Genomic DNA, 57,671 nt, shown 5'->3' on the forward strand with positions numbered 1-57,671 from the left:
GCCCCGAAAAGACCGCACCACACAAACGCAGAGTCCCCGTCAGCAAACCGACGAGGACTCATGAACGATCGAGGCTAGTGGCACGGCGCCGAAAAGTCGCCGAGAAAGATCAAGGCCCAGATCTCCGGGTACCCACCCGCTGATCTGGGCCTTTCTCATGTCCTAGGACTGGTGGGCGCGGACGGTTTCGAACCGCCGACATCCGCCTTGTAAGGGCGGCGCTCTACCACTGAGCTACGCGCCCAGGACGAGTCGACAGCCTACATTGCCCGGGGGGATGCCTCGCAAACCCGTATGCGGTGAGCGGAGGCGATACGGAGCGGGGGTTCTGCAGCGCCAAGCACCGGATCGTGATGCCGCGCGGTGTCGCCGTCTCGGTGCGACGGGAAGATCACAGTACGAACCGCGAACTAACCGGCCCGTGTGTTCGTCCTTAACCGGTGGGAGAATGACACCGGGCAGGGCGGATGACAGCACGGGAGAGGGATGTGACGGCGACACCTTCGCAGCCGTACACGCCGTTTGTGCCATGCGCACAGCAAGCAAGCCATCGTCCAGCACATCGTCGTCCTTCGACGATCCCCCATGTCGCCATCCCCCATGTCGCCCGTGACGTGATCACCCTCATCGCGTTGCCGCTCCTCGCCGTCCTCGTGCTGCCCGCCGCCTTCGCCGGTGGCGGCACCCGGCGGTGGTTCGGGGGGCGCTCGGAGAGCCAGCGGGCGGAGGCGCAGGCCGCGAAGGACGCCGCCGCGGCCGCCTTCTACGAACTGGACAGCGCCCAGCGCGATCTGCGGATCTCGATCGAGACGATCAAGGCGGTCGACGACACCCCCGCCGCCCGCCGCGCCGTCTCCGACTTCGACGCGCTGGGGCGGCGCATCGACGAGGCCAGTCAGAAGTACATCGAAGCCGTCGACGCCCACGACCTCGACCGGGACGAACTGGAGGCGTCGGCCGCCGCGCGCGCCCGCAGCGAGCTCACCGCCGCCAAGGACGAGCTGGGGCGGGTGAAGGGGGAGCTGGAGCGGTTCGAGCAGGGGCTCGGGCCGTTGCTCGGCAAGGCCGAGACGCAGCTGGCCCGGCTCGCCCCGGCCGTCGAGCGCGCCCGGCAGGACCTCCTCGCCGCCTCGAACGCCCTGGACTCGGTACGCCGGTCCGGGCTCCAGGCCGATGATCTCGCCGCCCGGCTCGCCGCCCTCGGGTCGGACCTGACCAAGCTGAACCAAGGGGCCGGGCAGCACGGCGTGCCGGAGACGCTGGAGCGCGCGGAGCGGGTTTCGCGGGAGGCCGGGGCGGTGCGCGCGGAGGCGGAGCGGTTGCCGGAGAAGGCCGCCGAGATCGACCATCGGCTCGTCTCGCTGCGCACCCGCGCCGAGGCGCTCACCACCCGCTCCGGGCAGGTGGAGCCGGTGCTGAGCGAGCTGCGGCGCCGGTTCGCGGCCACCTGCTGGCAGGACCTCCAGCAGGTACCGGAGCAGGCCGTGGAGAACGTACGGCAGGCCGAGCTGAAGCTGAAGGAGGCGCAGGCCGCTCGTGCCGCCCAGCGCTGGCCGGACGCGACCTCGCGGCTGTCCACCGTGCGGGCGCTGCTGAACAACACCGATGAGGCCGTGTCGGCGGCCGGCGAGCGGCTGCGGCGGCTGAACGCCGTGTCCAAGAACCCGCAAGCGGAGATCGACCGCACCCGGTTCGCCATCCGTGACGCCCAGCGACTGGCCATGGCGGGCCGCAACACCCCCGACCCTCGGCACGCCCGCCCGCTCGACGACTCCGTCGCCCGTCTCGACCGTGCCATCGCCGCGCTGGAGGGCCGCCACCCCGACTACTGGCACTTCCTGACCGAGACGGAGGCGGTGCGGGGAGCGGTGACCCGGGTGGTCACGCAGATCCGCGAGGAGCGGGGCGCGGGGGCGACCTGAGAGACCCCGCCCGGCAAAGAGCCCCGCCCGGCAAAGGGCGCCCGTCCCGTTGGCGCACCGGGCTCCTCGGGCGGATGCTGGACTGTACGTACGGCCTCCGCTAGCTGCAGAGGGAGGCGGATATGGCCACGCACGCAGTTCGTCCGGGATCCAAACGACACATCGATCTCGACGAGCATCTACCCGTCGATCACCGGCTCAGCAAGGTCTACCGGGTCGGCGCGGGCCTCATGGGCCTCGTCCTGCTCGCCTTCGGCATCCTGGGCCTGATCGGCAAGGTCGGCTTCTTCGACACTCAAGGGGACACGGTCGCGGGTCTGAACACCAACGGCACCCTCAGCGTGCTGTCGATCTGCGTCGGGCTGATCCTGTTCGCGGGGATGGTGATCGGCGGGAACACCGCCTCCACCATCAACATGGTGTTCGGCATCCTCTTCATCCTCAGCGGTTTCCTGAACCTGGCGCTGCTGGACACCGGCTACAACTTCCTCGCCTTCCGCATCCAGAACGTGCTGTTCAGCTTTGTGGTGGGCATCATGCTGATGTTCTTCGGGATGTACGGAAGAGTCGGCTCCGCGCTGCCGCACGACAACCCGTACTGGAGGGCCCGCAATCCCGAGCGGGCGGAGGAGGAGCAGCGGCTGCGGGTCGCGGCGACGGCGACAGCGGGAGCGATAACGGCAGCGGCGACAACCCCCAAGGCAGAGCCCGGGACAGTGGCCGGGACCGAGGCCGGGACAAAGCCCGCAGCAGAGGCCGGGACAAAGCCCGCGGCCGAGCCCACGGCAAAGCCCGCGGCAACGGCCCCGCAGGAGGAACGCAGGGCCGTGCCACCTAAGCCGCCGGAGTCATAGCGTGCATCAGGTGCGGTACGCGTAGTACGCCGAGGTCGGGTACGACGCGAGGATGCTCGACACCGACCGGCGGTAGGTGTCGGCGTCGTGGTAGGTCAGATACGGCATGCCGCTCGAGCTCCGGTACGACGTGATCATCGTGTGGTCCTTGGACCCGTCCTTGTCGAAGTCCACCTGCATGACGTCACCGACGTCCATCTGGTAGACGTTCGCCAGCGGCGTGGTGCGCTTGGCGGTCTGGGTGAACCAGGACCACTCGTTCACGCCCGCCCAGGAGTCGGACTGGCCGTTGGCGACGTAGTACCAGGTGTCGTACTCCTCCGGAGTCACGGTGCTGATCGGCTGCCAGCCGCCCGCCAGCAGGCTCTGGCTCACGAAGTTGGTGCAGTCCCCGCCGACCGAGTTGAACTTCCGGTAGGCCGGGTTGTAGTTCTTCCAGTACTTCTCGGCGTACGTCGCCATCGCCGCGTAGTTGTACGCGCCACCGGTGAGCTTCTTGGGGTTGGCGGGCGCGGGATACGTGGTCGCTGCCGGGGGGGCGTCGAAAACGGCCAGCGTGGTCATCCGCGCCGCCGTGGTGACGGGCTGGTTCACCTGCGGGGTGCCCGGGTCCGTCGAGCGCTCGGCCGACAGCTTCCAGGTACCGTCCGACTGGGCGGTGAAGGTCAGGACGTGGTGTGCGTCGAAGCCCGTCGTGTCGGGCTCGTCGCCACGGATCTTCTTGTACGTGAGGGTGGTGGTCTCGGTGACCCAGGCGGTGGCCCGCTTGCCGCTCACCCGGGTCCTGTCCACGGTGACCTTGGTGTCGGCGGCGGTGTAGGCCTCGCCCAGCGCCGCCAGGCGGGACCGGGTGCCGCGCAGGGAGGTCAGCGCGGTGTTCTCCGTACGCGCCAGCGCGGCGGACAGCTGTATGCCGCCCGTCGGCTTCAGTGCCGTACGGGAGGGCTGGCTCCCCACGAGCAGGGCGGCCGTACGATCGGTGAACACGGCGTCCGCCATGCGGCCGAAGGCGTCGGTCGTCGCCTTGTTCACCTTGAGAGCGGACGGGGACGGCGTGCCGGCCGCGTGGGCGGCGGACAGGGGAAGCAGGACGGCGGAGAGGGCGACCGCCGTCACGGTCGAGCATCTACGGCTCAACTTCTTCGATCTCACTGAGAATTCTCCTTATCCCCGGCCGGACACCGGGAGGGGCATCTTTACATGCCCTCCCCAACTGTGATGAGTCCGGGGGGATTCGACCCGGGCCGGAGGCAATCCCCCTGCCCGGCCGGTAAGTTGACGGGCGCCCGACACCTACTCCACCACTGTCGACCAGTCCGGCGACTGCGCCGGGTCCAGGCCGCGCAGTCGCTCCAGCGTCTCGGGCTTCTGCACGTCGAGCCAGTCGGCCAGTTCACGGAAGGACACACAGCGAACGCCCTTCTTGGTGCACACATTCTTGATGACCTGGTCGACGGACTTCATGTAGATGCCGCCGTTCCAGTTCTCGAAGTGGTTGCCGATGAACAGGGGCGCCCGACTGCCGTAGTACACCCGGTTGAAGCCGGCCATGTAGGTGTCGAGTGTCTCCTGCTCCCACTGGGGGTACATGGCCGGGTCGCCTTCGGTCTCGCCGTCGGACTGGTTGTAGAGGAAGTTGAAGTCCATGGACAGGGCTTGGTAGTCGCCGTCCTCGTAGGGGAGCATCTGCAGCGGGAAGTCCCAGACGCCCTCCTTCTTGCCGGGCCATATCTGGAAGTCGCCCGCGGAGCTGGCGTCGTAGCGCCAGCCGAAGTCCTTGATGGCGGGGAGCAGGTTCTTCTGGCCCTCCAGGCAGGGCGCGCGCCCGCCGGTGATCTCCTTCTCCGCGTCGAAGGGCAGCGGGGGCAGGTCGGTGTAGCCGGTGTTGGTCTTCCAGTTCTGCAGGAAGGAGTAGAACTCCTCGATCTCGGTCTTCCACTCCTCGGTGCTCCAGTCGCCGCCGCCCTTGGCGCCGCAGAAGTGGCCGTTGAAGTGCGAGCCGATCTCGTTGCCCTCCTTCCACGCCTTGCCGAGCTCCGTCAGCGTGGTGCGGATGTGCTCGTCGGTGGGGTAGCTGATCGCCGCGGATCCCAGCGGGTGCATGGGCGGGTCGTAGAGCGTCTTCTTGTCCTTGGGCAGCACGTAGATGCCGGTCAGGAAGAACGTCATGTGGGCGTTGTACTGCTTGGCCAGCTCCCGGTAGTGGGTGAAGAGTTCGTCGTCGCCCGCGAGAGCGCCGTCCCAGGAGAAGACGACGAACTGGGGCGGCTTCTCGCCCGGCTTGAGCGGTACGGGCTTCAACTCGCCCTTCTGCGGCCCGGTGTAGGACGTGGAGCCGTCCCCGATGATCTTGGTCTTGCCGTCCCAGGCGGGTTCCTTCGACGCCTTCGGGTTGGCGTCACTGCTGCTGGAGCGGCCTCCGCCGCTGGACGCGGTCGGTGCGGTGCTGTCCGAGCCGTTCAGGGCCAGGAAGGTGGCGGCCGTGGACGTGACGACGAGGAAGGCCGCCATGGCCGCGAAACTCTGGCGGGACGAACCGGGGCGGGAGGAACCAGGAGCGGGAGCGGGGTCGCGGCGGCGACGGCTGTGCTTCGAGTTCATGCGGGGCACATTCTGCGAGAAGGGCGGAAGGAGCGTGCGACGGCCTCTCGGCCGTCGGGGTCTGCCGAGCGGACTCGGCCATCGGAGGCTGCCGAGCGGACTCGGCCGTCGGGGTCAGCCGAGCGGGCTCATGGCGCCGGACCAGATGCCGTACGGGACGTCGTCGGCGGGCGTGCCGGAGATTCCCTTGAGCGGCAACGGTTCGAGGCTCTTGGTCAGGTCCATGCGGTAGACGACGACGGAGGTCGTCACGGAACGGTTCGTCCCCGTGTACCAGGCGGCGGTGTCCTTCTCCGTGGTGCCGCTCTTCCCGGACACCTGCGCCGTGGCGGGGGCCGCGTCGGGGTGCGCGGCACGGAAGGAGTCCGTGAGCGCTTCGGTGACCTGGCGGGCCACCTCGGCTCGCACCGCGCGGCTCGGGTCGGGCGTGTCCAGGGCGACCCCGTGGCCGTTGCGGGTGACACGTCGCACGGAGTACGGCTCGGTGTGCGTCCCGCCCGCGGCGAAGGTGGCATAGGAACTCGCCATCCGGATCGCGCTGGGCGTGGAGTTGCCCATGGTCAGCGCGGGCACCTGCGGTCCCAGGCTGGACGAGAGCAGGCCGACGTCCTCGGCGGTCTTCCGCACCGTGGCCAGGCCCGTGTCCATGCCGAGCTGCATGAACGGCGTGTTCACGGACTGGGCAAGCGCCTGGCGCAGGGTGATCTGCCCGTACGACGTGCCGCCGTCGTTGTGGGCGGCGACCTTCTTGCCGCTGCGGTCCCAGTAGGGCCCCTCGGGCGTGGTGACCGGCACGCCGTCGTTCCCGTCGTAGACGGAATCGGGGGTGACCGGTGTCGCCGCGCCCTCGCGTGTCAGGTGGACGCCGTTCTGCAGCCCGGCGGCGTAGACGAACGGCAGGAACGCCGAGCCGGCCGGGACGGTGGTGGCGTTGGACTCGTTGTAGCCCTGCGTACGGTGGTCGGGTCCGCCGTACACGGCGAGGATCCGGCCGTCGGTGGCCACCGAGGCGGCCCCGTAGTGCGCGGTCTTCGCCTTGGCGGGGTCGTCCTTCAGCGCCTTCTTACGGGCCTTGGCCACGGTGTCGGTGAGCGCCGTCTCCCGTTTCCGGTCGAAGGTCGTGTAGATCTGGTAGCCGCCCAGGTCGAACTCCTTGTCCGAGATGTTCGCGGCCTTCTTCGCGTACTGGGTCGCCAGCTCCACCAGGTAGTCGCTCTGCTTGCCGGTGTCGTAGGTCCGGGACTGCTTGAGCGGCTCGGGGAACTTCTTGTACTTGGCCCGCTCGGACGGCGACAGCTTGCCGATGTCGACCATGCGGTCGAGGGTCCAGGACCAGCGCTCCACCGCCCGCTGGTGGTTCGCCTTGCTCAGGATGGGGTCGTAGAGCCCGGCGCCCTTGAGCAGGGAGGCGAGGAACGCGCCCTCGCTGGCGTTGAGCCGGCTCACGTCCTTGCCGTAGTAGGCCTGGGCGGCCCGCTGGAGGCCGTAGGTTCCGCGGCCGAACCAGCTGGTGTTGAGGTAGCCCTCGAGGATCTTGTCCTTGCTCATCTTGTTGTCGAGCTTGAGGGCGATCATCGCCTCGGTGAACTTGCGGCTCACCGAACGGTCCTGGTTCAGATAGACGTTCTTGACGTACTGCTGGGTGATGGTGGAGCCACCCTGGGTGTCCCCCTCGCCCACGGTGCGCACCAGGGCGCGTGTGATGCCTTTGAGGGAGATGCCGGGGTCGGAGTAGAAGCTCTCGTTCTCCGCCGCGAGCACCGCCCAGCGGACGTCCTCGGGTATGTCCTTCAGCGGCATCGCCTGCCGCCGCACCCACCCGGTACGGGCCATGGGCGTCCCGTCCGACCAGAAGTAGACGTTGTCCTGCTGGGTGGCGTACGTGTTCAGGTCCTCGGGTATGTCCGTCGCGGCGTAGGCGATGGCGAGCAGCGAGCCGCTCAGCCCCAGCGCCAGGCCCCAGGCCGCCAGCCACTGCCGCCAGGAGGGCGCCCAGCGCCGCCAGCCGGTGCGGCCGGGTCGCGGGTACTGCGGGCGCAGACGGCGGGCGAGGGGCGCGAACTTTCCTGCCAGGGCGGACGGCTGTGCGGGTTTGCGACGGGAGCCACGATGGCTTGAACCGGCCCCCTGATTGGCGCGTTCTGCGGAGTCCTCCGCCTCCGGGTCCGCCCCGCCGGGAACCTCGGTGGGAACCTCGGCGGGAGACGGTATACGGAGCTGGGTGGTTCGCTCGGCGAGAAAGGGGATACGAAGCTGGGTGGTTCGCTCGGCGGGAACCTCATTCTCCGTACGACCGCTCTCGGGCCCTTCCGGCTCGCCTCGGCGACTGTTCGGACGGTCGTCGTCCGCCCCTCTAGCCACGGCGGGCTCCGGCGCGTGGACGGCCCAGGGGATACGGGGCATCGGTTCGATGCCATGCCTCGGTCACGACTGCGTCTCCCTCCGCACTTCGCACTTCGGATTTGCGCGCGCGGGTAGATGCAGCGGCCGCACAAATGCGGCTGCGAGCCCCCCTCCCCGACCTTGCGGCTCGTCGCGGCTCTCATAAATTATCAGCGACTATCGAAATCCCTTCGATCAGGAACGAGACAGAAAAGATCAGGAAGACGATCAGGGGGCAATCGGGAGGGACTCGGAGGCACTCGGAGGCACTCGGAGGACCCAGTCGGCCTGCCCGGGACCGCGGGATCGTCCGGCTCCGGATCTCGGCACCGCACCCGGCGGAGCGTCCGGTCCTCGGCCACGGCACCACACCGCGAGAAGGCCGCGGAGCCCTGTGGTCTCGGGAAGGTGCCAGCTAATCTGTGGGCATGCCTCGCTACGAGTACCGCTGCCGGACCTGCGGCAACACGTTCGAACTGTCCCGTCCCATGGCGGATTCCGCCGCCCCCGCGGCCTGCCCCGACGGGCACGACGACACGGTGAAACTCCTGTCGACCGTCGCGGTCGCCGTCGGCGGCTCGGCGTCGGCCTCGGCGCAGGCGCCGCGCGCGGGCGGTGGCGGAGGCGGGTGCTGCGGCGGAGGCTGCTGCGGCTGACCCACGGAGATTTCTCACAAACTCTTCAGCTCCACCCCACCGGAGGCCCGCCTCGGCCGAACCGGCCCCCGGCAGTGTCCACAAACGGCCCCCGGCGGGGCTCCCACCCCGTGCCCGGGGGCGGCTCAACCCCTACCCGGGCAGGGCTCCCACACCGCCCGGGCAGAGCTCCCAGACCCAACCCCAGCCGAGCCCTCAAACCCGGTCCGGGGGGCTGAGCTGACGACAGGCCCTAGGGCTGGGGCGGGCGGCCGCAGGTGTGGAGGAATTCGCGCAGGATGCGCTCCCCCGCCGCGACGCCCCGCTCGGGCAGCGCGGTGATCGCCGGTGCCGTCCAGTCGGTGTCCGCGAGTTCGCCGTGGCCGGGACGCCAGCCGCGGTCGGCGGCGAGCAGGAGGTCGGCGTCGAGGAGGGAGTCACCGGCGGCCAAGGTCAGGGTCGCCCCGGTGCGGCGGGCGACCTCACTCATGGCCGCGCTCTTGGTGAGCGGCTTCGGCACGGCGTAGATCTTGCGGCCCTGGAGGGATACGGTCCAGCCGCGGTTCTCGGCCCAGACCGCGAGTTCCTTCACCCACTCCTCGGAGAGCAGTTCGCGCTCGACGACGAGATAGACGAACAGGTCCTCGGCAACCCGGTGCTTACGCACCCAGGCCGGGTCGGCGGTGGCCTCCAGATGCTCCCGTACCTCCTCCAGTGGCGCGCACTCCGTGGCCAGCCGCGCCGTCACGCGCGCGTGCCACTCGGGGTCGGAGACCCCGTCGACGAGCAGGTGCCCGCCGTTGGCGCAGATCGCGTACTTCGGGGCGGGACCCGGCAGGTTGATGCGCTGGTACTGCTTACGGGTACGGGTCGTGGTGGGCACGAAGTCAGCCACGTCACCGAGCTCGGAGAGCAGCGCGGCGGCCGTCTCGGTCATGTACGACAGCGGCCGGCTCTCGTGCACCTCGACGCAGAGCAGCCGGGGCGCCCGCGCGTCCGGCATGGTCAGGGCGAGGGCGGCGGCGGAGTAAATCAGCGTACGGTCGAGGTCGCTGGCGACGAGCGTCCTGGGCGTGGACATCAGACCGTCACCGCCTTGCCGTCGGCACCGGTCGCGCCGCGCGTGTACTTCGGGTGGATCAACCCCACGCAGGTGTACGGGAGTTCGGCGACCTCCTCGACGGGCACCCCACGCTGCTCGGCGAGCAGGCGTACGTGGTCGAGGTCGGCGCCCGCTCCGGCGCGGGCCAGGATCTTCCAGGGCACGCGGCGCAGCAGCACCCGGGTGGTCTCGCCGACGCCCGGCTTGACGAGGTTCACGTCGTGGATCTCGTACTCCTCGCTGATCCGCTCGACCGCCGCCCAGCCCTCCCAGGTGGGGGTGCGGTCGGCGGCGAGGAGTTCCTTGGCCTGGGCGCAGGCCGCGTCGGCGACGTCGGCGAAGTGGGCGGCGACGGTGTCCAGGAAGTCGACGGAGACATCGGATCCGGCGAGTTCACGGTAGAACTTCGCGCCGTGGAAGTCGTGCTCGCCCACCAGGTCGGAACGCAGCACCGTACGCGAGATCAGCCCCGAGACCGTCGAGTTGAGGCAGGCGGAGGGGATGAGGAAGTCCTCACGGGTGCCGTACGTCCGCACGCACGAGCCCGGGTCGGCGAGGACCGCGATCTCCGGGTCGAAACCGGTGACGCCCTCGAGGGTCTCGAACTCCTCGACGGCCTGGACGAGTTCCCGGGTGATCGCGCCCTTGCCGGTCCAGCCGTCGACGAACACGACATCGGCCGGGTCGTGGTGGGCGGCGAGCCAGCGCAGCGCGTTGGCGTCGATGCCGCGGCCACGCACGATGGACACGGCGTAGTGCGGCAGGTCGAGACCGTGCCGGTGCTGGGCCCAGCGGCGCATCAGGACGCCTACAGGGGTGCCCGCGCGGGCGAGCGAGACGAGTACGGGCCGCGGGGAGCGCTCGGCGAGCACCAGCTCGGTGACGGCGCCGACGGCCTGGGCGATACGGGCCGCCGAGGTGCCCAGGGCCGCGTGGAACAGCTCCTGATACTGGGCGCTCGGCTGGTACTCCATCGGCAGCGATTCCGCGTAGTGCGCGCCGCCGCTCTGGATCGCCTCCTCGCGCTCCTCGGTCGGCGCCTCCAGGGTCACGTCCGAGAGGTCCTGGAGCAGCCAGCCGACCTCGTCCGGCGGGTACGAGGAGAAGGCTGGGCCTCGGAGGGGCTCAGGCAGCATGGAGGGCCTTTCGGTGGACGGCCGCGCGGGGACGTACGACGGGACGACGGCGAGCAGGACGCTCGGGCTGTGGGCCGCGAGCTGGGCCAGCAGGCCGTCGGGGGCGTGCAGTGCGGGGGTGTCGGCGGTGGAGTCGACGACGGCGACCACGGCGTCGAAGCCGGCGCCCGCGACGTTGTAGGCGTAGCGCTCGCCGGGGCCGTCGTCCGGGTTGTCGTGGGCCGGGAAGACGAGGCGGGTGCGGATCGCGTAGCCGGGGTCGTCGAGGGCGAGGACGGGCGAGCGGGTGGTCGTGGAGTAGCGCACCTCGGCGGCCACGACCTGCTCCAGCTCCCGTGCCAGCCGCAGCGGCGCGTACATCAGCTCCTCGAAGCCGAGCACCAGCACCCGCCGGGCGCTGTCCGGCAACGCGTCGGCGATCCGCGCGGCCATCGTCGGCAGGGCGCCGTCCAGGCGTATTCGATGCCCGGGCGTGAACCCGTGCCGGCCCCCGTCGGGGACACCACGCGGCCACCCGAGCTCGACACGAACCGCACCGGAACCCCGCGCCCCGGACCCAGTCACCTGCTCCTGCCCGTCGGTGGACGCGTACCGCGCGACCAGGGCCTGGCCCTTCTCCAGTACGCCCTCCGGGAGCCGCACCGTCCCCGAGGCCGCTGTGACGAGGTCGACCCGTGCGCCGATCTCCTGGGCGAAGTCCTCCAGCCGCCCCAGGTCGGCGGCCGAGCGCATGTCGACGAGTGCCACGACCACGTACCGCTCGCGCGGGTAGCGGGCGTGGAGATCGCGGATGGTGTTCAGGACCGTGTTGCCGGTGGAGAACTCGTCGTCGACGAGGACCAGCGGGCCGGGACCCGCGAGCAGGTCGGGGTCCTCCGGGAGGAGCAGATGCGACGTGGCGTGCGAGTGCGACTCCTCGAAGCCGCCCGCCGTGGCGACGCCCGCGACGGGGCGGCGGGTCGAGTGGAGGTAGGGGGCGAGGCCCACGCCGTCGGCGACGGAGTGGCCGAGGCCGGTGGCGGTCTCGGCGTACCCGAGGACGACGGCCGCGCGGGCGCCCTCCGTGCCGAGCAGCTCGCGCACCCGCCGGCCGAGTGCGAACCCGTATCCGTACACCACGGACGGTGACTGCGGGACATGCTTGCCCAGCACGTTCGACACCAGCAGATGCGCCCGCCGGGGGTTGCGCCGCAGCGCGAGCCCCAGCAGGTCGCTCAGCTGCTCGTCACCGAGCAGTTCGACCCCGAGCCGCTCGGCGACCCAGGTTCCCGTCCACACCACGTTGCTCATCGATTCCTTGTTGATCGGATTCCTTGTTGATCGCTGGTCGGGCCTGGTCGCTCGGTCGGGCCTGGTCGCTCGGTCGGGCCGGTTCAGGTCGGCAGCCCCGCGGCGAGGAGCTCCACGAAGCCGATGTCCTCGTTGGCGACACCGAAAACCTCGGCGCGCTGGAGGGTGCGCTCGGCCCAGGCGCGATGCGGCTTCACCTCGTTCATTTTGTTCGTGTACGCCGACCGCAGCACGCCGCCACCGCCGCGCTCGGGCCGCAGGATGTCCTGTGCGTCGCTGTACTCCTCATGGGTGACGACGGACAGCGCGTGCACGGCCGGTACGTGCGAGGGGTGGATGCAGGTCTTGCCGAGCAGGCCGTTGGCGCGGTCGAGGGCGATCTCGCGCAGCAGCCCGTCCAGGTCGTGTTCTATCAGCGCGTTGCGCAGGTCCTCCGCCTCCGGGGTGAAGGGGCTGCGGCGCAGCTGCGGCTTGAACATGCGCTCCTGGACCCGGAAGTACTCCCACACCGGCCCGGTCACCGTGAATCCCGTGCCGTCCGCCCGCCCCAGCATGTTCACCACGTCGGCGATCACGGAGGCGACGATCTGCACGTCGTACGCGGTCATGTCGGGCGCTCTGCGCAGCCCGTACGCCGAGCAGAAGTCGGTGACGCCGAGGCGCAGCGCGAGGACCCGGTCGCGGTACTTGTCGACCGTGCGGGAGATCCCCTCCAGGGTCTCCCGGCGGCTCTCCAGGTACAGCAGGCCGGGCGACTCGAGGACCGGCATGGCGAACAGGCGCCGCCCGCTCGCGGACTCGGCCGCGCCGAGCGCCTCCATGAACGGGACGCCCCGCTCCTCGGTGAACTTCGGCAGTACGAATCCGGACAGCAGCCGCACGGTGGGGCCGAGCCGCCGCACGAGGTCCGGGATCTGCGCGGGCTCGCGGACCCGCACGAACAGCAGCGGAAGCTCGGTCCCGGACCGTCCGGCGAGGTCGGCGAACTGCCTGACCAGGTTCTCCTCGGCGCCCACGACCTCGGCGTCGTCGATCGAATCCTCCAGGCACAGCACCATGGAGACCACACCGCGTCCGGCCTGCTTGACGACGTCGTCGGCCAGCCGCGGCCTGGTCGCCGGGCTGTACAGAGTGGCCCCGAGAGCCGCCGCGAGCACGCGGGCCGGGGAATCGGCGGTGAAGGCGCTCGGCTCTCGATAGAACAGACGCCGCCGCTCTTCAGGGGCGATATGCCCGAAGTGACGCATGTAACTCCCCCGTGACGGCTAGGCGGCCCTACGTGATGTGGCCGGTAATAGTACGTATGGATCCATGTCAGGGGTTCCCATCGGGCATGAAGTTCAGGTAACTCGGCCGTGTCGGTTGTCTTCCCTCTTGACCCGGATTCCTCACCCCCACGTTGTCGTGACCAGGACCGAGAGGGCAGGATGACCGCATGACGCACGCGATGCTGAAGGGGTCGAACGTCCCGCTGGACGCCGCAGCGGTACGCGCCGTACTGCGCTGGACGCCCGGGCAGGGTGTTCCCGATGTCGATGCCTCGGCGCTGCTCCTCGGTCCCGACGGCCGTGTGCGATCCGACGAGGACTTCGTCTTCTACAACCAGCCACGCCATCCCTCGGGCAAGGTCTGGCGGCTCGGCAAGAAGCGCGTCACCGAAGGCCTGACCGACACGATCCAGACAGATCTGGCCGGTGTCGAGTCCGGCGTCGGACAGATTCTGCTGGTCGCATCGGCGGAGGGCGTCACCTTCGACCACGTACGCGCCCTGCGCATCCTGCTGTACGACGCGTCCGCCGCGGACGGCGAACCGTTGGCCTACTTCGACATCAAGCCGGAGACCGGCGCGGAGACGGCGCTGATCTGCGGGGAGCTGTACCGGCGCGGCCAGGGCTGGAAGTTCCGGGCGCTCGGCGAGGGCTATCCGAACGGCCTGGAGGGGCTCGCCTCCGACTTCGGGATCACGGTGGACGAGTCGGATCCGGACGCCGCGCCCGTGACCGGGTCCGTACCCGGGGCCGCACCCGGATCCGTACCCGACGCCTCGACCTGGGCCGCCCCCGCCGGGTCGCCGGAGACCTCGGTACCGCTGCCGCCCGAGCAGCCGCCCGCCCCGGTCCCCCAGCAGCCCGCGTACGGCTATCCGCAGCCGCAGACGTCAGCCACGGCCACGACCCCGCCGGCGTACGGCTATCCCCAGCCGACCGGCCAGTCGGCCTACGGCTACCCCCAGCCCCAGACCGCGGCCCCCGCACAGCCCGCCTACGGCTTCCCTCAGCCGGTGAGCACACTCCCGGACCCGGACTTCAAGCTGCCGCCGCAAGGACCACAGTTCATCGGGCGTTAGGGCCTGAAAGGGGCTCCGGGCAGGCGAACCGTCAACGATCCACCTTCGACTTGTACCCCCGCCCCCACTGAAGCCCCCAGCCGTAGAGCCGGTCGAGTTCGGCCTGGAAGCCGTACACGAACTTCACCTCGCGTCGCACGATCAGCTCGCCCTTGTGGTTCTCGATCATTACGACGGCACAGGACCGGGCCTGCGGATGGCGTTCGTCGAGGCCGATCTCGATCCGCGGGCCGTTGCTCGGGAAGAGCGTGACGATGGCGTGCGTACGGTCGAAGGCCGGGGTCTGGTCGTAGATGTAGACGAAGACCAGGAGTCGTTTGATGTTGTCGCGGTGGTCGAGGTTGACGTAGATCGTCTCACCCGACGCCGAGCCGAAGCGGTCGTCTCCGCTGAGCTTCACATACGGCGCGCCGTTGAGTTCGCCGAAGAAGCTGCCCAGGGGCTGGACCACGCCCTTGGTGCCGTCCGCGAGCTCGTACAGGACGCCGAGGTCGAGGTCGACGTTCACCATGCTCTGGGTGTGCGCCTGGACCATTTCGGGCTTGAAAGTCCTGAGGGGGTTGCGCAGCAGGCTGCCGCGCTCCTGACCGCCGATGTCGGAGGTACGCATCCGCCAGGACAGGTTGATGCGCAGATTGCCGGTTTCCGCACCCTGCTTGTTGAGCGAGACCGTGTGGTTCCGCTTGGTCAGTTCTATGGAGTTGGTGGCCGCGCTGCCGGAGTCGAAGTCCGCCGAGCGCCCGCGCCACAGATCGCCCCAGAAACTCATTCCCGCCCCCACGTTCCCACGTGCCCCGTCCCTTCACTACGCGACGGGGCGGCCGTCAGGACTCGTCCTCGACAGCCGCCCCGCTCAGAGCGTTCCTCAACCGATCCCGGTTCACACCCCCGGACGAGTGAGCCGAAGGGGCGCGCCGGGGGCGATCCGAGCCACAAAAAAGGGCGAGTGAGCCGAAGGGGCGCGCCGGTGTCGAGACCCCGATCGCGCGGAGGCCCGAAGGGCCGAGCACGATCGGGGTCTCGACACCGGCACAAGCGCCCCGGAGGCGAACCGAGCCCCAAAAAAGGGCGTCAGACCCCGGACGAGATTTCAGTCTTGTCGTCCGAGGTTTTACCCTCGGCCGCCGCCAGTGCCCTGTTGCGGCGCACGGACGAGATGAAGGACCAGCCGATCAGGACGACGCCGACGAGGCCGGTGATGACCTCGTTGATCTGGTACTGGATGGTGACCAGGAGGATCACGGCGAGGGCACCGATCGCGTAGTGCGCGCCGTGCTCCAGGTAGACGTAGTCGTCGAGGGTGCCCTGGCGGACCAGGTAGACCGTGAGCGAACGGACGTACATGGCGCCGATACCGAGGCCGAGGGCCATCAGCACGATGTCGTTGGTGATGGCGAAGGCGCCGATGACACCGTCGAAGGAGAACGACGCGTCCAGGACCTCGAGGTAGAGGAACATGAAGAACGCGGCCTGGCCGGCGAGGACGATGGCCGGCTTCTTCTTGCCGGTCCGCTCGGCCTCTTCCTCCGCCTCGTGCTCCCGCTCCTCCTCTTCCTCGAGTTTGTCCTCGAAGTAGCCGGAGAGTCCGCCGACGATCATGTACGTGATCAGGCCCGCGATGCCGGAGAGCAGGACCGTCGCCGCCTTGTCGACGTGCATGCCGCCGTGCTGGTGGGCGTGGGTCGCGAAGGTCATGGCGGAGACCATCAGCACGATCAGCGCGATGCAGACCGACAGCATGTCGATCTTGCCGAGCTTGGCCAGCGGCCGCTCCAGCCAGCCGAGCCACTTGATGTCGCGGTCCTCGAAGATGAAGTCGAGGAAGATCATCAGCAGGAACATGCCACCGAAGGCGGCGATCGCCGGGTGGGCGTCGGTGACGAGCTGCTCGTACTGGTCCTTGTTGTTCAGCGCGAGGTCGACGGCCTCGATCGGACCCAGCTGCGCGCTGACGGCGACGATGACGACAGGGAACACCAGCCGCATGCCGAATACGGCGATCAGCACACCGATGGTGAGGAAGATCTTCTGCCAGAAGGCACTCATCTTCTTCAGGATTCCGGCGTTGACCACCGCGTTGTCGAAGGACAGCGAGATCTCCAGGATGGAGAGGATCGCCACGATGCCGAAGCCGGTCCACCCCCCGTAGAAGACCGCTGCGACGAGGCCGAGCGCGGTGACCGCAAACGACCAGCCGAAGGTTTTCAGAAGCACTGGCTACCCAATCATCGTGTGTGTACGGGTCTCCCCCGCGCCGTACTCGGCTTTACCTACTGTTGACCACGAAGTCTAAAGGGCCGCCCCTTCGGCTGACGTGGGCGGGCCCTAGGAGACGTTGACCCCGAAATCAAGGGCGATGCCGCGCAAGCCGGACGCGTACCCCTGACCCACCGCGCGGAACTTCCACTCGCTGTTGTAGCGGTAGACCTCGCCGAAGATCATCGCGGTCTCCGTGGAGGCGTCCTCGGAGAGGTCGTAGCGGGCGAGCTCCTGGCCGTCGGCCTGGTTGACCACGCGGATGAACGCGTTGCTGACCTGGCCGAAGGTCTGGCCGCGGTTGTCGGCGTCGTGGATGGAGACCGGGAAGACGATCTTGTCGACGTGAGCCGGCACCTTGGAGAGGTCGATCAGGATCGACTCGTCGTCACCGTCGCCCTCACCCGTGAGGTTGTCACCGGTGTGCTCCACCGAGCCGTCCGGGCTCTTGAGCTGGTTGTAGAAGATGAACCATTCGTCACCGAGCACCCGGCCGGACTGGCACAGCAGGGCGCTGGCGTCCAGGTCGAAGTCGGCTCCGGTGGTCGAGCGCGCGTCCCAGCCGAGCCCGATCAACACCTGCGTGAGGTTGGGTGCGGCCTTGGAGAGGGAGACATTGCCTCCCTTGGCGAGCGTGACGCCCATGATCTGTTTCCTCCCCGGTGAAGCGTTCATGCAGTTTTGCAGGCGATATCCCCGCCGGGCCCCTGGCCAACCCGTCTTTCCGGCCGGGATCCGGGTTGTCCCCCCGGGACAACACAGCGGGTTGTTCAGCGGGCCTCGGCGCCGCACCCGAGGGCGCGGCGCCGGACCGATGAGCCGAAGGCCGTACGGCTCGGAGTGGGTCAGACGTTCACGCCGAAGTCCTGCGCGATGCCGCGCAGGCCCGAGGCGTAGCCCTGGCCGATGGCGCGGAACTTCCACTCCGCGCCGCTGCGGTACAGCTCGCCGAAGACCATCGCGGTCTCCGTCGAGGCGTCCTCGGAGAGGTCGTAACGCGCGATCTCCGCCTCGCCCGCCTGGTTCACGACGCGGATGAACGCGTTGCGGACCTGGCCGAACGACTGCTGGCGGTTCTCGGCGTCGTAGATCGAGACCGGGAACACGATCCGCTGGACCTCGGCCGGGACGGCGGCGAGGTTGACCTTGACCTGCTCGTCGTCGCCCTCGCCCTCACCGGTGATGTTGTCCCCGGTGTGCTCGACCGAGCCGTCCGGGCTCTTCAGGTTGTTGAAGAACACGAAGTTCTGGTCGGAACTGACCTTGCCGTCCGCGTTCGTCAGGATGGCGCTGGCGTCGAGGTCGAAGTCGACGCCGGTGGTGGTGCGGGCGTCCCATCCCAGACCGACGATGACCGCGGTCAGTCCCGGGGCCTCCTTCGTCAGAGATACGTTGCCGCCCTTGCTGAGACTGACTCCCACGAGTCCTCCCAATGGTGTCCAGGGGCGGGGAGCCCCGTAGTGCGTTGGTATCGGATCAACGTGTCGATCCTAGTGACGGGTTCCCACACCACGCAGGGCTTGGAACCGAACAATCACAGGGTGTCGAGCGCCTTTACGTACTCATTCAGGTCACGCGCGTCGGGCAGACCGTTGACGACGGTCCAGCGGACGACGCCCGCCTTGTCGATGATGAAGGTGCCGCGCACGGCACAACCCTTGTCCTCGTCGAAGACGCCGTACGCGCGCGAAGTGTTGCCGTGCGGCCAGAAGTCGGAGAGCAGCGGGTACTCCAGGCCCTCCTGCTCGGCGAAGACGCGCAGGGTGTGGATGGAGTCGTTGGAGACGGCCAGCAGCTGGACCTCGTCGTTGACGAACTTCGGCAGTTCGTCGCGCAGGGCGCACAGCTCGCCGGTGCACACGCCGGTGAAGGCGAACGGGTAGAAGAGCAGCACCACGTTCTTCTTGCCACGGAAGTCGGACAGCTTCACGGTGGCACCGTGGTTGTCCTTGAGCTCGAAGTCCGGGGCCTCGGTGCCGACCTCGATCGCCATAGTCACACGCTTCCCTTCGAAGGGGCTGTTCGGGTGACGCCCAGCCTACGCAGCGTCCGCCGCGCGCCCCGGTGCGACCCGGCCGGGCCCGGCGCGGCTCATGGGCCGGCCCATGGCCTCGGGCATGAGCCGGCCCATGGGTCAGCCCATGGGTGAGGCCCCCGCCGACCGTTCGTCGGTGGGGGCCTCACACGATGTCCTGCGGCAGACGGAGCGGGAGCTCAGCGCTTCGACTTGGGCGTGGCCAGGCGGGTGCCCGACCACTCCTTGCCCACGGAGATGCTCTTCGTCTGGGAGAGACCGGCGGTCTGTGCGGCATCACTGATGTCGCTGGGCTCGACGTAACCGTCCCGGCCGGTCTTCGGGGTCAGCAGCCAGATCATGCCGCCGTCCTCAAGGAGACCGATGGCGTCCACCAGAGAATCCGTGAGGTCGCCGTCCTCGTCGCGGAACCACAGCAGCACGACGTCAGCGACGTCGTCGTAGTCCTCATCGACCAGATCCTGGCCGATCAACGATTCGATACCTTCACGGAGCTCGTGGTCAACGTCGTCGTCGAAGCCGATCTCCTGGACCACCTGTCCGGGCTCGAACCCCAGCCTGGCGGCCGGGTTGGTCCGCTCCTCCGCGTGGTCCGCGGTCGCGCTCACGGCTTGCCTCCTGATTGTTTTGCGGTAGATGTCAGCCACGCGCGTGCGCGTGGCGTTGGCCGTAGTCCACACGGGCGGGACGGATCGCGCAAGTACCCGGCCGTCAAGACCGCCGAAACGGTGACGATCCTGGCGGTGTCGACGCAACTCCAGCCATGGAATCACGGTTCGGGGTGATGCAGGCCACACCGATATGTTCGGTTTGCGAATTTAGGTACCCCTGAAGCCTACGAGACCCGAACGACTTTGCGGAACGCGTCATGGAGTGCAGCGTATCGTTACGTTTTGGTCTGGCCCGTCCCAACGGTCTGCAGGAATGTCTCGGTTACCTCTCGGTAGAGATGACGATTCCTCTCCCGAGGTACACGATGGGGAACGGCGCAGACAAGGAAAAGTGGCCCTCTGACAGCGAAGGAACAGCGTGGCTTCCGGATCCGATCGCAACCCGATCATCATTGGCGGCCTTCCCAGTCAGGTCCCGGACTTCGACCCTGAAGAAACGCAGGAGTGGCTCGACTCCCTCGACGCCGCCGTCGACGAGCGCGGCCGCGAGCGTGCCCGGTATCTGATGCTGCGGCTGATCGAGAGGGCCCGCGAGAAGCGCGTGGCCGTGCCCGAGATGCGCAGCACGGACTACGTCAACACCATCCCCACCAAGGCCGAGCCCTTCTTCCCCGGCAACGAGGAGATCGAGCGCAAGGTCCTGAACGCCACCCGCTGGAACGCGGCCGTGATGGTGTCCAGGGCCCAGCGCCCGGGCATCGGCGTCGGCGGCCACATCGCCACGTTCGCCTCCTCCGCCTCGCTCTACGACGTGGGCTTCAACCACTTCTTCCGCGGCAAGGACCGGGGCGACGGCGGCGACCAGATCTTCTTCCAGGGGCACGCGTCGCCGGGCATCTACGCCCGCGCGTTCCTGCTCGACCGGCTGAGCGAGCAGCAGCTCGACGCCTTCCGGCAGGAGAAGTCGAAGGCGCCGTACGGGCTGTCCTCGTACCCGCACCCGCGGCTGATGCCGGACTTCTGGGAGTTCCCGACCGTCTCCATGGGCCTCGGCCCGCTCGGCGCGATCTTCCAGGCGCGGATGAACCGCTACATGGAGGCGCGCGGCATCGCGGACACCTCCGCGTCACACGTGTGGGCGTTCCTCGGCGACGGCGAGATGGACGAGCCGGAGTCGCTCGGGCAGTTGTCCATCGCCGCTCGGGAGAGCCTGGACAACCTGACCTTCGTCGTCAACTGCAATCTGCAGCGCCTCGACGGGCCGGTGCGCGGCAACGGCAAGATCATCCAGGAGCTCGAGTCGCAGTTCCGCGGCGCCGGATGGAACGTCATCAAGCTGGTCTGGGACCGCAGTTGGGACCCGCTGCTGGCGCAGGACCGGGACGGCATCCTCGTCAACAAGCTGAACATCACGCCCGACGGCCAGTTCCAGACGTACGCCACCGAGACCGGCGCGTACATCCGCCAGCACTTCTTCGGTGACGACCACCGGCTGCGCGCGATGGTCGAGAACATGACCGACGACCAGATCCTGCACCTGGGCCGCGGCGGACACGACCACAAGAAGATCTACGCGGCGTTCTCGGCGGCCAAGGAGCACAAGGGCCAGCCGACGGTGATCCTGGCGCAGACGGTCAAGGGCTGGACGCTGGGCCCGAACTTCGAGGGCCGCAACGCCACGCACCAGATGAAGAAGCTGACGGTCGCCGACCTCAAGCACTTCCGCGACCGGCTGCACCTGCCGATCTCCGACAAGCAGCTGGAGGACGGCGCGCCGCCGTACTACCACCCGGGTCGGAACTCGGAAGAGATCCAGTACATGCACGACCGCCGTAAGGGGCTCGGCGGGTACGTCCCGACGCGCGTCGTGCGGTCGCAGCCGCTGGCCCTTCCGGACGACAAGACCTACGCGGCGGTGCGGAAGGGCTCGGGCCAGCAGTCGATCGCCACCACCATGGCCTTCGTACGGCTCCTCAAGGACCTCATGCGGGACAAGGAGATCGGCAAGCGGTTCGTGCTGATCGCGCCCGACGAGTACCGCACCTTCGGCATGGACTCGTTCTTCCCGAGCGCGAAGATCTACAACCCGCTCGGCCAGCAGTACGAGTCCGTGGACCGCGATCTGCTGCTCGCGTACAAGGAGTCGCCGACCGGCCAGATGCTGCACGACGGCATCTCGGAGGCGGGCTGCACGGCGTCGCTGATCGCGGCGGGTTCGGCATACGCCACGCACGGCGAGCCGCTGATCCCGGTCTACGTCTTCTACTCGATGTTCGGTTTCCAGCGCACCGGCGACCAGTTCTGGCAGATGGCCGACCAGTTGGCGCGCGGTTTCGTACTCGGCGCGACCGCTGGTCGTACGACACTGACCGGTGAGGGTCTGCAGCACGCGGACGGCCACTCGCAGCTGCTCGCCTCGACGAACCCGGCCTGTGTCGCGTACGACCCGGCGTACGGCTTCGAGATCGCGCACATCGTGAAGGACGGCCTGCGCCGGATGTACGGTCCGGACAGCGAGGACGTCTTCTACTACCTGACCGTCTACAACGAGCCGATCCAGCATCCGGCTGAACCGGAGAACGTTGACGTGGACGGCATCCTCAAGGGCATCTACCGCCTGAAGTCCAGTGATCAGGGCGCCATTCCCGCGCAGATCATGGCGTCCGGTGTCGCCGTCCCCTGGGCGATCGAGGCGCAGCGGATCCTCGCCGAGGAGTGGAACGTGCGCGCCGACGTCTGGTCGGCGACCTCCTGGAACGAGCTGCGGCGCGAGGCCGTCGCGGTGGAGCAGCACAATCTGCTGCACCCCGAGGAGGAGCAGCGCGTTCCGTACATCACGCAGAAGCTGTCCGCCGCCCAGGGGCCGTTCGTGGCCGTGTCCGACTGGATGCGATCGGTTCCGGACCAGATCTCGCGGTGGGTGCCGGGGACGTACCAGTCCCTCGGCGCGGACGGCTTCGGCTTCGCGGACACCCGTGGGGCGGCCCGGCGGTTCTTCCACATCGACGCGCAGTCGATCGTGGTCGCGGTGCTGACCGAGCTGGCGCGCGAGGGCAAGATCGACCGCTCGGCGCTGAAGCAGGCGATCGACCGCTACCAGTTGCTCGACGTGACGTCGGCCGACCCGGGGGCCGCGGGCGGCGACGCGTAGGACATACAGCGAACGGAAGGGCGGCGGGGCCTGTGGCTCCGCCGCCCTTCCTGGTGCCGAGCCGTATTACTCGTGGGACTCGCGGGCGAATTACTCGTGGGCGTGACCCGTGGGCGTGACCGTTGGCGCGTGACCCGTGGGCGTGACCCGTGGGCGAACCAGAGCGGTTCGTCGGGGTGCTCGCCCGCGGCGTCACCAGACCGGTCAGGATTCGAGAAGCGCCGGCCGCCGCGCCGCCCCTAGCGTGGCTGCCATGGACATCACCCTGCACGCGAGCTTCCTCCCGCACAACGACCCGGACGCCTCCCTGGCCTTCTACCGCGACGCCCTCGGCTTCGAGGTCCGCAACGACGTCGGATACGACGGGATGCGCTGGATCACCGTCGGCCCGGTCGATCAGCCCGGCACGTCCATCGTTCTGCATCCGCCGGCCGCCGACCCCGGCATCACCGACGACGAGCGCCGCACCATCGCCGAGATGATGGCCAAGGGCACCTACGCCAGCCTCCTCCTGGCCACCAAGGACCTCGACGGCACCTTCGAGCAGCTGCGGGCCGGCACCGCCGAGGTCGTCCAGGAGCCGATCCAGCAGCCGTACGGCGTTCGCGACTGCGCCTTCCGCGATCCCGCGGGCAACCTGATCCGCATCCAGGAGAAGCGCTGAGCCGTCCGGCGGACGGTGCGGCGCACCCGGTATCGCTGTCCTTCGACGGGGACGGGACAGCGGACCGTTGCCGCGATCGCGCCGACAAAGTAAAACCGGACGTGCTGCTCGACGCTGGTCGGATCGAGCCCGGCGGCCCCGCCCAACAGATGGAGACACGATGAGCATGGCCACGACGACGGACACGCAGTCGCCCGCGCCGCACGCTGCCGACAGCCACGATCTGATCCGCGTGCACGGCGCGCGCGAGAACAACCTCAAGGACGTCAGCATCGAGATCCCGAAGCGCCGGCTGACGGTGTTCACGGGCGTGTCCGGCTCGGGCAAGAGCTCGCTGGTGTTCGACACGATCGCCGCGGAGTCGCAGCGGCTGATCAACGAGACCTACAGCGCCTTCGTACAGGGTTTCATGCCAACGCTGGCGCGGCCCGAGGTCGACGTACTCGACGGGCTGACGACGGTGATCAGCGTCGACCAGCAGCGGATGGGTGCAGACCCCCGCTCCACGGTCGGCACCGCCACCGACGCCAACGCGATGCTGCGCATCCTCTTCAGCCGGCTCGGGAAGCCGCACATCGGCCCGCCCGGCGCGTACTCCTTCAACACCGCCTCGGTCCGGGCGAGCGGTGCGATCACCGTCGAGCGCGGTGCCAAGAAAGCGGTGAAGGCGACCTTCAACCGCACCGGTGGCATGTGCACGCACTGCGAAGGCCGGGGCAAGGTCTCCGACATCGACCTCACCCAGCTCTACGACGACTCCAAGTCGCTCGCCGAGGGCGCGTTCACCATCCCCGGCTGGAAGTCGGACAGCCAGTGGACCGTGGGGCTCTACGCCCAGTCGGGCTTCCTCGACCCGAACAAGCCGATCCGCAGGTTCACCAAGCAGGAGATGCAGGACTTCCTCTACGGCGAGCCGACCAAGGTGAAGGTCAACGGCGTCAACCTCACCTACGAAGGGCTGATCCCCAAGATCCAGAAGTCCTTCCTGTCCAAGGACAAGGAGGCGATGCAGCCGCACATCCGGGCGTTCGTGGAGCGGGCGGTCACCTTCACCACCTGCCCCGAGTGCGACGGCACCCGGCTCAGCGAGGGGGCCCGGTCGTCGAAGATCGAGCAGATCAGCATCGCCGACGCCTGCGCGATGGAGATCAGGGACCTGGCCGAATGGGTCCGCGGGCTCGACGAGCCGTCGGTGGCGCCGCTGCTCACCGCGCTGCAGGGGACCCTCGACTCGTTCGTGGAGATCGGCCTCGGCTACCTCTCGCTGGAGAGGCCGGCGGGCACGCTGTCGGGCGGCGAGGCACAGCGCGTCAAGATGATCCGCCACCTCGGCTCCTCGCTCACCGACATCACCTACGTCTTCGACGAGCCCACCATCGGCCTGCACCCCCATGACATCCAGCGGATGAACGAGCTGCTGCTTCGGCTGCGGGACAAGGGCAACACGGTGCTCGTCGTGGAGCACAAGCCGGAGGCGATCGCGATCGCCGACCACGTCGTCGACCTCGGCCCCGGCGCCGGTACGGCGGGCGGCACCGTCTGCTTCGAGGGCACCCTCGAGGGGCTGCGGGCCAGTGACACCGTCACCGGCCGCCATCTCGACGACCGGGCCGCGCTCAAGGAGTCGGTGCGCACATCCACCGGCGCGCTCAAGATCCGTGGCGCGGCGGCGAACAACCTGCAGAACGTCGACGTCGACATCCCGCTCGGCTTGCTGGTCGTCGTCACCGGTGTCGCCGGCTCCGGCAAGAGTTCCCTCGTACACGGGTCGATTCCCGCCGGCGAGAATGTGATCTCGATCGACCAGACCCCGATCCGCGGCTCGCGACGCAGCAACCCGGCGACGTACACCGGACTGCTCGAACCGATCCGCAAGGCCTTCGCCAAGGCCAACGGCGTCAAGCCGGCGCTGTTCAGCGCCAACTCCGAGGGCGCCTGCCCCACCTGCAACGGCGCCGGCGTCATCTACACCGACCTGGCGATGATGGCGGGCGTCGCCACCACCTGCGAGGAGTGCGAGGGCAAGCGGTTCCAGGCCTCGGTGCTCGAGTACCACCTCGGGGGGCGCGACATCAGCGAGGTGCTCTCGATGTCGGTGACCGAGGCCGAGGAGTTCTTCGGCGCCGGCGAGGCGCACACTCCGGCCGCGCACAAGATCCTCGACCGGCTCGCCGACGTCGGGCTCGGCTACCTCACCCTCGGCCAGCCGCTCACCACGCTGTCCGGCGGCGAGCGGCAGCGGCTCAAGCTGGCCACCCACATGGCCGACAAGGGCGGCGGCCGGTCCGTTTTCGTACTCGACGAACCGACCACCGGCCTCCACCTCGCCGATGTCGAGCAGTTGCTCGGTCTGCTCGACCGGCTCGTCGACTCCGGCAAGTCGGTCATCGTCATCGAGCACCACCAGGCGGTCATGGCGCACGCCGACTGGATCATCGACCTCGGCCCCGGCGCCGGTCACGACGGCGGCAAGATCATCTTCGAGGGCACCCCCGCCGACCTCGTCGCCGACCGCTCCACCCTCACCGGCGAGCACCTCGCGGGCTACGTCGGCATCTGACCGAGGCCCTCGCGGGGACCGTGACTCGTCCTGCCCAGGTGGTCGACCCGCGCGGTGATGCGGCAGCCGATGCTGCGTCACCGCGCGGAATCCGCATTACCTACGATGCGCACATGAAGGATGAATCGGCACAGGCCCGTTGGGAACAGCGCACGCAACGGCCTCTGCTGGCGCTCGCGGTGGCCTTCACCGTCGCGTACGCCGTGCCGATCGTGGACAGCGACGCGAGCCCCGTGCTGATCCGCGCGTGCACGCTGGCGGAGTGGGTGGTGTGGGCGGCGTTCGCCGCGGACTACCTCGTACGGCTCGCGCTGGCCCCGCGTCGGCGGGACTTCGCCCGTACGCACTGGCTGGACCTGTGCGCGGTGATCCTGCCGCTCCTTCAGCCGCTGCGGCTGCTGCGGCTGGTCTCCACGCTGCTGCTGGTGGGGCGGCGGGCCCGGATGGCCTCGCAGATCCAGCTGACGACGTATGTCGGGGGCGCGGTGATCGGACTGCTGATGTTCGGCTCGCTCGCGGTGCTGTCGGTGGAGCGGGAGTCGCCGGACGGGAACATCAGGACGCTGGGCGACGCGGTGTGGTGGTCGTTCACGACGATGACGACGGTGGGGTACGGGGATCACGCGCCGACCACCGGTCTGGGCCGCATGCTCGCGGTCGGGCTGATGCTCTCCGGGATCGCGCTGCTCGGTGTCGTCACGGCCAACATCGCCGCGTGGTTCATTGCCCGGTTCGACAAGGACGACGTGGAGGAGCGGCGGCAGACGGCGGCGATCGAGGCGTTGGCGGAGGAGGTGCGGGCGTTGCGGGCGGAGGTGGCTTTGCTGTCGGGGGGTGTTCGGCACGCTGTGCCGGTGCCGGGGGCGGGGGAAGAGCGTTCGCGCTAGCGCGCGGGGCGGTTTCCAGGCTTGCGGCCGGTGGGGGCTTGTCGCGCAGTTCCTCGCGCCCCTTAAGGGGTCGTTCGTCGGCTGCGGGTTGGTGGGGGCTTGTCGCGCCCACGCGGCGGAGCCGCACAATGTCACAGCCCCGCGCCCCTTCAAGGGTGTCCGGGGGTATCCGCTGCCCCGCGGATACCCCCGATCCTCGCCTCCGGTCGTGGTGGCGCGCTGTCCCCCTCCGGCAGCGCGTCGCCGTCCCGGGCCTTGGCCTCCCATGTCGTGCGGAGGACTTGACCCACTGTGACGTGCGACGCGTGCCGAGGGGGAGGGATCTTTAGCGTTGTCACCCGGATAGGCGAAATCCGTCAGATATGGCCCCCGCCCGCCCCCGCGGCCTCCGCGTTCTCGCCCCGCTTGGTGAGCAGCGCGACGAAGACCGCCACCACGGCGACCACGGCGGCGACGAGGCAGGCCAGGCTCATGCCGGAGATGAAGGTGTCGTGGGCGACGTCGGTGATCTGCGCGGCGATCCGGGCCGGTGTGCCCTCGGCGACCGGCGCGGCACCGACCTGGACGGCCTCGGAGGCCTGGTCGAGCTGGGCCGGGGTGAGCGGCGGCAGCTTGGCGTCGGCCCAGTTGCCCGCGAGGTCGCTGTCGACCTTGGAGGCCATCACGGCGCCCAGCACGGCCGTACCGAGGCTGCCACCGATCTGCATGGCGGCTTGCTGAAGGCCACCGGCGACACCGGAGAGCTCCATCGGCGCGTTGCCCACGATGACCTCGGTGGCGCCGACCATGACCGGCGCGAGGCCGAGGCCGAGACCGGCGAACCAGAGCGACATGACGGCGCTGCCGGTGCCCGTGTCCAGCGTGGACATGCCGTACATGGAGATCGCGGTGAGGGCCATACCGCCCGCCAGCGGGATGCGCGGGCCGCTCTTGGTGATCAGGGCGCCGGCCAGCGGCGAGCCCACGATCATCATTCCGGTGAGCGGGAGCAGGTGCAGACCGGCGTCGACCGGGCTCATACCGTGCACGTTCTGCAGGTAGAAGGTGACGAAGAACAGACCGCCGAGGAAGGCTATGGCCATCAGGACCATGAGGACCACGCCCGCCGACAGCGGCACGGAGCGGAACAGCGCCAGCGGGATCAGCGGTTCCTTGACCCGCTTCTCCCAGAAGGCGAAGAGCGCGAAGCCGAGCACCGAGGCGCCCAGGAAGGTCCACGTCAGGCCGTCGCCCCAGCCCCAGGTAGGAGCCTTGATGAGCGCCCAGACGAGGCAGAACATGGCGCCGGAGAGCAGCGCGATGCCCAGGACGTCGAAGGAACGCGGGGCGTTCTCCGCGCGGTGGTCGGTGAGGATCAGCACGCCCAGGACCAGCGCGAGGATGCCGACGGGGACGTTGATGAAGAAGACCGACTGCCAGCTGACGTGCTGGACCAGCAGGCCGCCGAGGATCGGGCCACCCGCGGTGGACGCGCCGATGACCATGCCCCAGATGCCGATCGCCATGTTCAGCTTCTCGGCCGGGAAGGTGGCCCGCAGCAGGCCGAGCGCGGCCGGCATCAGCAGGGCCCCGAACAGGCCCTGCAGGACGCGGAAGGTGACCACCAGGGCGATGCTGCTGGAGAAGCCGATGGCCCCGGAGGCCACGGCGAAGCCGACGACTCCGACGAGGAAGGTCTGCCGGTGCCCGAACCGGTCGCCGAGCTTGCCCGCGGTGATCAGGGTGACCGCGAGCGCGAGAAAGTAACCGTTGGTGATCCACTGAACGTCCGCGAAGCTGGCGTTCAGGTCCTTCTGGATGGCCGGATTGGCGATGGCCACGATGGTGCCGTCCAGGGCGACCATCATGACGCCGACGGCCACGGTGAACAGGGTGAACCACGGATGGCCGCGCATGCCCTTTGCGGGAGCTGATTCGGGCGGGCCGGCCGGGGCCTTGCCGGCCGGGCCCGTCGCGTCGACGGTGGTCTGACTAGTCATACCTTGGAGGCTAGTGTCAGCCACTGACAGTTGACAAACCATTTCACTAGTCGGTAACTGTCACTTCATCCACCAGTACGCTGAACTGGGCGGCAGGACGAGAAGAGGCCCCCATGGACACGGCGCACACGACCGCTGCGGTACCGGCACCGCGACCGGGGCTGCGCGAGCGCAAGAAGCAGCGCACCCGGGACGCGCTACTGCGGGCCGCCCTGGAATTGTTCACCATCCAGGGGTACGAGCGGACGACCGTCGACGAGATCGTCGAGGCCGTCGACGTCTCGCAGCGCACCTTCTTCCGGTACTTCGCGGGCAAGGAGGACGCCGCCCTCTTCTCCCAGGGGATCGCGGAGTCGCACTACCTCGAAGCCCTCCGCGAACGCCCGCCCCACGAAGCCCCGTTGGAGGCGCTGCGACGCGCCGTCCTGGAGAGCTGGGACACCATCGGCGAGGCGATCGAGGCCGTCGTCCCGATCGAACTGCACATGCGCACCTACCGGTTGATCGAATCGACGCCCACCCTGCTCGCCGCCCATCTGCGCCGCTCCGAGGAGGTGGAGGAGGAGATCGCGCGGGTGATCGCCGAGCGCGAGGGCCTCGACGTGGACGCGGACCCGAGACCGCGCGTCGCGGTGGCCGTGTTCGGCGGAGTGATGCGCGTGACGGGCCGGCTGTGGGGCGCCGGCGAGGACTGCAGCGTCGCGGCGATCCGTGCGCTGACCGCCTCGTATCTCGATCATGTGGGGCCCGCACTGGCGGAGAACTGGCGTACGGAAAACGGGTATACGGAATGATCACCTCCGCACACATAGCGTCACTATTTATCTGAAACTGAACCCGCTTTGCCCCAATTACCCCCCGAGAAACGTGATCCCCGCCACTCGTTCAACGGGAGACACCACACTTCTCCTAGGGTGTCTTCTCAGTGACCTCCTTCGATACATCCCCCCAACTCAGCGTCTGGCGCGCACTGCTCGCGCTGGCCGTGGTGTTCGTGATGCTGGCCACAGGCGGCTGGACCGCGCTCCACAGCCACCGCGGGGCAAGCCCCCTCGAGGCATCGCGCTCGTCGTGGGAACGCGGCCGGATCGCCGGACAGCGGCTCCCGGACCTCGCCTCCGCGCCGAGCCGCCTGGGCCGCTTCTTCGCCTCGCTCAACGCCCACCAGCGCACCCGTCTCGCCCACCGCTATCCGCTCACGGTCGGCAACATGAACGGGGCGCCGGTGAAGCTGCGCTACCTGGCGAACCGCATCGCCATCGACCAGCAGCGCAAGGTCGAGAGCAAACGCATGCACGACGACCGGCTCTCCTCCGTCGGACAGCACGAGGCGGGCCGCCGTATGCACCGCTACGAGGCGCTGCTGAGCAAGGGCCGCAAGATCCTCGCCTTCGACCCCACGGGTTCGGGCCGGATCGCGGAGGTCTTCGGAAACCTCGGCAAGGCCGAGCGGGTCTCCCTCGTGGTGCCCGGCGTCGACACCGACCTGCTCACCTTTCAGCGCACCAACAGGAAGTACACGGCGCCCGTCGGCATGGCGCGTTCCCTGTACAAGGCCGAGCGCGCCGCGAGTCCCAGCACGCGTACGGCCGTGATCGCCTGGGCCGACTACACCACGCCCAGCGGAATCGGCGTGGACGCGGCCACCGCGATGCGCGCGGAGGAGGGCGCGGTCCGGCTGAACGCGCTGCTGCGCGCACTGCCCGGCCGCGCACCCGTCGCCCTGTACTGCCACAGCTACGGCTCCGTAGTGTGCGGGGTCGCCGCTCGCTCGCTGCCCTCCCGGGTCCTGGACATAGCCGTCGCGGGCAGCCCCGGCATGCACGCCCAGAACACGTCGTCGCTGCACACCTCGGCCCGGGTCTGGGCGATGCGGGACTCCGACGACTGGATCCAGGACGTGCCGAATCTCGAGCTCGGCGGGCTCGGACACGGCGCCGACCCGGTGTCGAAGGGGTTCGGGGCGCGCATTCTGTCGGCGGACGGCGCGAAGGGGCACGCAGGCTATTTCGAGCCGGGCACGGAGAGCCTGCGCAACTTCGCACGGATCGGCGTCGGCACGTACCCCGCGGTGCAATGCGCCGACAAGGAGGATGACGCGTGCCGGATGGGTTTGTCCGACGCCTCCGCGGCGGGACGCGCGTAGAAAACGTAAAACTGCGGTTCGCCCGAGGAGGCGACGCGGACGGGCCCGCCGCATACGATGGCCCGCATGGGTGACGTACTGGCCGGATTTCATGCCGCCTGGGAGTTCGAGTCCGACTCCGTGCTCATCCGCTTCGAACGGGGGATCCGCACGCCGAAGCTGTTCCAGGCGCTCGGCGAACGCCGTATCCCGCTGGAGGCGATCGCGGCGGTCACACTGACGCCCGGGAAGCGCGGAACGGTCGTCCTGCACGCCGTGCCGAGAGCGGGCGCCGATCCGCTGATGGAGGCGGCCGCCGGACAGCTGAAGGAGGGGTGCGACCCCTACCGCCTGGTGCTGCCCGCCGAGCGGGAGACCCTCGCCGAGTACTACGCGGACGAGCTGCGCGGCCTGCTCGTCGAGGACGCCGAACCGCCCGAGCGCTACCTCGTGAGCGCACCCGAGGCGCCCCTCCACTTCAAGGCGTACGACGGGAAGGCGTCCTTCGACGGCAAGTCGGTGTCCTTCCGTTGGTTCTGGACGGGCGCGTCCTCCGCCAAGTGGAAGGCCGGCGACCAGCGCTTCCCCGTCGCCGGCCTGAGCGGGGTCGAGTGGCGCTCGCCCGAGGTCTTCGAGGGCCACCTGCGGCTGCTGCGCCGCGAGCCGGCCATGGCGCAGCCCGCCCAGGCCGACCAGGACCCGGCCGCGGTCGTCTTCGGACTCGGTTACGGGCCCGTCCACGAGTCGCTCCCGTTCGCCGCGTCGGTCCTCGCGGCCGTACGGGTTTCGGGGCCCGCGCCGGTCACCGCGGCCGCCGGTCCCCGCCGTGACCCGGCCGACATCGCCGACCGCATCCGTCACCTCGGCGAGCTGCACCAGGCGGGGCTGGTCACGGACGAGGAGTTCACCGTGAAGAAGGCGGAACTACTGGCGGAGCTGTGAGGTCCGCCCGGCGTCCGCGTAGAAACCGATCTTGTGGTCGAGTACCGCCAGGGTGCCCTGGAGCTCCGCGATCCGGGCCTTGACGTCCCGGCGGGTCGCCTCCAGGAGCTCGTAGCGCTCGATGTAGGTGTCGTCGCCCTCGCGCACCAGCTCGGCGTACCGCACCATGTCGGCGACCGGCATGCCGGTGAGCCGGAGCTTGCCGACGAAGCTGAGCCAGTCCAGGTCGCGGTTGCTGTAACGGCGCTGGCCGGTGTGCGAACGGTCGATGTGCGGCATCAGCCCGATCCGCTCGTACCAGCGCAGGGTGTGCGCGGTGAGGCCGGTGAAGGCGACGACCTCGCTGATCGTGTAGTGGTCCTGACCGTCCGGGCGCCGCACCTGCTGGGGCGGCGCCGCGCAGGCGTCGGCAGGGGTCCTGGTGCCGGTCTCGGTTGCCTCGGCCGTGGTCTCCATCACCGTCATGGCCTCCACGCTAAAACCTTCGAGTGCACTCCAAGCAAGCGGAATCCGTCGAAAATCCGAGGACTTGACGGAGCCTCGGTGGCTACCGTGCGGATCATGAGTCTCGTACGCCGTGCCGTGCCCGAGGACGCCGAGGAAGTACTGCGCCTGCGCCAGGTGATGATCGATTCGGTGTTCGCGGTGGACGGCTCCACCCAGTGGCACGCGCAGTCCCTTCCGACCATACGCGGCAGACTCGCCGATCCCGACGGGGACTTCGCGGCCTTCGTCGTCGACCATCCGGACCGGCCGGACGCCCTCGCGGCGCTCGTCGCCGGGACGATCGAGTACCGGATCGGGCGCGCGGGCAATCCGCACGGCGCGGCCGGGCACGTCTTCAGCGTCGCCACCGACCCGGACGCACGGCGCCGGGGGTACGCCCGCGCGTGCATGGAGACGCTCCTCGACTGGTTCCGCGAGCGGGGCGTGCCCCAGGTCGACCTCAACGCGTCCGCCGAGGCCGAGCCGCTGTACGCCTCGCTCGGATTCGTGCGCAAGCCGGACCCGTCGATGCGGCTGCAACTGTGAGCCGCTTAGGCTCGTAGGTATGTCTTTGCAGAGCACCCTGGCGTTGATCGAGAACTGGCCCGTTCCCACGGCCGCGGCGGCGGTCGTCCGCGCGGACGGGGCGGTGCTCGGGTCGTACGGTCCGGTGGATCACCGTTTCGCCCTCGCCTCGGTCACCAAGCCGCTTGCCGCGTATGCCGCGCTCGTCGCGTACGAGGAGGGGGCGATCGAGCTCGACGAGCCGGCCGGGCCGACCGGTTCGACGGTCCGTCATCTGCTGGCCCACACCTCCGGGCTCGCCTTCGACGAGCACCGGGTGACGTCCGCGCCCGGTGAGCGACGGCTGTACTCCAACGCCGGGTTCGAGGTCCTCGGGGACCACATCGCCAAGGCGACGGACATCGCGTTCGGGGAGTACGCGCGGCAGGCGGTGCTGGAGCCGCTCGGCATGACGGGGACATCCCTGGACGGCTCGCCCGCGAAGGACGGTGTCTCCACGGTGGACGACCTGGTGCGGTTCGCGGCGGAGGTGCAGGCGCCGCGACTCCTCGACCCGCGGACGGTCGCCGCGGCGATGACGGTCCAGTACCCCGGTACGAAGGGCGTCCTGCCGGGGTACGGCCACCAGAACCCCAACGACTGGGGGCTCGGCTTCGAGATCCGTGACTCCAAGTCCCCTCACTGGACCGGGGGTTCGTCCTCGCCGGGGACCTTCGGGCACTTCGGGCAGTCCGGTACGTTCCTGTGGATCGACCCGGTGGTGGGGGTGGCGTGCGTGGCGCTGACCGATCGGGCGTTCGGGCCCTGGGCGGTCGAGGCGTGGACCCCGTTCACGGATGCGGTCCTGGCGGAGGTACGAGGCTGAGCTCGGGGTGGGTTTTCGCCCCCGCCGCCCCTACCCTTCCCCTCCTTGAGGGCTCCGCCCCCAAACCCCCGCCAGGGGCGCTGCGCCCCCTGGACCCCCGCCATCGCCCGAAGGGCTCGTCCTCAAACGCCGGACGGGCTGGATGGTGCCGGGCGGCGCTTGAAGGTTTTCAGCGCCGACCGGCAGTCTTTCAGCCCGTCCGGCGTTGAGGACGAGGCCGTTGTAGGCTCGCATTTCGCGTGTCCCTTTCTCATTGACCGTGGCCTTTGTCCGGCCCAAAGGACAGCGCGATGAGACGAACTCCTGTCTGATCGTTCACTCGTCGTAGTGCTGATCCCGGTCTCGATCTATGCCCCCCGGGGCGGCCAACCATGTCCGGGAGCGTGCCGGGCGACTCTCGTGGCGGACAGGTGTGCGACTGTGCGGCCTGCCGGGCGTCAGTCGAGCAGCCCCGCCTCCTGCGCCAGCACCGCCGCCTGGACCCGGTTGGTGCAGTCGGTGCGGGTGAGGATGCTGCTGATGTGGGCCTTGACCGTGCCGGAGCTCAGGTGGAGCTGTGCGGCGATCTCGGCGTTGGAGAGGCCAGTGCCCAGCAGTCGGAGGACGTCCCGTTCAGCCGGTGTCAGGTCCGCGATCCGACGTGATGCGACGTCGCTGCCGTGGCCCAACCGGGTCCGGAAGTCGACGAGTTGGCGGGTGACCTGCGGGGCGAGGACGGGTTCTCCGGCTGCGGCGCGGCGTACGGCGTCGATGAGGTCGCGGGGGCCGGTGTCCTTGAGGAGGTAGCCGTGGGCTCCGGCGCGCAGGGCGCTGGTGACGGTCGCTTCCTCGCCGAAGGCCGTCAGCATCACCGCTCGGGTGCGGGGCGAGTGCCGGGCGATCTCGGCGACGGCGGTGATGCCGTCCCCGGGCATACGGATGTCGAGGAGGGCGACGTCGACGGGGTGGGCGCGGCAGGCTTCGACGGCCTCACGGGCGTTCTGTGCCTCGGCCACGATTCGGATCTCGTCGTCGTTCTCCAGGATCAGGCGGACCCCGGCGCGCATCAGCGCCTCGTCGTCGGCGATCAGGACTCGGATCATCGGTTCAGTGTAGAACCGCCATGATCAGCAGGGCGATGGTGCCGCCGATCGTCGGCAGCAACACCAGCAGAGCCGCGCAGCCGCCTCCCAGGAGGCGGGGCCACGTGAGGACCTCCGTGGACAGCGGGGGCCGGGAGCCCGCCCCGCCGGACACCGGCCCGGGCGAAGTGGCGTACACGGGCGGCGCGTCGGGCCGGACGGGTATACGGGCGGAGAGGGCGAAGCCGCCCTCCGGGCGCGGTCCGGCGTGGAGGGCGCCCCCGAGCAGGCTGATCCTCTCCTGGAGGCCGACGAGTCCACTGCGGTTCCCGTCCCCGGGCGAACAGGGCACCGGCGGGGCATCGTTGACGACGGCGACCACCACCGTGTCCCCTTCGTCCTGGAACGTCACACGGACCGGCGCGCCGGACGCGTGCTTCAGCGCGTTGGTGAGTCCTTCGCGGGTCACACGGTGGACGGCCTGCCGGGTGCGGGCGTCCGCGTCCGTCGGCCCGGTCGCGTTCCAGTGCAGTTCGGCGTCGGCCCCCGCGTTCCGGGAATCCGCGACCAGAGCCGAGAGATCTTCGCGGGTCCCCCGCTCACCGCTGTCCTCGCCGGACCGGTGACGGAGGACGCCGAGGATGCCGCGCAGCTCGTCCATGGCCGTTCCGGCGGTGGTGTGCAGAAGTTCGGCCTGGGAGGCCAGCGGGGGCGCCTGTCGTTCGGCGGCGAGCTGGAGGGCTCCGGCGTGCACCGAGATGAGGCCGATGCGGTGGCCGAGCAGATCGTGCATCTCGGCGGCGATGCGCGCCCGTTCCTCCATGCGGGCCGCCTCGTCGGTGAGGAAGCGGGTCTGTTCGAGGTAGGCGTTGCGTTCCCGCAGCAGCCCCGTCAGCGGGCGGCGACGCCCCATCATCATGCCGGACAGCGCGGGCAGCAGGATGAACAGTGCAGCCACGCCGGCGCCGGCGACCAGGTACGGCATCGTCGGGAGTCCGCTGAGGGATTGGGCGGCGATCGACATGAGCACGGCGCCGGCACTGCTCGCCCCGATCACTCCCCAGGCGCGCCGTACGGAGGTGATGCGGCGCACGGCGGACCACACGACGCACGGCACCACCACCATCGCCCACACGTTGTTCCCGGCGATCACCGGCACGCAGCCCAGCACCGTGAGGGCCGGGTACATCCGCCGCGCGGGCACGAGCAGTGCCGCCCACACCCCCAGGAGGGCCACCGCCACCGGGTGGGCCGGCGGAATCAGCGGAACCGGCGCCAGCGAGCACAGCAGGACCAGGCCGGCGAGTACGGACTCGGTCACGACCGTCCGCCGGGGCGCGGCGCGCACCGCCTCCCGGATCGCGGCGGCCTCGCGGCGCGCCCGTCTGCACGGTCGCACTGCCGGACTCATGTTTCCTCCCTGTGGGCGCCGTTCTCAACGGCTGCTCTCGTCGTACGCGTTGGCGGACCACTGCGGCTGCGGATGCGTCAGGACGCCTGTGCCACTCCGCCCGGGACCCGGAGCTCCGGCTCCGCCCGCAGCCCGGCGACGTCCGCCCCGCTCTCTATCAGCACACGCTCGATCTCCGCCCCGGACTCCGCGTCCGTCCCCTTGTCCAGCAGCGCGGCCAGCAGGTGGGTCGTGCCGACCGTGGGCGAGCCCTGAGCGGAGGCGGTGAACTGGGTGACGTGCAGGAGCCGCCGTTCGAAGTCGGCGTGGCCGCGGACCTCCCGGGGCTCCTCCTCCGCGACCCCGGTGGCGGGAAGCAGCACCCGGGTGACAGCCTCCTGCCGTACGCCGTGCCGGCGCAGGAGTGCGGCCCCCTGGTTCGCTCCCGTCAGCTTCTCGGGCAGCTCACGCCCCGCGACGGTCAACGACCGGTCCAGCGCCAGGATACCCAGCAGCACATCGACGGGTTCCATCTCCGACGCCCCGCGCCGCACCGCCCCCCGTGGTGCCTCCGTGCGCACCGCACCCACGACTGCGGAGCCGAACCCGGCGCCGCCCCCGAATATCCAGGCGGTGAACTTCCGGGTCAGCGGATTACCGCTCTTCCCGAACGTCCCCGCCTTGCGCAGGATCAACACCGAGCCGGGCTCCGGTACTTCGTCGCTCCCCCGCAACGCGTCGAGCGCCATCGAGGCAGCCGGGACGTCCACCTTCTCCAGCACCATGGCCTCGCGGGCACGCGTATCGGGCAGCCCGACCAGTGCGCGCGCCACATGCCGGACGCGCACGGAAACGGTGCCCTCCTCCCGTGCGGCCTCCAGCGCCTTGCGCAGACAGGTCCGCAACGCGGCGGTCATCGGCGGGAGTTCAAGGCTTTCCTGCCCCTGCCCCTGCCCCTGCTCCTCCTTCTGCTTCCGATTCTTCCAGCGCAGCCTCTTGGCCTCCTCCAGCCGGACCTCCCGCCAGAAGGCGTCGATCTCCCGCTCGTCGTCCGGGCTTCCCGCCGTGCCGTCACCCGCGTCCTCGCTGACCCACACGGATGTCCCCCGGCACCCGATCGAACCGCCGAGCGAGCCGGAGGCCCTCATCCCGGATGCGATCGCGGAACCCGCGGCCGAGTCACCCGACACGAGCGCATACAGCACGCTTTCCGTACCGACGTCCTCGCGTTCCTGCTTGTCCACCGCGCGCATCGCCCCCAGCAAGAGCTTGACGACGTCCCTCTCGAACTCGGTGGTCACGCCAGCGTCGCGGTCGGACGTTCGCTGATCCATCGGGCTGCCTTCCTCTCCATGGTGTTACCTGCTGAGAAGGACGCTAGGCAGCGTTCTCCGGCTCCGCGTCGGCCGACCGGCCACGCTTCCGGTCCGATCGGCCAGGTTCTTCCGTCCGGGCGGACGACGGCCTTGCGGGCCCAACGCGGCACCTCTCGCGGACATTTCACGCCTGATAACGATGCGTTACGGGAGAATGACACCGGGGCGCTGCGCCCGTGAGCGGGTCACCTCTTACGACATGAGGCGACTACGGCGGTGCCACCACAACACGGGCCGGGGGTCCGCACCCGCAGGAGGGACGCTCCCCGGCATCAGGGGGCGCCTCGTGGATGAGCCCGTCGTTCCGCCAATTCCCGGGAATGCGGAGGCTTGGGGACAGCAAGGACGTAGCCACTGCCGGCCTCTTCGAGCAGGCGGCGAAGACGCCACTCCTGACCCTCCCGGTCCGTCATGACCTGCATGCTTGGCCACTGCCAGCCGTTACCCCGGTCCACCGCACCCACGGGCTCTGCGCGTAGGTACACATCCGCCGCCGCAGGTCCGCCCACCCGAACCGGATCAGCAACTCCCACAACTTGGCACCCCACAGAACCACTTGGACTTCCCACTCCACGTCGGACAGATCCGTCGGATACCCGCGCCGCTCCTCGGCCACCTCAGCCGCCATCAGCGCAGGGACTCCAACCCGCCTGCCCTGACCGGGGCTTCTCAGACACCCTCTAGAGGACACCTTGGGGCCTCTCTGGACCGCTCGAATGCGACACCGGAGGGCCTTGTGAAGGCGACGCGCGGCGCTCGCCTGTTATCCCCGAAACGACAGGATCTACGGGGCACACGGCGTGTGCCGCGACTTGGGCAGGCGCAATCGCCGACCCCATCCCGATCACCAGCTCGCTGCCTTGCCCACCGCGGCCCGGGACAGCACCCGTGCCACACTCGGCGATGACGCCTGTCAGTACGAGTTCGGGATTCAACATCTGACAACGGTCTACGTGTACGCCGAGGCGGAGTCCGACGCCGCGCAGCGCCTCCTCCGGCGAGAGCGGCCGCGCCATGCTCCGCTGCGGTACGGCTCTCTGACTCCGTTCGGACCGGGACGGAATCCTCCGAATGGCGGGTCGGACGCCGCAAAAGGACAAGATCGTGAGACAGAAATGCCGTGTCCCTCGAATGAGACGGCGGATGAAGCCCAGGTCACCATGACGGAACAGGACATTCCGATTGCGGGCCTACAGCCGTCCAGGCCGAAGCGGGGGTCTGGGGGCGGCAGCCCCCAGGGACGATGGGGGTCCCCCCTGCTCGAGCGAAGCCGAGAGCTTGGGGGAGGGTAAGGGCGGCGGGGGCGAGAAACCCGGTCGGGTGGGTCAGCTCGGGGTCAGTTCCCATAGGAGGAGCTCCGCGGGGGCGCCCGCCAGGGCCTCCAGATCCTTGGCGTCCGTGATGCGCGCGGCATCCCCCGGCCCCAACTCCTCACCGTCCAGCAGAACTTCGCCCCGCACGACATGGGCGTAGACGAACGCCGCATCGGGCACCGCCGTCCGCTCCCCCGCCGCCAGGCGCCGTACATGAAGCATCGCCCCCGCCTGCGGAACCGCGTACGGCGTGGAGTCCGCGATGCCGTGGACGACCTCGTAGGACGGGTCCCCGCCGGGCGACAACGGAGCCAGCCACATCTGCACGAAGGCGAGCGGCTCCGAACCGTCGTTGCGTTCGACGTGCCGGACCCCGGCCGCCGCGCTGAGGTGCTGGACGTCGCCGGGGCGAACCAGCGACTCGCGCCCGGTCGAGTCGCGGTGGGTCAGCTCGCCCTCGACCACCCACGTGACGATCTCGGTGTGGCTGTGCGGATGCTCGTCGAAGCCGGCGCCAGGTGCGAGCCACTCCTCGTTGCAGGCGATCACCGCACCGAAGCGGAGGTTGTCCGGGTCGTAGTGCGGGCCGAAGGAAAAAGCGTGGAGCGAGGAGATCCCGGCCGCCGGGTCCCCTCCGCGGTAGCGCTCGTCGGCGCGGCGGACGTCCATCACATCCACCACCGTAGCCCCGGCCCGACGCCCACCCCCGCGCTTACTTGCGACCCGCCGCCGCACACCTCCGTCCTGATAAGGCAGTCTTGTCCCGTGCCCGAACCCGAATCCAGCAAACCCGAGCGCCCGGCGCGCGACGTCCACGCGCACTCCGCGACCCTGAAGCGGCTGGAGAGGTCGTCCGGAAAGCTCGCCGCGCAGGCCATCACGCGGATGGACGACACGCTGCCGTGGTACCGGGCCATGCCCCCGGAGAACCGTTCCTGGATCGGGTTGGTGGCACAGGCCGGTATCGCCGCCTTCACGGAGTGGTTCCGGCATCCCGATGCCCCGCAGGCCATCTCCACCGATGTGTTCGGCACCGCGCCGCGCGAGCTGACCAGGGCCATCACCCTGCGCCAGACCGTCGAGATGGTGCGGACCACGATCGAGGTCATGGAAAGCGCCATCGACGAGGTGGCCGCCCCCGGTGACGAGAACGTGCTGCGTGAGGCGCTGCTCGTGTACGCCCGGGAGATCGCCTTCGCCACCGCCCAGGTGTACGCGCAGGCGGCGGAGGCACGGGGTGCCTGGGACGCCCGGCTGGAGTCGCTCGTCGTCAACGCCGTCCTCAGCGGGGAGGCAGACGAGGGTGCCGTCTCCCGCGCCGCGGCCCTCGGCTGGAATTCGCCCGAACATGTCTGCGTGGTGCTGGGTACGGCGCCCGACGGTGACAGCGAGCTGACCGTCGAGGCGATTCGGCGGGCCGCGCGGCACGCCAAGCTCCAGGTGCTGACCGGTGTGCTCGGGGACCGGCTCGTCGTCATCGCGGGGGGCAACGACAATCCGCTCGGGGTGGCCAAGTCGCTGATCGGGCCGTATGCGGCCGGACCCGTCGTGGCCGGGCCGATCGTGCCCGATCTGCTTGCCGCGACCCGCTCCGCGCAGGCCGCCGCCGCCGGGCTGAAGGCGTGTTTCGCCTGGCAGGACGCCCCGCGCCCGGTTCTCGCGGACGACCTGCTGCCGGAGCGCGCGATCGCCGGGGACCCTGCGGCGCGTGAGCAACTGGTGGAGGAGATCTACAGACCACTGGAAGAAGCCGGCTCCGCACTGCTGGAAACGCTCAGTGTCTATCTGGAACAGGCGAGCAGCCTGGAAGGCGCGGCCAGGATGCTCTTCGTTCACCCCAACACCGTGCGCTACCGGCTCCGACGTGTGACTGACGTCACCGGCTGGTCGCCTTCGGATGTACGATCCGCGTTCACATTGCGGATCGCGCTGATCCTGGGGCGTCTGGCCGACGGGGATCCCCAGGCTTAGCTCTTTGTCGGGGACCTACAATTCCCCTTCGTGTTCTTCGTCCCTGTCCCCACGGGCGGCCGTGGCCGTCCACAAGAGAGAGTGTGAGAGTGCTCGTACTCGTCGCTCCCGGCCAGGGCGCTCAGACGCCCGGCTTCCTGACTCCTTGGCTCGAACTCCCCGGTGCCGCCGACCGCGTCGCCGCGTGGTCGGACGCCATCGGGCTCGACCTTGCCCACTACGGCACGCGGGCCGACGCGGACGCGATCCGTGACACGGCCGTCGCGCAGCCGCTGCTGGTCGCCGCCGGACTCCTCTCGGCCTCGGCACTCGGTGACATCGCCCCCGGTGCCGTCGCCGGCCACAGCGTCGGTGAGATCACCGCGGCCGCGTTCGCGGGAGTGCTCGACGACACGGCCGCGCTGCGGCTCGTCCGCACCCGGGGTCTGGCCATGGCCGAGGCCGCCGCCGTCACCGAGACCGGTATGTCGGCGCTGCTCGGCGGGGACCCCGAGACGACCGTCGCGCACCTGGAGAAGCTGGGCCTGACCCCGGCGAACGTGAACGGCGCGGGCCAGATCGTGGCCGCCGGTACCGTCGAGCAGCTCGCCACGCTCGCCGAGGACAAGCCCGAGGGTGTGCGCAAGGTCGTGGCCCTGAAGGTCGCCGGCGCGTTCCACACGCACCACATGGCGCCCGCGGTCGAGGTGCTGGCACAGGCCGCCGCAGGCCTGACACCGGCCGATCCGAAGATCACCTACGTGTCGAACAAGGACGGCCAGGCCGTCGCGACCGGCGCCGACGTCCTTCAGCGGCTGGTCGGCCAGGTCGCCAACCCGGTCCGCTGGGACCTGTGCATGGCGACGTTCACGGAGCTCGGCGTGAACGCGCTGATCGAGGTGTGCCCCGGCGGCACCCTCACCGGCCTCGCCAAGCGCGCGCTGCCCGGCGTCAAGACGTTGGCGCTGAAGACCCCCGACGACCTCGACGCGGCTCGCGAGCTCATCGCTGAGCACAGCGCCTGACAAGGAGCCCGAGAGCATGTCGAAGATCAAGCCCAGCAAGGGCGCCCCGTACGCGCGGATCCTGGGCGTGGGCGGCTACCGCCCGGTCCGGGTGGTGCCCAACGAGGTGATCCTCGAGACGATCGACTCGTCCGACGAGTGGATCCGCTCGCGCTCCGGCATCGAGACCCGGCACTGGGCGAACGACGAGGAGACCGTCGCCGCGATGTCGATCGAGGCGTCCGGCAAGGCGATCGCCGACGCCGGGGTCACCGCCGAACAGATCGGCGCGGTCGTCGTCTCCACCGTGTCGCACTTCAGCCAGACCCCGGCCGTCGCCACCGAGATCGCCGACAAGATCGGCACCCGGAAGGCCGCCGCCTTCGACATCTCGGCCGGCTGCGCGGGCTTCGGCTACGGCCTCACCCTCGCCAAGGGCATGGTCGTGGAGGGCTCCGCGGAGTACGTCCTTGTCATCGGCGTCGAGCGGCTGTCCGACCTGACCGACCTGGAGGACCGTGCGACGGCCTTCCTGTTCGGCGACGGCGCGGGTGCGGTCGTCGTGGGCCCCTCCGACGAGCCGCACATCGGCCCGACCGTGTGGGGTTCCGAGGGCGACAAGTCCGGCACGATCAAGCAGACCGTGCCGTGGGACGAGTTCCGCGCCTCGGACCTGTCCGCCCTGCCGCGCGACTCCAAGGGCGAGATCAAGTTCCCTGCGATCACGCAGGAGGGCCAGGCGGTGTTCCGCTGGGCCGTGTTCGAGATGGCGAAGGTCGCCCAGCAGGCGCTGGACGCGGCCGGTATCGTCCCGGACGACCTGGATGTCTTCATTCCCCACCAGGCCAACGAGCGGATCATCGACTCGATGGTGAAGACGTTGAAACTGCCGGAGCACGTCACGGTCGCGCGTGATGTGCGTACCACCGGCAACACCTCGGCCGCCTCGATCCCGCTCGCGATGGAGCGGCTCCTGGCGACCGGCGAGGCGAAGAGCGGCGACACCGCGCTCGTCATCGGCTTCGGGGCGGGTCTCGTGTACGCCGCGACGGTCGTTACCCTCCCCTAGGCACTCCGTGCCGGATCATCCGGTCCGTACGGAATACCGCCAACCCTCTGGATACATACCGAAGGAGCGCCTGACATGGCCGCCACTCAGGAAGAGATCGTCGAAGGTCTCGCCGAGATCGTGAACGAGATCGCCGGGATCCCCACCGAGGACGTCCAGCTGGACAAGTCCTTCACCGACGACCTGGACGTCGACTCGCTGTCCATGGTCGAGGTCGTCGTCGCCGCCGAAGAGCGCTTCGACGTCAAGATCCCGGACGACGACGTCAAGAACCTCAAGACCGTCGGCGACGCGACCGACTACATCCTCAAGAACCAGGCCTGATCCCCGGGATCGGGCCCGGCCCGGTCCACTGATCAGTCCGTTGCCCCGCCACCCGGCGGTGGCGCCGCTGAATCCTCGTATCCGTTGGAGAAAGAATTCCCGTGAGCCCGACCAATCGCACCGTGGTCGTCACCGGTATCGGCGCAACCACACCGCTGGGTGGCGACGCAGCCTCGACCTGGGAGGGCCTGGTCGCCGGACGTTCCGGTGTCCGTGCCCTGGAGCAGGACTGGGCCGCCGACCAGGCGGTCCGTATCGCGGCGCAGATCGCCGTGGAGCCGGGCGAGGTCATTCCTCGCCCGCAGGCCCGCCGTCTGGACCGCTCGGCGCAGTTCGCGCTGATCGCGGCCAAGGAGGCCTGGGCCGACGCCGGTTACACCGACAAGGCGGGCGAGGACCCGGCTGTCGATCCGGACCGGCTCGGCACCGTCATCGCCTCCGGCATCGGTGGCGTGACGACCCTGCTCGACCAGTACGACGTGCTGAAGGAGAAGGGCGTCCGCCGCGTCTCCCCGCACACCGTCCCCATGCTGATGCCGAACGGCCCGTCCGCCAACGTGGGCCTCGCCGTGGGCGCCCGCGCGGGCGTGCACACGCCGGTCTCCGCCTGCGCGTCGGGCGCCGAGGCCATCGGCTACGCCATCGAGATGATCCGCACCGGCCGGGCCGACGTGGTCGTCGCCGGTGGTACGGAAGCGGCCATCCACCCGCTGCCCATCGCCGCGTTCGGCAACATGATGGCGATGTCCAAGAACAACGACGACCCGCAGGGTGCCTCGCGCCCCTACGACGTCGCACGCGACGGCTTCGTCCTCGGTGAGGGTGCGGGCGTCGTCGTCCTGGAGTCGGCCGAGCACGCCGCCAAGCGCGGTGCCCGCGTGTACGCGGAGGCGGTCGGCCAGGGCATCTCCGCCGACGGCCACGACATCGTGCAGCCCGAGCCGGAGGGGCGTGGCATCTCGCACGCCCTGCAGAACCTGCTCGACAACACCGACCTGGACCCGGCCGAGATCGTGCACGTGAACGCGCACGCGACCTCGACGCCGGCCGGTGACGTGGCCGAACTGAAGGCGCTGCGCAAGGTGTTCGGTGACGATGCCGACCACATGGCGGTCTCCGCGACCAAGTCGATGACGGGTCATCTGCTCGGTGGTGCGGGTGGTGTGGAGTCGGTCGCGTCCGTGCTCGCTCTGTACCACCGGATCGCTCCGCCGACCATCAACATCGACAACCTCGACCCCGAGGCCGAGGCCCACGCCGACATCGTCCGTGGGGAGGCGCGCAAGCTGCCTGTCGAGGGGCGGATCGCCGCGCTGAACGATTCGTTCGGGTTCGGTGGGCACAACGTGGTGTTGGCGTTCCGGTCGGTCTGACATCGGGCGTAGTCGTACTGAACCGGCGTGTGGCCCGGGCTCCTTCGGGAGTCCGGGCCACGTGTTTGTTGGTCGGGTGCGGGACGGTGGGGGCTTGTCGCGTCCACGCGGCGGAGCCGCACCATGTCGCAGCCCCGCGCCCCTGAAAGACCTCAGACCACCTGGTGCAGCCAGCGGACCGGGGCGCCCTCGCCCGCGTAGCGGAAGGGCTCCAGCTCGTCGTCCCAGGGCTTGCCGAGGAGCGTGGCGAGTTCGGATTCCAGGACTGTTTCGCCGCGTTGGGAGCGGAGCAGGGCGGCGCGCAGACGGTCCTCGGGGATCAGGATGTCGCCGTGGATTCCGGTGACGGCGTGGAAGATGCCCAGCTCGGGGGTGCAGCTGTAGCGCTCGCCCTCGGCCGTGGGGCAGGGCTCGGCGGTGACCTCGAAGCGCAGCAGCTGCCAGCCGCGCAGCGCGGAGGCGAGTTTGGAGGCGGTGCCCACCTCGCCCTTCCAGGAGAACTCGGATCTCCAGTTGCCCGGCGCGGCGGGCTGCCGGATCCAGTCGAGGCTGACGCGTGTACCGAGCACACCCGCGACCGCCCACTCGACGTGCGGGCACAGCGCACGGGGCGCGGAGTGCACGTAGAGAACTCCACGTGTCGTCACTGGGGCCTCCGGACAGAGCGAGACATCTTGTAACTTAGCGGAACGGCAGTGGCAGGGCGGCCACGTGGCGAGGCTACCGTGCGGCGGGGCAAGGAGTGTGACGTACCGTCGGTCCAGGCGTCGGGAAACACCAAGGTTTCACCCATGGGGACGCGGTGCTGCCGTGCACAACGAAAGAGGGGACCAGGGGATGCGCAACCGTAGTCACCGTTCGCGGGCGGTCCTCGCCGTCACGGCGGCGGCCGTCCTGGGCGTAGCGGGGTGCGACGCCGTCGGTGACAACTCCCCCGGCCCGAACAGCACCACGGCGAAGGCGGCGCCGTCCCCGAAGCCCACGCCGACCTGGGACCGCAGTCCGCGGTCGGTGGCCGCCGTCGGGGACTCCATCACACGCGGCTTCGACGCCTGCACCGTGCTGTCCGACTGTCCCGAGGCGTCCTGGGCGACCGGCAGCGACCCGGAGGTCAAGAGTCTCGCCGTACGTCTGCTCGGGCGGGCCGGGGCCGCCGAGCGCAGCTGGAACTACGCGGCGACGGGGGCCCGCATGGCGGATCTTCCGGGTCAGATGGCGCAGGCCGCCGCCAAGAAGCCGCAGTTGGTGACGGTCATGGCCGGCGCCAACGACGCCTGCCGTTCGTCGCTGTCGGCGATGACGTCCGTCGCCGACCTCCGTACCGCGTTCGAGGACGCGATGGAGACGCTGCGCGACGCGCTGCCCGGGACCCAGGTGTATGTGTCGAGCGTGCCGGACCTGAAGCGGCTCTGGTCCCAGGGGCGCGGCAACCAGCTGGGCAAGCAGATCTGGAAGCTGGGCATCTGCCCGTCGATGCTGGCGGACGCGGACTCGATGGACTCGGCGGCGACGCGGCGGCGCGCGCAGGTGCAGGACCGGGTGGAGGCGTACAACGAGGTCCTGAAGGACGTGTGCGCCAAGGACCAGCACTGCCGCTTCGACGGGGGCGCGGTCTTCGACTACCGCTTCGGCACGGATCAGCTGAGCCACTGGGACTGGTTCCACCCGAGCAAGAACGGGCAGGCGCGGCTCGCGGAGATGGCCTATCGGGTGGTGACCGCGAAGAACCCGGTGGTCTAGCCGGGCTCCGCACCGACAGGGCCTACGCTTGTGATCATGCACAGCGAACTCTTCGGCACCCTTCCCGACGGCACCCCGGTCCACCGCTGGACGCTCGAGCGCGCCGGGGTGCGGGTGCGGATCCTGACGTACGGCGGGATCGTGCAGTCGGTCGAGGTGCCCGACCGGGACGGGCGCCGCGTGGACGTGGTGCTGGGGTTCGGGGACGTCGACGGCTATGTCGGGCACCCGGAGCCGTACTTGGGAGCGCTGGTCGGGCGGTACGCGAACCGGATCGCCGGTGGCCGCTTCCCGCTCGACGGCCGGACGTACCACCTGGCGCTGAACAACGGCCCCAACTCCCTGCACGGCGGCGAGAAGGGCTTCGACAAGCGGGTGTGGGACGCGGAGCCGGTCGAGCACGGGCTGCGGCTCACCCGGGTCTCCCCGCACGGCGAGGAGGGCTTCCCTGGCCTCCTGGAGATCTCCGCGACGTACACGCTGGACGAGGCGGGCGCGCTGCGGATCGCGTACGAGGCGGTCACGGACGCGCCGACCGTGGTGAACCTGACGAACCACACGTACTGGAACCTGAGCGGCTCGGGGAACGCGGGCGGGCACGAACTCCGCGTCGCCGCCTCGCGGCTGACCCCGGTGGACGCGGATCTGATCCCCACCGGCGCGCTGGAATCCGTCGACCGTACGCGCTTCGACTTCCGCGCGGCGCGGAAGGTGGGCGCCGGGTACGACCACAACTTCGCGCTCGACAAGGGGCTGACGGCGAGCGCCGTCGAGGTCGCGGAGCTGCACGACCCGGCCTCCGGACGGACGCTGACCGTCGCGACCACCGAACCCGGGCTCCAGCTGTACACCGCCGACCACCTGAGCGACCCCTTCGCCCCCGGCGAAGGCATCGCGCTGGAGACCCAGCACTTCCCGGACTCCCCCAACCGGCCCGAGTTCCCGAGCACGGAGCTGCGGCCGGGTGAGGTGTACACCTCGGAGACGGTCTACGGGTTCTCCGTACGGAACTGAGCCGGGACCAGGACCAGGACCGGGACCAGAATTGAGCCCCGGCCCAGATGTCAGGGTCCGGACCGGGGCTGCTTGGTGGGGAGCCTGTCCCGGCTCCCGACTCAGACGTTAATCGTCGCAGCGAGCCTGTGGTCGGTGATCGAGCGACTCGCCTGGATTTCGTACGAACCCTTCACAAACAGCCATGTGCCGGAGCTCTCGTCCCAGATCTCGAAGGCGCGGCGCGGGAGGTCGAGGACGGCCTCGACGCTCTCGCCCGGGCCGGCCTCGATACCCGCGAAGGCGGCGAGCCGGTGGGCCGGGCGCTCGGCGTCGGACTCGGTCGGCGCGAGGTAGACCTGGACGACCTCGCGCCCGGCGCGCGTGCCGGAGTTGCGGACGCGGACCGTGACCGTCGTGCCGGTGAGCTCGATCGACTCGTACGTCCAGTCGGTGTAGCCGAGGCCGTGGCCGAAGGCGTACGAGGGGGTCCTGCCCTGCTGCTCCCAGGCGCGGTAGCCGATGAACGCGCCCTCCGTGTAAGGGAGTGCGCCGTCGGTGGGGGTCACCTGGGTGACCGGGGCGTCCGCGAAGGAACCCCAGGTGGTGGGTAGCCGGCCGCCGGGCTCGTGGGCGCCGGTGAGGACGTCGGCGAGGGCGGCGCCGCCCTCCTGGCCGGGGAACCAGGTGAGCAGTACCGCGGCGACCTCGTCGCGCCAGGGCAACTCCACGGGGGAGCCGGAGTTGACGACGACGACGGTGTTCGGGTTGGCGGCGGCGACGGCGCGCACCAACTCGTCCTGGCGGCCCGGCAGCCGCAGGTCCCGCCGGTCGAAGCCCTCGGACTCGACGCGGTCGGTGGTGGCGACCACGACGACGGCGGTGTCGGCGGCGCGGGCCGCCTCGACCGCCTCGGCGATCAGCTCGTCACCGTCGCGCCGCGGCTCCTGGTGGGCGAGTGCGAAGCTGATCGACTTCAACGGGGCGCCCTCCGGGAGGATGACGACGTAGGTGAGGGAGACGTCGACGGGTTCGCCCGCGGTCAGTTCGGCCTGGGCGCGCGGCACCGGGGCGCCGAAGAACGCCTCGAAGGGGTCCTCCTTGTCGGTGCGCTGGACGTCGTCGAAGTAGGTCGTGCCGCCGATGGTGAGGGTGAACGCGCCGAGGCCCTTGATGCCGAAGGTGTGCGCGCCGCTCTCGCGCGGGGTGAAGGAGCCCGCCAGTTCGACGGTGCGCAGGGCCGCGTGGGTGACGCCCTCGGGGAGGTCGCTGCCGAACCACTGGATCTGACCGTTCGGCGCGGCGCCGGTGCCGATGACCGTGCCGTCGGCGTCGCGGCAGACGGCGCGCAGCTCGAACCCCTTGTCGACGACGGCGAGTTCCTCGTTCGGGTCGGCGCCGACGGCGTAGGTGAGGGTGCCCTCGGGGAGGGCGTCGGTGAGGCCGTCGAGGGGCGAGACGACGTGGGAGGGGAAAACGGTGGCGGAGCCGCCGCCAAGGACGCGGGCGTCGCGGGCGGCGGCGCCGATCAGCGCGACCGTGCCCGGCTTCAGCGGGAGGGCGCGTTCCCCGTCGCGGGCGTCGTTGCGTGCCTCGTTGCGTGCGTCGCTGCGTGCCTCCCTGCGTGCCTCGTTGCGTACGAGGACGAAGGCGCGGCGGGCAATCTCGCGGGCGAGGGCCTCGCCGTCCACGGTCTCGGGCAGCTCGGTGACGACCGGTTCGGCGCCCTGAAGGATGCCGACGCGGGCGGCGAGCCGCAGGACGTTGCGGACGGCCTCGTCGACCTTCGCCTCCTCGACCTCGCCGCCTCGGACGGCGGCGGCGAGCGCCTCGCCGTACACCGTCCTGGGGCCGGGCATGGCGACGTCGAGGCCGCCCTCGATGGCACCGACCGTGGAGCGAGCGGCCATCCAGTCGGAGACGTTGAAGCCGTCGAAGCCCCATTCGCCGCGCAGGATGTCGTTCACGAGGTGGCGGTGCTCGGTCATCGTGGTGCCGTTGACCCTGTTGTAGGCGGTCATGATGCCCCAGGGGTGGGCGTTCTCCACGATGGCCTCGAAGGGGGCCAGGTAGAGCTCCCGCAGGGCGCGTTCGGAGACCAGGTTGTTCACCGTGAAGCGGTCGGTCTCGGCGTCGTTGGCGACGAAGTGCTTGACGGTGGTGCCGACACCGCCGGACTGCACGCCCCGCACATAGCCGGCGCCGATCTCGCCGGTCAGATACGGGTCCTCGCTGTAGGCCTCGAAGTGGCGGCCGCCGAGCGGGGAGCGGTGCAGGTTGACCGTGGGCGCGAGCAGCACGTGGACGTGCTTGCGGCGGGCCTCCTGGGCGAGGAGGGTGCCGGCACGGTGGGCCAGGGCCGGGTCCCAGGTGGCGGCGAGCGCGGTCGGGGACGGGAGCGCGATGGACGGGTCGTCGGCGGTCCAGTGGACGCCCCGTACGCCGATCGGGCCGTCGGACATGACCAGCGACCGCAGCCCGATCTCGGGGAGCGCGGGCAGCGACCACATGTCCTGCCCGGCGAGCAGCCTCGCCTTCGCGTCCAGGTCGAGCTTGCCGAGCGCCGCCTCGACGACGGCCTCGCGGGCCTGGTCCTGCCCCGTCCGTGCTGTCTCCGCCATGGCGGCCACCTCTCGTCGAAAGCCGTTGGGCGCCTCCATCCTGCACTCTTTTCCCTGTAGGGCGGTAAGTTCCGTAATATTGCCGTTATATATGGCGTGATCGGATGCCGTACGGTGACCTCATGGCGACCAGGACCAGGGGCGAGGAGCGGCGCGCGGAGATCGTGCGCGCGGCCCTGGAGGTGATCGCCGAGCGCGGCTACCGGGGCGCGAGCATGGCCGCGGTCGCCGAGCGCGTGGGCCTCACCCAGCAGGGTCTGCTGCACTACTTCCCGACCAAGGACGCCCTGCTCGTCGCCGTCCTCAGGGAACGCGACCAGTGGGACTCCGTCCCCGAGGGCCAGTGGCGGCTCGATCTGCTCGGCTCGCTCGCCGAGTACAACGCGATGCGGCCCGGCATCGTGCAGACCTTCTCGGCGCTGCTCGGCGAGAGCGTCACGGAAGGGCATCCGGCGCGCGAGTTCTTCACCCGGCGGTACGTCACCGTGCGCGCGAGCATGGCACAGGTGCTGCGCGCCGAGTACGGGGAGCGACTGCCGAGCGGGCTCACTCCGGAGCGCGCCGCTCCGCTGCTCGTGGCGGTGATGGACGGGCTCCAGTTTCAGTGGCTGCTGGATCCCGGCTCGGTGGACATGCCGGCCGCGTTCCGTGACTTTCTGACGCTGCTCGGAGAAACCGAAGAAACCGGAGAACTCGGAGAACCCTGAGCCTCTGCCACGACCGGCACCGCGGCCGCGATCTCGACCTCGATCTCGATGAGCGCGTCCGGCCTGAAGGGGCGGCCGCGCTGCGAGACTCAGCGGCGAGGACCCCCGGCACGCGAGCCACCTGAGTCACGCACCATGGCGTACGCCCCAGCCGTCACGGGATACTGCCGCCGTCCGACTCCTCCCCACGGCGACGGAAGGCTCGAACTCCCTTGACTCATATACGCGTTCGGATCGGTTTGCTCGGCCTTGCCCTGGTGGCGGGGCTCGCCACAGCGCCCACCGCCTCAGCCGCCGTCACCCTCACCGTCGAGGAGCAGCGGCTCGACAAGGCCGCGCCCCAGGAGATCCTGCGGCGCTCCGGATTCGACTCCGTGGCGCCGGAGTTCGCGCGGGCGCTCGCGCGGGTGAACTCGTACGCGCAGGCCGAGCGTGTCGTCGTACGACAGGGCTCGCGGTTGTGGCAGCGGGCCGTCGACCGTGCGCAGGGCCGGGGTCCGGCGGGCGGCGACCTGAGCCGGGACGACGACCGGCCGCTGTACTGGGCGCGACTGGGCATGACGCGTGAAGTGCGGGAGTGGGAGCCGGAGTTCGATCTCACGGACGCCCAGCGCGCCGAGCTGCTCAATGAGTTGGAGCAGAATTCGCGCGGGCAGCGGGCGATCCACTATCCGCGGGCCAAGGGCGTGAAGCGCATCCTGGTCACCGGATTCGACCCGTTCACACTTGACCGCGACATCCGGATCTCCAACCCGTCCGGAGCCACCGCCCTCGCCCTCGACGGGACGACGATCCGGACCGCGGACGGTCCGGCGCGCATCGAGACCGCCGTGTTCCCGGTCCGTTGGCAGGACTTCGCCGACGGATCGGTGGAGCGGACGCTGCGGGGGCAGCTGCCGCACCTGGACCTGCTCACGACGGTGAGCCAGGGCCGCGTCGGCCGGTTCGACGTGGAGCGGACCAACGGGGCCTGGCGGGGCGGCTTCCCGGACAACGAGAACGTCTCCCGGACCGAGACCGTCCCGGTCACCGACCCTGCCTCGCAGCCGCAGTGGACGTCGACAACCCTCCCGTACGAGGAGATCGTCGCCGCGAACACCGGCCGCTTCCCCGTGTACGACAACACGTCGGTGACCGAGATCCCGGCGGGCGGCACCGATCCGGTCGTACGCCCCGACGGCCCCACCCCGGGTTCGACGGCCCGCGCCGGGGGCGGTGGCAACTACCTCTCCAACGAGATCGCGTACCGCGCCACGCTGCTGCGCGACCGTCTCGGCCTGCACGGCACCCTGCCCGGCGGGCACGTCCACACCCCCGTGCTCCAGTTCGGCACGGGCAACACGGACCCGGCCACCGGGACGGTCACCGATCCGGACTTCGTGCGCAACCGGCTGGACATCATCGCTCAGGTGCGGGCGATCCTGACGGTGGCGGCGGATGCCACGGCTAGTGCGACGGCGCGAACGCGAGGCTGATGCCGAGGCCGGCCAGGACGGAGCCGATCACCTTGTTCAGGACCTTCTGGCCGCGCAGCATCAGCGTCCGCATCCGGGCGTGCGAGAAGAAGACGGCGACGACGCCGAACCACAGCAGGTGGGCGAAGGACATGAACAGCCCGTAGCCCACCTGCTGGTAGACCGGGGTGCCGGGGCTGACGACCTGCGCGAAGGTCGACACGACGAACAGGGTCGTCTTCGGGTTGAGGACATTGGTCAAGAAGCCGGCGCGCAGGGCGGCGACCGGCGTCAGCTCCGCCTTGTTCTCCAGGTCGACCTCGACCTCGCCGCGGGTGCGGAAGGTGCGTACGCCGATGTAGACGAGGTAGGCCGCGCCGATCAGCTTGATCACGGTGAACAGGGCGGTCGAGGAGGCGATCAGAATCCCCACGCCGAGCATCGTGTACGTGATGTGCACGAGGACGCCTGCGGCGACGCCGATGGCGGCGAACAGGCCGGTCCGGCGGCCGTAGAGGTAGCTGTTGCGGACGACCATCGCGAAGTCGGCGCCGGGGGCGATGACGGCCAGGACCGTGATGACGGCGACGGCGAGTATCTCGGTCACCGGGTGACCTCCGCCTCTTCTCGGGCGTCGTCGTCCTCGGCGGTCTCCTCGCCCAGCAGGTCACGCGCCATCAGCGTGGCGCCCGCCACCGCGCCGGGCATCAGGAACACGGCGACGAAGGGGACCAGGAAGGCGACGCCCAAGGGGGCGCCGAAGCCCCAGACCAGCATCTTGCGGGAACGGAGCAGGGTGAGGCGGTCGCGGAGTTCGACGCGGCGGCGTTGCATGGCCACGGCCGTCAGTTCCTCCGTGAGGAAGAACCCGGTGACGAAGAAGCCGATCACCGGTACGACCGTCTGGCCGAGGAACGGAACGAAGCCGAGTGCGAAGAGCAGGACGCCCCAGAGGACCGCCCGCACGACGATCCGGAGGCTGTCCCTCCCCGAGATCAACAGCTCGCGCCAGAGGGGCAGGCCCGACTCGGGGGCCGTGCCGTCCGGGGAGACATCGCGGTCGACCTTCTCCGAGAGGGACTCGTAGAAGGGCTGGCCGATGAGGAGCGTGATCGCGGTGAAGGTGAGGACGGAGAGGAGGAGGGCGAGGGCGAACAGGACGGCGGTGAGGAAGCCGCGGAAGAGGCCCAGCCAGGGGCTGGACCAGTCGTCGGCGAAGGGGGTGGCCCAGGTGACGAAGTCTTCGCCGTAGATGGCCAGGGCGACGAGTGCCGCCGCGTACAGCACGAGGGTGATCAGGCCCGGGAGCAGGCCGAACCCGTACTGCTTTCCGTGCCTGGCCACCCATCGCTGGCCCTTTATCAGGTAGTTGAAGCCCACCCCGAGATCACGCATGCGGGCACTCTACCGGGGGCTGGGGGGAGGTTTTCCGCCCCCGCCGCCCCTACCCGTCCCATCCCATCCCTGGGGGCTCTGCCCCAGACCCCCGCTCGCCCGAAGGGCTCGTCCTCAAACGCCGGACGGGCTGGATGATGCCGGGCGGCGCTTGAAGGTTTTCAGCGCCAACCGGCAGTCTTTCAGCCCGTCCGGCGTTTGAGGACGAGGCCGTCCAGGCCGAAGCGGGGGTCTGGGGGCGGAGCCCCCAGGGGACGGAAATGGGTAGGGGCGGCGGGGGCGAAACAAACCGCTACGCCGGCGTCACCGCCACCACAACCCCCCGCTCCGCCGCAGGCGACACCGCCGCCGACACCCGCACCGCCGCCGCCCGAGCCACCCGCCCCGCCCGCGCCGCCGACCCCAGCAGCACCGGCTGCAGCTGTTCCAGCCCGGCAACAAAGACCTCCTCGCTCGCGATGAGCAGCGGCCGGACCGCACCCGCCACGGCCGCCCCCGCCTCCGTGAGGTCGGCCAGCGGCGGCAGCGCGGCCCGCACGACCCCCACCCCCGCCGCGGCCGCCCGCTCCGCCAGCGCCACCTGCAGCGGCAGCAACGGAGCCAGCGCGGCCGTCAACGCATCCGCGATACGCCGCAGTTCGGGAGAGGAGTCACGGAGAACATCCGCCGCCGCACGCACCACCGGCGTCAACGCGAGCAGCACCCCCGCCGCCACCCCCGCCACCGCCGGCAGCAACGGCGAGCCCGCGTCCATCAGCTCCGCCACCGCGTCCGCCGCCTCCGCCACCGCGGGCTCCACCGCGTCGAGGACCGGCAGCAGACTGTCCCCCAGCGCGGCCAGCAGCGCCTGCGCCGGTGCGCTCACGGGATGCGAGGCGAGCGGCGCCCCACTGGTGCCTAACCGGGTCAGCGTGTCCACGATCCGGTAGAACGCCTCCTGCGCCTGCGGAGAGGCGCTCGCCTCGGCGAGTTCGGCCGTGGTCTGTCGGAGCACCCGCAGCACCTCGGCACCCGATCCGTCCCGGGGGTCGAACGTGTTGATGGCGATTTTGGTGATGTTCCCGGCGGTGTCGAGGAGTTGGCCGGTGATGTCGGTCGTGTTGCGTGCCATGCGCAGCACGTCATCCCTGCTGGGGAGCGACGGAATCGGGGACATGGGCCCTCCTCGCCATGCGCGTTGCCCTGAGGGCCTGCCCGGCCGTCCGTCGCGCCGGCGCCCACTGTCAGCATGCCCCCTCCGGCCCGCCGGGCATGCGCCATTCGGGGCATCGGGGACAGCCGTGCCGCCAAGGCCCTCTTGTTGCGGAGGAGTCGAACGGGTACACCTCGCCGTACCGATACCGACCTGTACTGACCCGATTACTGACCCAACGACGAACCCGATTACTGACCCGATCTCAGGCACCCCCTCTGGAGGTACGACGCGTGCGCCTGCCGAGACCTGTCCTGATCGCCACCGTCACCGCGACCGCGACCGGATCACTTCTCCTCTCCCCGCACAGCGCCACCGCGGACCGCAACCCACCGGTCCGCGAAGGATCCGCCCTGACGCAAGGCGCCGCGAGAACCCCCGCGAGTGCCACCCGCAACGCCCTCGACGCCTCCGTCACCGACCTTTCCTCGGCCGCCCGCGGTTACCCCCGCGAACAGGTCCTCACCCCGGACCCGGAGGACCCGGCCGACAAGTCGATCAAGCTGGGCCTGACGCCGTATCACGCGATCGCCCCGAAGCTGAACGCCCTGCAACAGCTCGGCGACCGGGTCAGCGTGGAGATCGCGGGCCGCTCGGCGGGCGGTCACCGTCTGTTCCTGGTCACCGTCACCGCGCCGGAGTCCACCGGCCAGACCCGCGCCCAGGAGCGGATGCGCGAGCTCATCGAGAACGCGCCCGGCGCGGCGGCCAAGGACCGGGCCATCAAGGCGACGTACAAGACGCCCGTCTTCTTCAACAACAACATCCACGGCAACGAGTGGGAGGGCACGGACGCCGCGCTGGAGCTGATCGAACAGCTCGCGACCGCGAAGGACGCGAAGACCAGCGATCTCCTCGCCCACAACCGCCTCTACTTCAACATCACGGCGAACCCGGACGGCCGTATCGCGGGCACCCGCGCCAACGCGGCGGGCTTCGACATGAACCGCGACTTCGTCACCGCCTCCCAGCCCGAGGTGCGCGCGATGCGGCAGATAATGATCGACAAGCAGCCGGCCGTCATGCTCGACCTGCACGGCTATGTCAACGGCACCCTCATCGAGCCGACGACCCCGCCGCACGGCGAGAACTACGAGTACGACCTCTTCCTGAAGAACACCTACGCCAACGCGCTGGGCATGGAAGCGGCCGTCAACGGCCTCGGCTACACACCCGCGAAGGACGGCGTCGAGCCGGCCCAGATCCCGTTCCGCGACCAGCAGGAGGGCTGGGACGACTGGCCGCCGATCTTCACACCCCAGTACGCGGCGTTCCATGGCACGGTCGCCGCGCACACCGTGGAGATCCCCCTCGCCGTGAACAACGCGGTGTACAACACCCTGCCCGTCGACGAACTCCGCCGCCGCTCCGCCATCAACGTGGACGTGGCCGGCGCGGCCATGAGCGCGACCCTCGACTACACGCGGACGCACCGGACCTCCCTCATCGCCGACCAGATCGAGGTCTTCCGGCGCGGCGCGACGGGCGCCGCCCAGGTTCCGGTCTCCGCCGAGACGGTCCCGGGCGTCCCGGGCATCGGCCCGGAGGACGTCTACACGACCGACTTCCCGCGCGCGTACGTGATTCCGGCGGGCGCCGGGCAGCGCTCGGCCACGGCCGCCGCGCGTCTGGTCGACCATCTGCTCGCCAATGACGTACGGGTCACCCGCGCGACCCACGACTTCCGGCTCGCCGGACGCTCGTACCCGAAGGGGTCGTACGTCGTCGACCTGCACCAGCCCAAACGCGGCCTGGCCAATGTCCTGCTCGCGGACGGGACGGACATCAGCGACAAGGTGTCGGTGATGTACGACATCTCGGGCTGGAGCCTGGGCCGACTGTGGGGCGCGACGGTCGTGCCCGTGCAGGACGGCAGTCTGTCGGCGGTCGGGGCCCGTACGGTGGAGGCGGCCACGCGGGTCGGCCATGTCGCCCCGCGCGGCGATCTACGTCTGCGACTCGACAGCCCGCAGGAGATCGCGGCCCTCAACTCCCTTCTCCAGCAAGGCGTTTCGGTACGGCAGCAGGCGGACGGCAGTGTGGTCGTGCCCGCGTCGGCCCGTACGAAGGCCGCCGCCCTCGCCCGCGCATACGACGTCGCCTTCGACGCGACCAAGGTGTCGCAGGGGACCACGCTGCACCGTGTGCGGGTCGCCGCGGCCGTCACCCCAGGTGAGCTCTTCGCCCTGCGTGAGATGAACTTCGACGTCGTCCCGGTGTCGACGGCGATCCTCAACGCGGGCTTCGACTGGTCCACGGCGGACGTGCTGTTCGTGTCGTCGGGGCTGGATCGCGCCCGGTTGAACGCGACCGCGCGGGCCGCCCTCGACGCGTTCCTCGGCACGCACGGTCTCGTCGGCCGCGGAGCCACCGGCGCCGCGCTCAACTCCGCCGTCGGCCTGCTCGCCGCGACACCGGTCGAGGGCAACGGTGACGCCAACGGCGTGGTGCGCGTGGTGAATTCGGGCGGTTCCGTGACGGCGGGCGCTCCCGATCACAGCTTTGTGTACGCGCCCGTCTGGTTCACCGACCTCGGTCCCGGGGTCCGCGTCGAGCAGGCGTACGCGACCGGCAATCCGCTTGTCTCCGGCCACTGGCGGCCCCAGGACGACGGCACCGGCGGCCCCGCGGCGGCCGGGGGCCAGGCCTCGGTCGTCAGCGGTCCGCATGCCGTCCTGTTCGGCACGGAACCCCTCTTCCGCGATCACCCGAAGGGTGAATTCCCGCAGGTGGGACGGGCGTTGCTGACCGTGTCCTGATCCCTCGGCCGGTGATACGGGCAGTGGCCGCACCCCATGTCCCGGGGTGCGGCCTCCGTCATGCCGGGACTCAGAGCTTGACGATCATCTTGCCGATGTTGTCGCCGCGCAGGACTCCGAAGAACGCCTCCAGGTTGTTCTCGATGCCCTCGACGACCGTCTCGCGGTACTTGAGCTCGCCGGAGCGAACCCAGGCGCCGACCTCCTGGACGAACTGCGGCTGCAGGTCGTAGTGATCGCTGACCAGGAAGCCCTCGATGCGGCCACGGGTCGCGATGAGGCGGGCGAGGTTCTTCGGGCCGGGGACGGGCTCGGTGCTGTTGTAGACGGAGATCATGCCGCAGACCGCGATGCGGCCGTCCCGGTTGAGGGAGCCGACGGCGGCTTCGAGGTGGTCGCCGCCGACGTTGTCGAAGTAGACGTCGACGCCGTCCGGGGCGGCCTCGCGCAGTTGCTCGCTCACCGGGCCGTTCTTGTAGTTGAAGGCGGCGTCGAAGCCGTACTCCTCGACGAGCAGCTTGACCTTCTCGTCCGAGCCCGCCGACCCGATGACCCGCGAGGCGCCCTTGAGCTTGGCGATCTGGCCTACCTGGCT

The 57,671-nt window shown here is 69.8% G+C and carries 47 protein-coding genes, 1 tRNA gene and 2 pseudogenes (1 of these 50 running past the window's edge); 23 read left to right on the forward strand and 27 right to left on the reverse strand.

Annotated features, from left to right (window positions below; genetic code table 11):
* Window positions 1-169: 169 nt before the first annotated feature.
* A tRNA-Val gene (locus ACX28W_RS22895) sits at window positions 170-244 on the reverse strand.
* 244 nt (window positions 245-488) lie between these two features.
* Between ACX28W_RS22895 and ACX28W_RS22900 the strand changes: the two genes are divergently transcribed.
* Together ACX28W_RS22900 and ACX28W_RS22905 are read left to right on the forward strand one after the other, a co-directional pair.
* Window positions 489-1,922, forward strand: coding sequence for a hypothetical protein (locus ACX28W_RS22900; protein WP_459001010.1), 1,434 nt, complete (start codon window positions 489-491; stop codon window positions 1,920-1,922).
* A gap of 122 nt (window positions 1,923-2,044) precedes the next feature.
* Complete coding sequence (locus ACX28W_RS22905; protein WP_459001011.1) at window positions 2,045-2,776, forward strand: DUF4383 domain-containing protein; 732 nt, start codon at window positions 2,045-2,047, stop codon at window positions 2,774-2,776.
* 6 nt (window positions 2,777-2,782) lie between these two features.
* Here ACX28W_RS22905 and ACX28W_RS22910 read toward each other — a convergent pair whose 3' ends face one another.
* From ACX28W_RS22910 to ACX28W_RS22920, 3 genes are all read right to left on the reverse strand, one after another.
* A complete protein-coding gene (locus ACX28W_RS22910) occupies window positions 2,783-3,928 on the reverse strand; it encodes an amidase domain-containing protein (protein ID WP_459001013.1) in 1,146 nt (381 codons plus the stop codon).
* A gap of 141 nt (window positions 3,929-4,069) precedes the next feature.
* Window positions 4,070-5,377 (reverse strand): polysaccharide deacetylase family protein, encoded by a 1,308-nt coding sequence (locus ACX28W_RS22915; protein WP_459001015.1) that lies wholly within the window; start codon window positions 5,375-5,377, stop codon window positions 4,070-4,072.
* 114 nt (window positions 5,378-5,491) lie between these two features.
* Complete coding sequence (locus ACX28W_RS22920) at window positions 5,492-7,780, reverse strand: transglycosylase domain-containing protein (protein ID WP_459001017.1); 2,289 nt, start codon at window positions 7,778-7,780, stop codon at window positions 5,492-5,494.
* A 407-nt stretch (window positions 7,781-8,187) separates the two neighbouring features.
* Between ACX28W_RS22920 and ACX28W_RS22925 the strand changes: the two genes are divergently transcribed.
* Entirely contained in the window at window positions 8,188-8,415 is a 228-nt protein-coding gene (locus ACX28W_RS22925) for an FmdB family zinc ribbon protein (protein ID WP_459001019.1), read from the forward strand.
* A gap of 232 nt (window positions 8,416-8,647) precedes the next feature.
* Here the strand turns inward: ACX28W_RS22925 and ACX28W_RS22930 are convergent, their stop codons facing one another.
* From ACX28W_RS22930 to ACX28W_RS22940, 3 genes are all read right to left on the reverse strand, one after another.
* The gene (locus ACX28W_RS22930; RefSeq protein WP_459001020.1) at window positions 8,648-9,475 is read right to left on the reverse strand and encodes an HAD family hydrolase; all 828 of its coding nucleotides are present in this window, start codon (window positions 9,473-9,475) and stop codon (window positions 8,648-8,650) included.
* The gene (locus ACX28W_RS22935; RefSeq protein ID WP_459001022.1) at window positions 9,475-11,922 is read right to left on the reverse strand and encodes a phosphoribosyltransferase; all 2,448 of its coding nucleotides are present in this window, start codon (window positions 11,920-11,922) and stop codon (window positions 9,475-9,477) included. The genes ACX28W_RS22930 and ACX28W_RS22935 overlap by 1 nt, the downstream gene beginning before the upstream one ends.
* Window positions 11,923-12,005: 83 nt before the next feature.
* Window positions 12,006-13,169 carry an HpcH/HpaI aldolase/citrate lyase family protein gene (locus ACX28W_RS22940; protein ID WP_459001024.1) on the reverse strand — a complete coding sequence of 388 codons (1,164 nt, stop codon included), beginning with the start codon at window positions 13,167-13,169 and terminating at the stop codon, window positions 12,006-12,008.
* A 188-nt stretch (window positions 13,170-13,357) separates the two neighbouring features.
* Between ACX28W_RS22940 and ACX28W_RS22945 the strand changes: the two genes are divergently transcribed.
* A complete protein-coding gene (locus ACX28W_RS22945; RefSeq protein WP_459001026.1) occupies window positions 13,358-14,269 on the forward strand; it encodes a TerD family protein in 912 nt (303 codons plus the stop codon).
* A gap of 31 nt (window positions 14,270-14,300) precedes the next feature.
* Here ACX28W_RS22945 and ACX28W_RS22950 read toward each other — a convergent pair whose 3' ends face one another.
* The 6 genes from ACX28W_RS22950 to ACX28W_RS22975 all read right to left on the reverse strand — a co-directional run bounded on the left by ACX28W_RS22950 (window position 14,301) and on the right by ACX28W_RS22975 (window position 19,168).
* Complete coding sequence (locus ACX28W_RS22950; protein ID WP_459001028.1) at window positions 14,301-15,038, reverse strand: TerD family protein; 738 nt, start codon at window positions 15,036-15,038, stop codon at window positions 14,301-14,303.
* Window positions 15,039-15,340: 302 nt separating this feature from the next.
* A complete protein-coding gene (locus ACX28W_RS22955) occupies window positions 15,341-16,483 on the reverse strand; it encodes a DUF475 domain-containing protein (RefSeq protein WP_459001030.1) in 1,143 nt (380 codons plus the stop codon).
* Window positions 16,484-16,594: 111 nt separating this feature from the next.
* On the reverse strand, window positions 16,595-17,170 hold the full coding sequence (locus ACX28W_RS22960; RefSeq protein ID WP_362084044.1) for a TerD family protein: 576 nt from the start codon (window positions 17,168-17,170) through the stop codon (window positions 16,595-16,597).
* Between the two features lie 200 nt (window positions 17,171-17,370).
* Window positions 17,371-17,946 (reverse strand): TerD family protein, encoded by a 576-nt coding sequence (locus ACX28W_RS22965; RefSeq protein ID WP_459001032.1) that lies wholly within the window; start codon window positions 17,944-17,946, stop codon window positions 17,371-17,373.
* Between the two features lie 113 nt (window positions 17,947-18,059).
* The gene (locus ACX28W_RS22970; protein ID WP_459001188.1) at window positions 18,060-18,518 is read right to left on the reverse strand and encodes a peroxiredoxin; all 459 of its coding nucleotides are present in this window, start codon (window positions 18,516-18,518) and stop codon (window positions 18,060-18,062) included.
* 221 nt (window positions 18,519-18,739) lie between these two features.
* A complete protein-coding gene (locus ACX28W_RS22975; protein ID WP_362084038.1) occupies window positions 18,740-19,168 on the reverse strand; it encodes a DUF3052 domain-containing protein in 429 nt (142 codons plus the stop codon).
* 421 nt (window positions 19,169-19,589) lie between these two features.
* Between ACX28W_RS22975 and aceE the strand changes: the two genes are divergently transcribed.
* The 4 genes from aceE (at window position 19,590) to ACX28W_RS22995 (ending at window position 26,433) form a co-directional block, all read left to right on the forward strand.
* Window positions 19,590-22,322, forward strand: coding sequence for a pyruvate dehydrogenase (acetyl-transferring), homodimeric type (gene aceE, locus ACX28W_RS22980; RefSeq protein WP_459001034.1), 2,733 nt, complete (start codon window positions 19,590-19,592; stop codon window positions 22,320-22,322).
* 253 nt (window positions 22,323-22,575) lie between these two features.
* Window positions 22,576-22,986, forward strand: coding sequence for a VOC family protein (locus tag ACX28W_RS22985; RefSeq protein ID WP_459001036.1), 411 nt, complete (start codon window positions 22,576-22,578; stop codon window positions 22,984-22,986).
* A 160-nt stretch (window positions 22,987-23,146) separates the two neighbouring features.
* The gene (locus ACX28W_RS22990; RefSeq protein WP_459001037.1) at window positions 23,147-25,546 is read left to right on the forward strand and encodes an excinuclease ABC subunit UvrA; all 2,400 of its coding nucleotides are present in this window, start codon (window positions 23,147-23,149) and stop codon (window positions 25,544-25,546) included.
* A 113-nt stretch (window positions 25,547-25,659) separates the two neighbouring features.
* Window positions 25,660-26,433: a potassium channel family protein gene (locus tag ACX28W_RS22995; protein WP_459001038.1), complete on the forward strand. Its 774-nt coding sequence runs from the start codon at window positions 25,660-25,662 to the stop codon at window positions 26,431-26,433.
* A gap of 356 nt (window positions 26,434-26,789) precedes the next feature.
* On the opposite strand, the gene ACX28W_RS23000 is transcribed toward ACX28W_RS22995, so the two are convergent.
* Window positions 26,790-28,328 (reverse strand): MFS transporter, encoded by a 1,539-nt coding sequence (locus ACX28W_RS23000; RefSeq protein WP_459001190.1) that lies wholly within the window; start codon window positions 28,326-28,328, stop codon window positions 26,790-26,792.
* Window positions 28,329-28,525: 197 nt separating this feature from the next.
* Between ACX28W_RS23000 and ACX28W_RS23005 the strand changes: the two genes are divergently transcribed.
* From ACX28W_RS23005 to ACX28W_RS23015, 3 genes are all read left to right on the forward strand, one after another.
* Entirely contained in the window at window positions 28,526-29,206 is a 681-nt protein-coding gene (locus ACX28W_RS23005; protein WP_459001040.1) for a TetR family transcriptional regulator, read from the forward strand.
* Window positions 29,207-29,337: 131 nt separating this feature from the next.
* Window positions 29,338-30,558: an alpha/beta hydrolase gene (locus ACX28W_RS23010; RefSeq protein WP_459001042.1), complete on the forward strand. Its 1,221-nt coding sequence runs from the start codon at window positions 29,338-29,340 to the stop codon at window positions 30,556-30,558.
* A 66-nt stretch (window positions 30,559-30,624) separates the two neighbouring features.
* Window positions 30,625-31,479, forward strand: a complete 855-nt coding sequence (locus ACX28W_RS23015) for a DUF4429 domain-containing protein (RefSeq protein WP_459001044.1) — start codon at window positions 30,625-30,627, stop codon at window positions 31,477-31,479.
* Here ACX28W_RS23015 and ACX28W_RS23020 read toward each other — a convergent pair.
* The gene (locus ACX28W_RS23020; RefSeq protein WP_459001046.1) at window positions 31,462-31,944 is read right to left on the reverse strand and encodes a MerR family transcriptional regulator; all 483 of its coding nucleotides are present in this window, start codon (window positions 31,942-31,944) and stop codon (window positions 31,462-31,464) included. The genes ACX28W_RS23015 and ACX28W_RS23020 overlap by 18 nt on opposite strands.
* Before the next feature lie 96 nt (window positions 31,945-32,040).
* Between ACX28W_RS23020 and ACX28W_RS23025 the strand changes: the two genes are divergently transcribed.
* Both ACX28W_RS23025 and ACX28W_RS23030 read left to right on the forward strand, forming a co-directional pair.
* Window positions 32,041-32,511, forward strand: a complete 471-nt coding sequence (locus ACX28W_RS23025) for a GNAT family N-acetyltransferase (RefSeq protein WP_459001048.1) — start codon at window positions 32,041-32,043, stop codon at window positions 32,509-32,511.
* A 19-nt stretch (window positions 32,512-32,530) separates the two neighbouring features.
* Complete coding sequence (locus ACX28W_RS23030) at window positions 32,531-33,355, forward strand: serine hydrolase domain-containing protein (protein WP_459001050.1); 825 nt, start codon at window positions 32,531-32,533, stop codon at window positions 33,353-33,355.
* 437 nt (window positions 33,356-33,792) lie between these two features.
* On the opposite strand, the gene ACX28W_RS23035 is transcribed toward ACX28W_RS23030, so the two are convergent.
* From ACX28W_RS23035 to ACX28W_RS23055, 5 genes and pseudogenes are all read right to left on the reverse strand, one after another.
* Entirely contained in the window at window positions 33,793-34,437 is a 645-nt protein-coding gene (locus ACX28W_RS23035) for a response regulator (RefSeq protein ID WP_459001053.1), read from the reverse strand.
* Window positions 34,438-34,441: 4 nt separating this feature from the next.
* Window positions 34,442-35,827 carry a sensor histidine kinase gene (locus tag ACX28W_RS23040; RefSeq protein WP_459001055.1) on the reverse strand — a complete coding sequence of 462 codons (1,386 nt, stop codon included), beginning with the start codon at window positions 35,825-35,827 and terminating at the stop codon, window positions 34,442-34,444.
* 77 nt (window positions 35,828-35,904) lie between these two features.
* Window positions 35,905-37,140, reverse strand: coding sequence for a hypothetical protein (locus tag ACX28W_RS23045; protein ID WP_459001057.1), 1,236 nt, complete (start codon window positions 37,138-37,140; stop codon window positions 35,905-35,907).
* A gap of 283 nt (window positions 37,141-37,423) precedes the next feature.
* Window positions 37,424-37,580, reverse strand: a pseudogene (locus ACX28W_RS23050) (IS701 family transposase); the annotation flags it as partial.
* Between the two features lie 927 nt (window positions 37,581-38,507).
* Complete coding sequence (locus ACX28W_RS23055; protein ID WP_459001192.1) at window positions 38,508-39,164, reverse strand: pirin family protein; 657 nt, start codon at window positions 39,162-39,164, stop codon at window positions 38,508-38,510.
* A 96-nt stretch (window positions 39,165-39,260) separates the two neighbouring features.
* On the opposite strand from ACX28W_RS23055, the gene ACX28W_RS23060 reads away from it, so the two are divergent.
* The 5 genes from ACX28W_RS23060 to ACX28W_RS23080 all read left to right on the forward strand — a co-directional run bounded on the left by ACX28W_RS23060 (window position 39,261) and on the right by ACX28W_RS23080 (window position 44,215).
* Entirely contained in the window at window positions 39,261-40,466 is a 1,206-nt protein-coding gene (locus ACX28W_RS23060; protein ID WP_459001058.1) for a PucR family transcriptional regulator, read from the forward strand.
* 89 nt (window positions 40,467-40,555) lie between these two features.
* Complete coding sequence (locus ACX28W_RS23065; protein ID WP_459001060.1) at window positions 40,556-41,470, forward strand: ACP S-malonyltransferase; 915 nt, start codon at window positions 40,556-40,558, stop codon at window positions 41,468-41,470.
* A gap of 16 nt (window positions 41,471-41,486) precedes the next feature.
* On the forward strand, window positions 41,487-42,518 hold the full coding sequence (locus ACX28W_RS23070) for a beta-ketoacyl-ACP synthase 3 (protein WP_459001062.1): 1,032 nt from the start codon (window positions 41,487-41,489) through the stop codon (window positions 42,516-42,518).
* A gap of 75 nt (window positions 42,519-42,593) precedes the next feature.
* Complete coding sequence (locus ACX28W_RS23075; protein WP_148013808.1) at window positions 42,594-42,842, forward strand: acyl carrier protein; 249 nt, start codon at window positions 42,594-42,596, stop codon at window positions 42,840-42,842.
* Window positions 42,843-42,943: 101 nt separating this feature from the next.
* Window positions 42,944-44,215, forward strand: coding sequence for a beta-ketoacyl-[acyl-carrier-protein] synthase family protein (locus tag ACX28W_RS23080; protein ID WP_459001064.1), 1,272 nt, complete (start codon window positions 42,944-42,946; stop codon window positions 44,213-44,215).
* Window positions 44,216-44,367: 152 nt separating this feature from the next.
* Here ACX28W_RS23080 and ACX28W_RS23085 read toward each other — a convergent pair whose 3' ends face one another.
* Window positions 44,368-44,862, reverse strand: a complete 495-nt coding sequence (locus ACX28W_RS23085) for a DUF3145 domain-containing protein (protein ID WP_459001065.1) — start codon at window positions 44,860-44,862, stop codon at window positions 44,368-44,370.
* Window positions 44,863-45,052: 190 nt separating this feature from the next.
* Here ACX28W_RS23085 and ACX28W_RS23090 point away from each other — a divergent pair, with 190 nt between their 5' ends.
* The gene (locus ACX28W_RS23090) at window positions 45,053-45,955 is read left to right on the forward strand and encodes an SGNH/GDSL hydrolase family protein (protein WP_459001067.1); all 903 of its coding nucleotides are present in this window, start codon (window positions 45,053-45,055) and stop codon (window positions 45,953-45,955) included.
* Between the two features lie 36 nt (window positions 45,956-45,991).
* Complete coding sequence (locus ACX28W_RS23095) at window positions 45,992-46,969, forward strand: aldose epimerase family protein (protein ID WP_459001069.1); 978 nt, start codon at window positions 45,992-45,994, stop codon at window positions 46,967-46,969.
* A gap of 101 nt (window positions 46,970-47,070) precedes the next feature.
* Here ACX28W_RS23095 and ACX28W_RS23100 read toward each other — a convergent pair whose 3' ends face one another.
* Complete coding sequence (locus ACX28W_RS23100; RefSeq protein WP_459001071.1) at window positions 47,071-49,569, reverse strand: beta-glucosidase family protein; 2,499 nt, start codon at window positions 49,567-49,569, stop codon at window positions 47,071-47,073.
* Between the two features lie 104 nt (window positions 49,570-49,673).
* Here ACX28W_RS23100 and ACX28W_RS23105 point away from each other — a divergent pair, with 104 nt between their 5' ends.
* Both ACX28W_RS23105 and ACX28W_RS23110 read left to right on the forward strand, forming a co-directional pair.
* Window positions 49,674-50,276, forward strand: a complete 603-nt coding sequence (locus ACX28W_RS23105; protein WP_459001073.1) for a TetR/AcrR family transcriptional regulator — start codon at window positions 49,674-49,676, stop codon at window positions 50,274-50,276.
* A gap of 212 nt (window positions 50,277-50,488) precedes the next feature.
* Window positions 50,489-51,751 (forward strand): pyroglutamyl-peptidase I, encoded by a 1,263-nt coding sequence (locus tag ACX28W_RS23110; RefSeq protein ID WP_459001074.1) that lies wholly within the window; start codon window positions 50,489-50,491, stop codon window positions 51,749-51,751.
* Here the strand turns inward: ACX28W_RS23110 and ACX28W_RS23115 are convergent.
* From ACX28W_RS23115 to ACX28W_RS23130, 4 genes and pseudogenes are all read right to left on the reverse strand, one after another.
* Window positions 51,723-52,337 (reverse strand): LysE family translocator, encoded by a 615-nt coding sequence (locus ACX28W_RS23115; RefSeq protein WP_459001076.1) that lies wholly within the window; start codon window positions 52,335-52,337, stop codon window positions 51,723-51,725. The genes ACX28W_RS23110 and ACX28W_RS23115 overlap by 29 nt on opposite strands.
* Window positions 52,334-53,125, reverse strand: coding sequence for an EI24 domain-containing protein (locus ACX28W_RS23120; RefSeq protein ID WP_459001078.1), 792 nt, complete (start codon window positions 53,123-53,125; stop codon window positions 52,334-52,336). Before ACX28W_RS23120 ends, ACX28W_RS23115 begins: the two co-directional genes overlap by 4 nt.
* 180 nt (window positions 53,126-53,305) lie before the next feature.
* Window positions 53,306-53,454, reverse strand: a pseudogene (locus ACX28W_RS23125) (cobyrinate a,c-diamide synthase); the annotation flags it as partial.
* Window positions 53,418-54,281 (reverse strand): hypothetical protein, encoded by an 864-nt coding sequence (locus ACX28W_RS23130; protein ID WP_459001080.1) that lies wholly within the window; start codon window positions 54,279-54,281, stop codon window positions 53,418-53,420. The gene ACX28W_RS23130 and the pseudogene ACX28W_RS23125, both read right to left, overlap by 37 nt.
* 269 nt (window positions 54,282-54,550) lie before the next feature.
* Here ACX28W_RS23130 and ACX28W_RS23135 point away from each other — a divergent pair, with 269 nt between their 5' ends.
* Window positions 54,551-57,076, forward strand: coding sequence for a M14 family zinc carboxypeptidase (locus ACX28W_RS23135; RefSeq protein ID WP_459001082.1), 2,526 nt, complete (start codon window positions 54,551-54,553; stop codon window positions 57,074-57,076).
* Window positions 57,077-57,146: 70 nt separating this feature from the next.
* Here the strand turns inward: ACX28W_RS23135 and ACX28W_RS23140 are convergent, their stop codons facing one another.
* Window positions 57,147-57,671: the 3' portion of an NADP-dependent oxidoreductase gene (locus tag ACX28W_RS23140; protein WP_459001084.1), read on the reverse strand. The gene runs 498 nt beyond the window's last position; 525 of the gene's 1,023 nt are visible here — the last part of the coding sequence; the start codon falls outside the window, past its right edge; its stop codon occupies window positions 57,147-57,149.

It is taken from the genome of Streptomyces sp. SD15 (assembly GCF_054462255.1).

Coding starts and splice junctions, on each gene's coding strand:
- ACX28W_RS22905 (WP_459001011.1), top strand. CDS start 2,045: ATGGCCACGCACGCAGTTCGTCCGGGATCCAAACGACACATCGATCTC.
- ACX28W_RS22915 (WP_459001015.1), bottom strand. CDS start 5,377: ATGAACTCGAAGCACAGCCGTCGCCGCCGCGACCCCGCTCCCGCTCCT.
- ACX28W_RS22920 (WP_459001017.1), bottom strand. CDS start 7,780: ATGCCCCGTATCCCCTGGGCCGTCCACGCGCCGGAGCCCGCCGTGGCT.
- ACX28W_RS22925 (WP_459001019.1), top strand. CDS start 8,188: ATGCCTCGCTACGAGTACCGCTGCCGGACCTGCGGCAACACGTTCGAA.
- ACX28W_RS22930 (WP_459001020.1), bottom strand. CDS start 9,475: ATGTCCACGCCCAGGACGCTCGTCGCCAGCGACCTCGACCGTACGCTG.
- ACX28W_RS22935 (WP_459001022.1), bottom strand. CDS start 11,922: ATGAGCAACGTGGTGTGGACGGGAACCTGGGTCGCCGAGCGGCTCGGG.
- ACX28W_RS22940 (WP_459001024.1), bottom strand. CDS start 13,169: ATGCGTCACTTCGGGCATATCGCCCCTGAAGAGCGGCGGCGTCTGTTC.
- ACX28W_RS22945 (WP_459001026.1), top strand. CDS start 13,358: ATGACGCACGCGATGCTGAAGGGGTCGAACGTCCCGCTGGACGCCGCA.
- ACX28W_RS22950 (WP_459001028.1), bottom strand. CDS start 15,038: ATGAGTTTCTGGGGCGATCTGTGGCGCGGGCGCTCGGCGGACTTCGAC.
- ACX28W_RS22960 (WP_362084044.1), bottom strand. CDS start 17,170: ATGGGCGTCACGCTCGCCAAGGGAGGCAATGTCTCCCTCTCCAAGGCC.
- ACX28W_RS22970 (WP_459001188.1), bottom strand. CDS start 18,518: ATGGCGATCGAGGTCGGCACCGAGGCCCCGGACTTCGAGCTCAAGGAC.
- ACX28W_RS22985 (WP_459001036.1), top strand. CDS start 22,576: ATGGACATCACCCTGCACGCGAGCTTCCTCCCGCACAACGACCCGGAC.
- ACX28W_RS22990 (WP_459001037.1), top strand. CDS start 23,147: ATGAGCATGGCCACGACGACGGACACGCAGTCGCCCGCGCCGCACGCT.
- ACX28W_RS22995 (WP_459001038.1), top strand. CDS start 25,660: ATGAAGGATGAATCGGCACAGGCCCGTTGGGAACAGCGCACGCAACGG.
- ACX28W_RS23000 (WP_459001190.1), bottom strand. CDS start 28,328: ATGCGCGGCCATCCGTGGTTCACCCTGTTCACCGTGGCCGTCGGCGTC.
- ACX28W_RS23005 (WP_459001040.1), top strand. CDS start 28,526: ATGGACACGGCGCACACGACCGCTGCGGTACCGGCACCGCGACCGGGG.
- ACX28W_RS23015 (WP_459001044.1), top strand. CDS start 30,625: ATGGGTGACGTACTGGCCGGATTTCATGCCGCCTGGGAGTTCGAGTCC.
- ACX28W_RS23020 (WP_459001046.1), bottom strand. CDS start 31,944: ATGACGGTGATGGAGACCACGGCCGAGGCAACCGAGACCGGCACCAGG.
- ACX28W_RS23025 (WP_459001048.1), top strand. CDS start 32,041: ATGAGTCTCGTACGCCGTGCCGTGCCCGAGGACGCCGAGGAAGTACTG.
- ACX28W_RS23030 (WP_459001050.1), top strand. CDS start 32,531: ATGTCTTTGCAGAGCACCCTGGCGTTGATCGAGAACTGGCCCGTTCCC.
- ACX28W_RS23035 (WP_459001053.1), bottom strand. CDS start 34,437: ATGATCCGAGTCCTGATCGCCGACGACGAGGCGCTGATGCGCGCCGGG.
- ACX28W_RS23040 (WP_459001055.1), bottom strand. CDS start 35,827: ATGAGTCCGGCAGTGCGACCGTGCAGACGGGCGCGCCGCGAGGCCGCC.
- ACX28W_RS23045 (WP_459001057.1), bottom strand. CDS start 37,140: ATGGATCAGCGAACGTCCGACCGCGACGCTGGCGTGACCACCGAGTTC.
- ACX28W_RS23055 (WP_459001192.1), bottom strand. CDS start 39,164: ATGGACGTCCGCCGCGCCGACGAGCGCTACCGCGGAGGGGACCCGGCG.
- ACX28W_RS23070 (WP_459001062.1), top strand. CDS start 41,487: ATGTCGAAGATCAAGCCCAGCAAGGGCGCCCCGTACGCGCGGATCCTG.
- ACX28W_RS23075 (WP_148013808.1), top strand. CDS start 42,594: ATGGCCGCCACTCAGGAAGAGATCGTCGAAGGTCTCGCCGAGATCGTG.
- ACX28W_RS23090 (WP_459001067.1), top strand. CDS start 45,053: ATGCGCAACCGTAGTCACCGTTCGCGGGCGGTCCTCGCCGTCACGGCG.
- ACX28W_RS23095 (WP_459001069.1), top strand. CDS start 45,992: ATGCACAGCGAACTCTTCGGCACCCTTCCCGACGGCACCCCGGTCCAC.
- ACX28W_RS23100 (WP_459001071.1), bottom strand. CDS start 49,569: ATGGCGGAGACAGCACGGACGGGGCAGGACCAGGCCCGCGAGGCCGTC.
- ACX28W_RS23105 (WP_459001073.1), top strand. CDS start 49,674: ATGCCGTACGGTGACCTCATGGCGACCAGGACCAGGGGCGAGGAGCGG.
- ACX28W_RS23120 (WP_459001078.1), bottom strand. CDS start 53,125: ATGCGTGATCTCGGGGTGGGCTTCAACTACCTGATAAAGGGCCAGCGA.
- ACX28W_RS23130 (WP_459001080.1), bottom strand. CDS start 54,281: ATGTCCCCGATTCCGTCGCTCCCCAGCAGGGATGACGTGCTGCGCATG.